This window comes from Roseovarius litoreus (assembly GCF_900142765.1).
Lineage (GTDB): Bacteria > Pseudomonadota > Alphaproteobacteria > Rhodobacterales > Rhodobacteraceae > Roseovarius > Roseovarius litoreus.
In genome coordinates this window covers 110,943-167,871 of sequence record NZ_FRCB01000002.1, presented here as the reverse complement: position 1 = coordinate 167,871, position 56,929 = coordinate 110,943, and the positions used below count along the sequence as shown (strand labels likewise).

At 64.4% G+C, this 56,929-nt stretch carries 51 protein-coding genes (2 of these 51 only partly in view); 17 read left to right on the top strand and 34 right to left on the bottom strand.

What is annotated here, in order from left to right; genetic code table 11:
- The 8 genes from F3H35_RS05050 to F3H35_RS05015 form a co-directional block, all read right to left on the bottom strand.
- On the bottom strand, positions 1 to 139 hold the beginning of the coding sequence (locus tag F3H35_RS05050; protein ID WP_007814874.1) for an NADH-quinone oxidoreductase subunit A. It extends 227 nt beyond the left edge of the window; the window shows 139 of its 366 coding nt (coding positions 1-139); it begins with the start codon at positions 137 to 139; the stop codon falls past the left edge of the window.
- Positions 140 to 406: 267 nt separating this feature from the next.
- Positions 407 to 1,189, bottom strand: a complete 783-nt coding sequence (locus F3H35_RS05045; protein ID WP_149778540.1) for a crotonase/enoyl-CoA hydratase family protein — start codon at positions 1,187 to 1,189, stop codon at positions 407 to 409.
- 17 nt (positions 1,190 to 1,206) lie between these two features.
- Positions 1,207 to 2,064 carry a hydroxymethylglutaryl-CoA lyase gene (locus F3H35_RS05040; protein WP_149778539.1) on the bottom strand — a complete coding sequence of 286 codons (858 nt, stop codon included), beginning with the start codon at positions 2,062 to 2,064 and terminating at the stop codon, positions 1,207 to 1,209.
- Positions 2,057 to 2,725: a glutathione S-transferase family protein gene (locus tag F3H35_RS05035; RefSeq protein WP_149778538.1), complete on the bottom strand. Its 669-nt coding sequence runs from the start codon at positions 2,723 to 2,725 to the stop codon at positions 2,057 to 2,059. The genes F3H35_RS05040 and F3H35_RS05035 overlap by 8 nt, the downstream gene beginning before the upstream one ends.
- Positions 2,722 to 4,689, bottom strand: a complete 1,968-nt coding sequence (locus F3H35_RS05030) for an acetyl/propionyl/methylcrotonyl-CoA carboxylase subunit alpha (protein WP_149778537.1) — start codon at positions 4,687 to 4,689, stop codon at positions 2,722 to 2,724. Before F3H35_RS05030 ends, F3H35_RS05035 begins: the two co-directional genes overlap by 4 nt.
- 97 nt (positions 4,690 to 4,786) lie before the next feature.
- Positions 4,787 to 5,773: an NAD(P)H-dependent flavin oxidoreductase gene (locus F3H35_RS05025; protein ID WP_149778536.1), complete on the bottom strand. Its 987-nt coding sequence runs from the start codon at positions 5,771 to 5,773 to the stop codon at positions 4,787 to 4,789.
- 4 nt (positions 5,774 to 5,777) lie between these two features.
- Positions 5,778 to 6,383 (bottom strand): hypothetical protein, encoded by a 606-nt coding sequence (locus F3H35_RS05020; protein ID WP_149778535.1) that lies wholly within the window; start codon positions 6,381 to 6,383, stop codon positions 5,778 to 5,780.
- Positions 6,384 to 6,452: 69 nt separating this feature from the next.
- Positions 6,453 to 8,057: a carboxyl transferase domain-containing protein gene (locus F3H35_RS05015; protein WP_149778534.1), complete on the bottom strand. Its 1,605-nt coding sequence runs from the start codon at positions 8,055 to 8,057 to the stop codon at positions 6,453 to 6,455.
- A gap of 155 nt (positions 8,058 to 8,212) precedes the next feature.
- Here F3H35_RS05015 and F3H35_RS05010 point away from each other — a divergent pair, with 155 nt between their 5' ends.
- On the top strand, positions 8,213 to 8,833 hold the full coding sequence (locus F3H35_RS05010) for an OmpW/AlkL family protein (RefSeq protein ID WP_149778533.1): 621 nt from the start codon (positions 8,213 to 8,215) through the stop codon (positions 8,831 to 8,833).
- Between the two features lie 80 nt (positions 8,834 to 8,913).
- Here the strand turns inward: F3H35_RS05010 and F3H35_RS05005 are convergent, their stop codons facing one another.
- The 5 genes from F3H35_RS05005 to F3H35_RS04985 form a co-directional block, all read right to left on the bottom strand.
- Positions 8,914 to 10,470, bottom strand: a complete 1,557-nt coding sequence (locus F3H35_RS05005; protein WP_149778532.1) for an AMP-binding protein — start codon at positions 10,468 to 10,470, stop codon at positions 8,914 to 8,916.
- A 9-nt stretch (positions 10,471 to 10,479) separates the two neighbouring features.
- Entirely contained in the window at positions 10,480 to 10,788 is a 309-nt protein-coding gene (locus F3H35_RS05000; RefSeq protein ID WP_149778531.1) for a hypothetical protein, read from the bottom strand.
- On the bottom strand, positions 10,785 to 11,948 hold the full coding sequence (locus F3H35_RS04995; RefSeq protein ID WP_149778530.1) for an isovaleryl-CoA dehydrogenase: 1,164 nt from the start codon (positions 11,946 to 11,948) through the stop codon (positions 10,785 to 10,787). Before F3H35_RS04995 ends, F3H35_RS05000 begins: the two co-directional genes overlap by 4 nt.
- Positions 11,949 to 12,230: 282 nt before the next feature.
- A complete protein-coding gene (locus F3H35_RS04990; RefSeq protein WP_149778529.1) occupies positions 12,231 to 13,430 on the bottom strand; it encodes a DegT/DnrJ/EryC1/StrS family aminotransferase in 1,200 nt (399 codons plus the stop codon).
- Between the two features lie 103 nt (positions 13,431 to 13,533).
- Positions 13,534 to 14,199, bottom strand: coding sequence for an HAD-IA family hydrolase (locus tag F3H35_RS04985; RefSeq protein ID WP_149778528.1), 666 nt, complete (start codon positions 14,197 to 14,199; stop codon positions 13,534 to 13,536).
- Positions 14,200 to 14,339: 140 nt separating this feature from the next.
- Here F3H35_RS04985 and glmU point away from each other — a divergent pair, with 140 nt between their 5' ends.
- Together glmU and glmS are read left to right on the top strand one after the other, a co-directional pair.
- Positions 14,340 to 15,695, top strand: coding sequence for a bifunctional UDP-N-acetylglucosamine diphosphorylase/glucosamine-1-phosphate N-acetyltransferase GlmU (glmU, locus tag F3H35_RS04980; RefSeq protein WP_149778527.1), 1,356 nt, complete (start codon positions 14,340 to 14,342; stop codon positions 15,693 to 15,695).
- Positions 15,695 to 17,521, top strand: coding sequence for a glutamine--fructose-6-phosphate transaminase (isomerizing) (gene glmS, locus F3H35_RS04975; RefSeq protein ID WP_149778526.1), 1,827 nt, complete (start codon positions 15,695 to 15,697; stop codon positions 17,519 to 17,521). Before glmU ends, glmS begins: the two co-directional genes overlap by 1 nt.
- Positions 17,522 to 17,537: 16 nt before the next feature.
- Here glmS and F3H35_RS04970 read toward each other — a convergent pair whose 3' ends face one another.
- A complete protein-coding gene (locus tag F3H35_RS04970) occupies positions 17,538 to 19,565 on the bottom strand; it encodes a sensor histidine kinase (protein WP_149778798.1) in 2,028 nt (675 codons plus the stop codon).
- Between the two features lie 211 nt (positions 19,566 to 19,776).
- Positions 19,777 to 20,289: a hypothetical protein gene (locus F3H35_RS04965; protein ID WP_149778525.1), complete on the bottom strand. Its 513-nt coding sequence runs from the start codon at positions 20,287 to 20,289 to the stop codon at positions 19,777 to 19,779.
- A 97-nt stretch (positions 20,290 to 20,386) separates the two neighbouring features.
- Between F3H35_RS04965 and moaA the strand changes: the two genes are divergently transcribed.
- From moaA to F3H35_RS04950, 3 genes are read left to right on the top strand one after another with little or no spacing between them, the layout of a single operon-like run.
- A complete protein-coding gene (moaA, locus tag F3H35_RS04960) occupies positions 20,387 to 21,394 on the top strand; it encodes a GTP 3',8-cyclase MoaA (protein ID WP_149778524.1) in 1,008 nt (335 codons plus the stop codon).
- A gap of 7 nt (positions 21,395 to 21,401) precedes the next feature.
- Entirely contained in the window at positions 21,402 to 22,682 is a 1,281-nt protein-coding gene (locus tag F3H35_RS04955) for a 3-deoxy-D-manno-octulosonic acid transferase (protein WP_149778523.1), read from the top strand.
- Between the two features lie 36 nt (positions 22,683 to 22,718).
- Positions 22,719 to 23,765 (top strand): glycosyltransferase family 4 protein, encoded by a 1,047-nt coding sequence (locus F3H35_RS04950; protein WP_149778522.1) that lies wholly within the window; start codon positions 22,719 to 22,721, stop codon positions 23,763 to 23,765.
- An 18-nt stretch (positions 23,766 to 23,783) separates the two neighbouring features.
- On the opposite strand, the gene F3H35_RS04945 is transcribed toward F3H35_RS04950, so the two are convergent.
- Positions 23,784 to 24,947, bottom strand: a complete 1,164-nt coding sequence (locus F3H35_RS04945; RefSeq protein WP_149778521.1) for a M20 aminoacylase family protein — start codon at positions 24,945 to 24,947, stop codon at positions 23,784 to 23,786.
- Positions 24,948 to 25,222: 275 nt separating this feature from the next.
- Between F3H35_RS04945 and F3H35_RS04940 the strand changes: the two genes are divergently transcribed.
- From F3H35_RS04940 to F3H35_RS04930, 3 genes are read left to right on the top strand one after another with little or no spacing between them, the layout of a single operon-like run.
- The gene (locus F3H35_RS04940; protein ID WP_149778520.1) at positions 25,223 to 26,953 is read left to right on the top strand and encodes a peptide ABC transporter substrate-binding protein; all 1,731 of its coding nucleotides are present in this window, start codon (positions 25,223 to 25,225) and stop codon (positions 26,951 to 26,953) included.
- The gene (locus F3H35_RS04935; RefSeq protein ID WP_149778519.1) at positions 26,950 to 27,966 is read left to right on the top strand and encodes an ABC transporter permease; all 1,017 of its coding nucleotides are present in this window, start codon (positions 26,950 to 26,952) and stop codon (positions 27,964 to 27,966) included. The genes F3H35_RS04940 and F3H35_RS04935 overlap by 4 nt, the downstream gene beginning before the upstream one ends.
- Entirely contained in the window at positions 27,959 to 28,873 is a 915-nt protein-coding gene (locus F3H35_RS04930; protein ID WP_149778518.1) for an ABC transporter permease, read from the top strand. Before F3H35_RS04935 ends, F3H35_RS04930 begins: the two co-directional genes overlap by 8 nt.
- Here the strand turns inward: F3H35_RS04930 and F3H35_RS04925 are convergent.
- Positions 28,870 to 30,144: an aminotransferase class V-fold PLP-dependent enzyme gene (locus F3H35_RS04925; protein ID WP_149778517.1), complete on the bottom strand. Its 1,275-nt coding sequence runs from the start codon at positions 30,142 to 30,144 to the stop codon at positions 28,870 to 28,872. The two genes, F3H35_RS04930 and F3H35_RS04925, sit on opposite strands and share 4 nt — an antisense overlap.
- A gap of 355 nt (positions 30,145 to 30,499) precedes the next feature.
- Here F3H35_RS04925 and F3H35_RS04920 point away from each other — a divergent pair, with 355 nt between their 5' ends.
- The 3 genes from F3H35_RS04920 (at position 30,500) to F3H35_RS04910 (ending at position 32,918) form a co-directional block, all read left to right on the top strand.
- Positions 30,500 to 31,543, top strand: a complete 1,044-nt coding sequence (locus tag F3H35_RS04920; RefSeq protein WP_149778516.1) for a YeeE/YedE family protein — start codon at positions 30,500 to 30,502, stop codon at positions 31,541 to 31,543.
- A 121-nt stretch (positions 31,544 to 31,664) separates the two neighbouring features.
- Positions 31,665 to 32,066, top strand: a complete 402-nt coding sequence (locus F3H35_RS18780) for a DUF4177 domain-containing protein (RefSeq protein WP_188129868.1) — start codon at positions 31,665 to 31,667, stop codon at positions 32,064 to 32,066.
- Positions 32,067 to 32,294: 228 nt separating this feature from the next.
- Complete coding sequence (locus F3H35_RS04910; protein ID WP_149778515.1) at positions 32,295 to 32,918, top strand: J domain-containing protein; 624 nt, start codon at positions 32,295 to 32,297, stop codon at positions 32,916 to 32,918.
- 107 nt (positions 32,919 to 33,025) lie between these two features.
- On the opposite strand, the gene msrB is transcribed toward F3H35_RS04910, so the two are convergent.
- From msrB to F3H35_RS04890, 4 genes are all read right to left on the bottom strand, one after another.
- Positions 33,026 to 33,502, bottom strand: a complete 477-nt coding sequence (gene msrB / locus F3H35_RS04905; protein ID WP_149778514.1) for a peptide-methionine (R)-S-oxide reductase MsrB — start codon at positions 33,500 to 33,502, stop codon at positions 33,026 to 33,028.
- 86 nt (positions 33,503 to 33,588) lie between these two features.
- Positions 33,589 to 34,149, bottom strand: coding sequence for a fasciclin domain-containing protein (locus F3H35_RS04900; RefSeq protein ID WP_149778513.1), 561 nt, complete (start codon positions 34,147 to 34,149; stop codon positions 33,589 to 33,591).
- Positions 34,150 to 34,239: 90 nt separating this feature from the next.
- On the bottom strand, positions 34,240 to 34,950 hold the full coding sequence (locus tag F3H35_RS04895; protein WP_188129867.1) for an anti-sigma factor: 711 nt from the start codon (positions 34,948 to 34,950) through the stop codon (positions 34,240 to 34,242).
- Complete coding sequence (locus tag F3H35_RS04890; RefSeq protein ID WP_149778511.1) at positions 34,947 to 35,489, bottom strand: sigma-70 family RNA polymerase sigma factor; 543 nt, start codon at positions 35,487 to 35,489, stop codon at positions 34,947 to 34,949. Before F3H35_RS04890 ends, F3H35_RS04895 begins: the two co-directional genes overlap by 4 nt.
- Positions 35,490 to 35,635: 146 nt before the next feature.
- On the opposite strand from F3H35_RS04890, the gene cobS reads away from it, so the two are divergent.
- The 4 genes from cobS (at position 35,636) to F3H35_RS04870 (ending at position 40,962) form a co-directional block, all read left to right on the top strand.
- Positions 35,636 to 36,622, top strand: coding sequence for a cobaltochelatase subunit CobS (gene cobS, locus F3H35_RS04885; protein ID WP_149778510.1), 987 nt, complete (start codon positions 35,636 to 35,638; stop codon positions 36,620 to 36,622).
- A 107-nt stretch (positions 36,623 to 36,729) separates the two neighbouring features.
- The gene (gene cobT, locus F3H35_RS04880) at positions 36,730 to 38,607 is read left to right on the top strand and encodes a cobaltochelatase subunit CobT (protein ID WP_149778509.1); all 1,878 of its coding nucleotides are present in this window, start codon (positions 36,730 to 36,732) and stop codon (positions 38,605 to 38,607) included.
- Positions 38,608 to 38,755: 148 nt separating this feature from the next.
- Positions 38,756 to 40,558 (top strand): aminopeptidase P family protein, encoded by a 1,803-nt coding sequence (locus tag F3H35_RS04875; RefSeq protein ID WP_149778508.1) that lies wholly within the window; start codon positions 38,756 to 38,758, stop codon positions 40,556 to 40,558.
- A gap of 62 nt (positions 40,559 to 40,620) precedes the next feature.
- Entirely contained in the window at positions 40,621 to 40,962 is a 342-nt protein-coding gene (locus F3H35_RS04870) for a DUF427 domain-containing protein (RefSeq protein WP_149778507.1), read from the top strand.
- A 27-nt stretch (positions 40,963 to 40,989) separates the two neighbouring features.
- Here F3H35_RS04870 and F3H35_RS04865 read toward each other — a convergent pair whose 3' ends face one another.
- Positions 40,990 to 42,678 carry a chloride channel protein gene (locus F3H35_RS04865; RefSeq protein ID WP_149778506.1) on the bottom strand — a complete coding sequence of 563 codons (1,689 nt, stop codon included), beginning with the start codon at positions 42,676 to 42,678 and terminating at the stop codon, positions 40,990 to 40,992.
- An 85-nt stretch (positions 42,679 to 42,763) separates the two neighbouring features.
- Between F3H35_RS04865 and F3H35_RS04860 the strand changes: the two genes are divergently transcribed.
- Complete coding sequence (locus F3H35_RS04860) at positions 42,764 to 44,140, top strand: FAD-binding oxidoreductase (protein WP_149778505.1); 1,377 nt, start codon at positions 42,764 to 42,766, stop codon at positions 44,138 to 44,140.
- A gap of 31 nt (positions 44,141 to 44,171) precedes the next feature.
- Here the strand turns inward: F3H35_RS04860 and recN are convergent, their stop codons facing one another.
- From recN to murG, 12 genes are all read right to left on the bottom strand, one after another.
- Positions 44,172 to 45,821 (bottom strand): DNA repair protein RecN, encoded by a 1,650-nt coding sequence (recN, locus tag F3H35_RS04855; protein WP_149778504.1) that lies wholly within the window; start codon positions 45,819 to 45,821, stop codon positions 44,172 to 44,174.
- Positions 45,822 to 45,860: 39 nt separating this feature from the next.
- Positions 45,861 to 46,709 (bottom strand): outer membrane protein assembly factor BamD, encoded by an 849-nt coding sequence (locus F3H35_RS04850; protein ID WP_149778503.1) that lies wholly within the window; start codon positions 46,707 to 46,709, stop codon positions 45,861 to 45,863.
- Between the two features lie 108 nt (positions 46,710 to 46,817).
- Positions 46,818 to 47,738: a UDP-3-O-acyl-N-acetylglucosamine deacetylase gene (lpxC, locus tag F3H35_RS04845; RefSeq protein ID WP_149778797.1), complete on the bottom strand. Its 921-nt coding sequence runs from the start codon at positions 47,736 to 47,738 to the stop codon at positions 46,818 to 46,820.
- A gap of 221 nt (positions 47,739 to 47,959) precedes the next feature.
- Positions 47,960 to 49,594 carry a cell division protein FtsZ gene (gene ftsZ / locus F3H35_RS04840; RefSeq protein WP_149778502.1) on the bottom strand — a complete coding sequence of 545 codons (1,635 nt, stop codon included), beginning with the start codon at positions 49,592 to 49,594 and terminating at the stop codon, positions 47,960 to 47,962.
- 183 nt (positions 49,595 to 49,777) lie between these two features.
- On the bottom strand, positions 49,778 to 51,112 hold the full coding sequence (ftsA, locus tag F3H35_RS04835; protein ID WP_007814802.1) for a cell division protein FtsA: 1,335 nt from the start codon (positions 51,110 to 51,112) through the stop codon (positions 49,778 to 49,780).
- Positions 51,113 to 51,116: 4 nt separating this feature from the next.
- On the bottom strand, positions 51,117 to 51,983 hold the full coding sequence (locus F3H35_RS04830; RefSeq protein ID WP_149778501.1) for a cell division protein FtsQ/DivIB: 867 nt from the start codon (positions 51,981 to 51,983) through the stop codon (positions 51,117 to 51,119).
- On the bottom strand, positions 51,971 to 52,849 hold the full coding sequence (locus tag F3H35_RS04825; protein WP_262975119.1) for a D-alanine--D-alanine ligase: 879 nt from the start codon (positions 52,847 to 52,849) through the stop codon (positions 51,971 to 51,973). Before F3H35_RS04825 ends, F3H35_RS04830 begins: the two co-directional genes overlap by 13 nt.
- Positions 52,850 to 52,954: 105 nt before the next feature.
- Positions 52,955 to 53,875 (bottom strand): UDP-N-acetylmuramate dehydrogenase, encoded by a 921-nt coding sequence (murB, locus tag F3H35_RS04820; RefSeq protein WP_149778499.1) that lies wholly within the window; start codon positions 53,873 to 53,875, stop codon positions 52,955 to 52,957.
- 4 nt (positions 53,876 to 53,879) lie between these two features.
- Entirely contained in the window at positions 53,880 to 54,131 is a 252-nt protein-coding gene (locus tag F3H35_RS04815) for a DUF2484 family protein (RefSeq protein WP_149778796.1), read from the bottom strand.
- A complete protein-coding gene (locus tag F3H35_RS04810; protein ID WP_149778498.1) occupies positions 54,131 to 55,318 on the bottom strand; it encodes an APC family permease in 1,188 nt (395 codons plus the stop codon). Before F3H35_RS04810 ends, F3H35_RS04815 begins: the two co-directional genes overlap by 1 nt.
- 90 nt (positions 55,319 to 55,408) lie before the next feature.
- Positions 55,409 to 56,809 carry a UDP-N-acetylmuramate--L-alanine ligase gene (murC, locus tag F3H35_RS04805; RefSeq protein WP_149778795.1) on the bottom strand — a complete coding sequence of 467 codons (1,401 nt, stop codon included), beginning with the start codon at positions 56,807 to 56,809 and terminating at the stop codon, positions 55,409 to 55,411.
- Between the two features lie 29 nt (positions 56,810 to 56,838).
- Positions 56,839 to 56,929, bottom strand: partial view of an undecaprenyldiphospho-muramoylpentapeptide beta-N-acetylglucosaminyltransferase gene (gene murG, locus F3H35_RS04800; protein WP_149778497.1) — the 3' end only. It continues 1,013 nt past the right edge of the window; 91 of the gene's 1,104 nt are visible here — the last part of the coding sequence; the start codon falls outside the window, past its right edge; its stop codon occupies positions 56,839 to 56,841.

Genomic DNA, 56,929 nt, shown 5'->3' with positions numbered 1-56,929 from the left:
ATTCATAGGCGCTCAGCTTTTCGGGGTCGGGATTTCGCACCGCCGCAACGATCGCCGCAAGAAGAAGAACAAGGCCAAGACCGATCGCAACGGCCAGAAGGACCAGAATGGGAAGATATTCCCTCAGCATCTCTTCCACTGGGTGGCTCCTTTCACGCGCGTCCCGAGCGCATTCAGATGGCTACACTGACTATGGCAGGGTTTACCGCCGCCCCACTTCCGGGTCAACCAACGGCGAACACATTCCGATCACTGCACGCGTCCTTAAACTAAAGATGTATGCAGGTGTATACTAAATATAGACAAATTGTCCCAACGCCCTGGTATCCCGGCCAGTCTTCACGAGTGTTCGTTGAAAATTAGGGCGAATCCGGTGCCTGTCATCCCCTCTCGGGACACGAATCCGTCACTCGGCCCAACCCGGCTTTCGCTTGTCGAAAAACGCACCGATCCCCTCGGGCGCCTCGTGGCCCTCCCAACACGCGGCAAGTTCCGCGACGGAATGCGCGATCACCGCTTCGTCGATGCGCGGCCCAAGATGGCGCAGCAGGGCCTTCGCGCGCGCCACGGCACCGGGGGCGCAGGAGAGGTAAGGCGCCACCTCGGCCTCGATCGCCTCATCCAGCCGGTCTTCGGGCACCGACCGGGACAGCAGGTTCAGCGCCACGGCCTCTTCCGCGCCAAAGCGTCGCCCCGACATGAACACCCGCCGCGCCCGTGCCTCGCCCATCCGCGCGCAGACATACGGCCCGATCGTGGCCGGGATCAGCCCCAGCCGCGTCTCGGTCAGGCCCATCGTGATATGCTCCGCCCCGATCGCCACGTCGCAGACGCTGGCCAGCCCCACACCACCACCGAAGGCAGGGCCATGAAGCCGCCCGATCAGCGGCTTGGGCAAGGTGTTGAGCGCCTGCAGCATATGCGCAAGCTTGCCCGCCTCGGCCGATCTCGCCTCGGGCTCCGCATCGAATTGCTGCCGCATCCAGTCCAGATCGCCACCCGCGCAAAACGTCTTGCCGCGGGCCGCCAGCACCACCACTCGCACGCCTTCATCCGCGCCAAGCTCGCGCGCCGCCTCATGCAGCTCCGCGATCATACGTGCCGACATGGCATTGTGCTTCTCCGCCCGATCAAGCCACAGCGTCGCCACACCGCGCGCATCCCTCTCGATTCTGATCGTCTCGAACATGCCCCTGCTCCTTCCGCTTATCCGCCCGACCGCATCGCGCGGGCCATCTGTGCGGCGCGCGCCAGCACCTCGCGGTCCAGCCCTGTCTCATATCCCATCGCCTGCACATGGTCGTGCACCGCTTCGGTCGCCACATTGCCCGACGCCCCCGGCGCATAGGGACAGCCGCCAAGCCCGCCCACCGCCGCGTCGAACACCCTGAGCCCGCGCGCCAGCGACACCCCGATATTGTCCAGCGCGCGCGCGCCCGTGTCGTGGTAATGCCCGGCCAGCGCGCTTTGCGGCACCACGTCGCAGACCGCCGCCAGCATGGCGTCGATCGTCTCGGGCGTGCCCTGCCCGATCGTGTCGCCAAGCGAAATCTCGTAGCAGCCCATCTCGAAGAGCCTCGCTGCCACGCGCGCCACATCCCCCGGCGCGACCGGCCCGTCATAGGGGCAATCGGTCACACAGGACACGTAGCCCCGCACCGGGATCCCGGCCGCCCGTGCCGCCTCTGTCACCGGCGCGAACCGCTCGAGGCTTTCGGCGATGGTCGCGTTGATATTGGCCTTCGAGAACCCCTCCGAGGCCGCGCCGAAAATCGCCACCTCATCGGCCTTCGCCGCCAGCGCCCCCTCCAGCCCGCGCAGATTGGGCGTCAGCGCGGCATAGCGGACACCGGGTGCGCGGCGAATGCCGGCCAGGACATCGGCGGAATCGGCCATCTGCGGCACCCATTTCGGGCTGACGAAACTCGCCACCTCGATCCGGGCAAAGCCCGCACTGCTCAAGGTGTCGATCAGCGCGATCTTCTCCACCGTAGGGATCTGCCGCGTCTCGTTCTGCAGACCGTCGCGCGGTCCGACCTCGAATATCTCGACCCTGTCAGCCATCCCATGCCTCGTAGAAATCCCTGTCATAGATCCGCGCACCATCCTCCGTGGGCAGCGATGCGCGAAACCCCTCGCGCTCGGTCAGCCGTTCGTACCACGCAGCCGTCTGCGGGAACGGATCGAGCCGCGCGAAATGACGCGCCATATAGACCGCCTGCCCCACGCAGATATCCGCCGCCGAGAAGCCGCTGGTCAGCAGATAGTCGCGGTTCTCCAGAGGCGTCGAAAGCCGCGCCTCGATCGCGCCATAGCATTTGGCGATCCGCGCCGCTTCAAGCCGCATGACGATCGGGCTGCGCATGGCGTCTTCATAGAGCATGATATGCTGCTGCGTCAGCGCCGCGACATGCTGGCTCAACGTTTCGGCGAAATGCACCCAGACCAGCCACGCCATGCGGTCCATGTCCCCCGGCATCCGGCCCAGACCCGCCTCGGGAAACCGGTCGCACAGATATTCGACCATGGCGCCCGATTCGAACATCCGCTCCCCCTCGATCTCCAGCGCAGGCACCCGCCCCGCCGGTGACAGGCTCAGGAATTCGGGCGCGCGCAAGGACTTGTCGAAGGCATGTTCCTGCACCCGGAACGGCACCCCCAGCTCATGCAGCAGCCACAACACCCGCATCGAGCGGCTCTGCGGCACATGATGCAGCGTGATCATGCGCTGTCCGCCTCCCCGTCTTTCGCCTCCACCTGTCCCTCCAGCCGAACCAGCGCGGCCCCGGCCTCGACCTGCGCGCCGGCATCGACCAGAACCTCGGCCACGATCCCATCGCGCGCGGCCAGCAGGGCATGCTCCATCTTCATGGCCTCCAGCACCGCCAGCCTGTCGCCCTCGGCCACCACCTGACCGGGCCGGGCCAGCACCTCCTTGACCAGCCCCGGCATCGGCGCCTCGATCAGATCGGTATCCCCGCCCCTCACCGCCGCGCGATCCAACGGATCGACGATCTCGAAACCCAACCCGTATTGGCTGAACACCGTGACACTCGCGCCATTGACCGCCACTTCGGGCGCCGCCTCGCCGTCGATCTGCCAGCGGCCCGCGACCCGGCGCGCCTCCACGGGTCTGCCTGCGACCATGACATCATGCGCATCGCGCGACAGGCTGCACAGGCGCAGCGCGATCTCTTCGCCCTCGCGCCTGAGGATGACAGCGCGCTCCATCGGCTGCCATAGCGTGAACCCGGTCTCGGCCATGCTCTGCCCGAGCAATCCAAGCGCCGCCAGCCCCGCCAGCGCGATCTCGCCCGGCCGCGGCTGGGGCATCCGCGCCAGCGCGTCGATATCGCGCGCGATCAGCCCGGTATCGACATCGCCCTGCGCAAAGCCCCCGTGCCGCGCCAGGGCACCCAGAAAGGCCAGGTTGGTCACCGTACCCGCCACCTGCGTGCCCTCGAGCGCCGCCGACAACCGCCTGAGCGCCCCCGCCCGCGTGGCGCCCTGCACGATGATCTTCGCGATCATCGGATCGTAATGCGGCGATATCTCGTCGCCCGCCCTAACGCCCGTATCGGCCCTCGCCCCATCGGCGAAACGCAAATGCGTCAAACGGCCCGTCGCGGGCAGGAAGCCTTTGGGTACATCCTCCGCATAGAGCCTCGCCTCGAAGGCATGGCCGCGGATCTCCAGATCCTCCTGTGCGCGCGGCAGACCCTCGCCCGAGGCCACCCGCAACTGCCATTCCACCAGATCGACGCCGGTGATCGCCTCGGTCACGGGATGCTCCACCTGCAGGCGCGTGTTCATCTCCATGAACCAGAACCCATCGGTCCTGAGGCCCCGGCTGCCATCGACGATGAATTCCACCGTGCCCGCCCCCGCATAGCCGATCGCCTCGGCCGCGCGCACCGCCGCCTGTCCCATCGCCGCGCGCATATCTTCGGTCATGCCGGGCGCCGGTGCCTCCTCGATCACCTTCTGATGGCGCCGCTGCAGCGAACAATCGCGCTCGAAAAGATGCACCGCCCGACGTCCGTCGCCAAAGACCTGCACCTCGATATGGCGCGGCTTCGCGACGAATTTCTCGATCAGAACGGCATCATTGCCAAAGGCGGTCCGCGCCTCGCTGCGCGCGCTTCGCAGCGCATCGGCAAAATCCCCCGGCCGCTCGACCAGCCGCATCCCCTTGCCGCCGCCCCCCGCGACGGCCTTGATCAGCACCGGATAGCCGATCGCATCCGCCGCCCCCGCCAGATGCTCCGGGTCCTGATTTGCGCCGTGATAGCCCGGCACCACCGGCACGCCCGCCTCCTCCATCAGCGCCTTCGCGGCATCTTTCAGCCCCATCGCCCGGATCGCCGAAGCCGACGGCCCGATGAACACCAGCCCCGCCGCCTCGACGGCATCCACGAAATCGGGGTTCTCCGACAAGAAGCCATAGCCCGGATGGATCGCTTGCGCGCCCGTCTCGAGGGCCGCCGCGATGATCGCATCCCCCCGCAGATAGCTCTCGGCCGGCGCAGGCCCGCCGATCCGCACCGCCCGATCCGCCATCGCCACATGCCGCGCGCCGCGATCCGCATCGGAATAGACCGCCACACTGCGCACCCCCATGCGCCGGGCGGTGTCGATCACGCGGCAGGCGATCTCGCCGCGATTCGCAATCAGGATCGTCTCGAACATGCCAGCTCTCTCCCGGGGGCGGTGCCGCCCCTCTTCATCGTTCCCCAAATACTCACGTGCCTCGGCCCGCGTCTTGGCGCGCCCGTCGCCGTATCGCTCACCATCGCGCCAGCGCCTCCCGCGCCTCCTCGGCCATGCGCGCGACAATGGCTTCCGCAGGCTCGACCGCATGGATCAGCCCCACCGCCTCTCCGGCAATCGCCGGGGCCCGCTCCGCGTCGCCCTCGGCCACTGCGCTCGCATAGGCCGCGCGCGCCGCGTCCGAGGCCGGCCCACCCGGCACGCCTTCCCATTGCCCGGTCCAACCGTTGCGCAAGGTCCGGATCGTGTAGGGCGCAGGCCAGTCAAGCCCCCGCGCGATATCCGGCAGCGACGAGCGCAGCGTCCTGTCGCCATCCGCTGCCACCGCCGCGGCCTGAAATCCCGGCGCCACCAGCGCCTCCTCGGCAGCCCAGAACCGCGTGCCCACCAGCACGCCATCCGCCCCCAGCATCAGCGCCGCGGCCAGCCCCCGGCCATCCGCGATACCACCCGCCGCCAGCACGATCGCCCGGTCGCCCACCGCATCCACCACTTCGGGCACAAGGCTCATCGTGCCGCGTGTCGCGCCATGCCCGCCCGCTTCCGTGCCCTGCGCCACGATCACATCCGCGCCCGCCGCCAGCGCCTCGCGGGCGCCGCACAGGCTCTGGACCTGCACGAAGACCGGCACGCCCGCCGCCCTTGCGCGGGCCGCAAAGGGCGCGGGATCCCCGAAGGACAGGAAGACCCCCGCCGGGCTGCGCGCCAGGACCCACTCGAAAAGACCCGGCGCCTCGGCCTCGCGCCGCTCGAGCGCCCATGTGATCAGCCCGCAGCCCACGGCCACATTCCCGGCCTCGGCCATCTGCGCCTCGATCCAGGCCGCATCGCCATAACCGCCGCCGATGAAGCCAAGCCCCCCGGCGCGGCTCACCGCCGCCGCCAGTCGCCCGCCCGCCGCCATCGCCATCGGCGCCGACACGATCGGCGCCCGCAGCCCGAAGCGTTCGGTCAGCCGGGTGACCAGCGCGGGCCTTGCTGGAGGGGTCGGACGATCCGTCATCGCGTCACTCCACGTCCCGCACATCGTTGACCGTGTCCGCCGCCGTGGTGCGCCAGAAGATCAGCACCAGCAGCAAGACGATGGTCGCCACCCCGGCGCCAATGGCCATGTCCGCCTGCAAACGCCATGACCAAATGGCAAGCGCCACCCAGACCGCGGCCACGATCACCGGCAGCCAGGTGGCGATATTGACACCCCACATATCCGCCCGCAGCCGCCCGATCGGGGAAAACGGCCCTGCCGGAAGGCCGCGCGCCGCGCAGGCTTTCACATAGTCCGAGCGCACGGCGCGCACCGCCGATTGCGCCGCCATCACGCCGAAGAGGCTCGCCACGGCCGAAAGCGCCCCCGCTCCGGTGATCGCATAGCGCAGCCCCGCCAGCAGTTGCAGCATCTGCCCGCAGCGTTCGGGATCGCGGCACTCGCTTGTCAGAAGCCCGCCCTCGGCACTCAGCGACAGGCCCATGGCCGCAAAGAGAAAGCCGTTGAAGGTGAACAGCCACCTCAGGCGGTGATCCACCAGCGTGTCCTCATGCTCGACCAGCCCGCGCATATCCGCCCATAGCTGCCGCGCCTCCTCGGCTTTTGTGCGACTCGGATCATTGCTCATCGCGCGCCATCCTCCGAGACGGCTCGCGCGCCCGCCGCGCGTGCGGCGAGGGCCCGCGTCACCTCCCTATCACATGCGGAATACGCCAAAGCGGGTCTCCTCTATCGGGGCGCAGAGTGCCGCGCGCAGCGACAGGGCCAGCACATCGCGCGATTTGCGCGGATCGACGATCCCGTCGTCCCAAAGCCGCGCGCTGGCATAAAGAGGATGCGACTGGCGCTCGAACATCTCGATCGTGGGGCGCTTGAACGCGGCCTCCTCCTCGGCCGACCATGCGCCGCCCTTGCGCTCGATCGCATCGCGCTTGACGGTGGCCAGAACGCCCGCCGCCTGCTCGCCGCCCATCACGCCGATCCGGCTGTTGGGCCAGGACCACATGAAGCGCGGCTGATAGGCCCGGCCCGACATGCCGTAATTGCCCGCCCCGAACGAGCCGCCCACCACCATGGTGATCTTGGGCACCGATGTGGTCGCCACCGCCGTCACCATCTTGGCGCCATGGCGCGCGATGCCCTCGTTTTCGTATTTACGGCCCACCATGAAACCCGTGATGTTCTGCAAAAAGACAAGCGGCACCCGGCGCTGACTGCACAGCTCGATGAAATGCGCGCCCTTCTGGGCGGCCTCCGAAAAAAGCACGCCATTATTGGCGACGATCCCCACCGGACAGCCCTTGATATGGGCAAAGCCCGTCACCAGCGTCTCGCCGAAGCGTGCCTTGAACTCGTCCAGCCGCGAGCCATCCACCAGCCGCGCGATCACCTCGCGAATATCATAGGGCGTGCGCAGATCGGCAGGCACCACGCCCAGCAGGTCCTCGGGATCATAGGCCGGCTCTTCGGGGCTGGCCCACGCGACCGTCGCCGGGGTGACACGGTTCAGCCCCGCCACCGCCTGCCGCGCCAGCGCCAGCGCATGTGCATCATCCTCGGCCAGGTAATCCGCCACGCCGCTCAGCCTCGTATGCACGTCCCCGCCGCCCAGATCCTCGGCGCTGACCTGCTCGCCCGTCGCCGCCCGGACCAGCGGCGGGCCGGCCAGAAAGATCGTGCCCTGGTCCTTGACGATGATCGTCACATCCGACATCGCCGGCACATAAGCCCCGCCCGCCGTGCACGACCCCATCACCACCGCGATCTGCGGGATGCCCTTGGCGCTCATCCGCGCCTGATTATAGAAGATGCGCCCGAAATGATCGCGGTCGGGAAAGACCTCGTCCTGATTGGGCAGGTTCGCACCGCCGCTATCCACCAGATAGATGCAGGGCAGGTTGCATTCCTCCGCGATCTCCTGTGCCCTCAGGTGTTTCTTGACGGTCATCGGATAATAGGTGCCGCCCTTCACCGTGGCGTCATTGCACAGGATCATGCAGTCCAGCCCCTGCACCCGGCCCACACCCGCGACCACCCCCGCGCAAGGTGCGGCCCCCTCATACATGCCATGCGCCGCCGTGGCCCCCACTTCCAGAAAGGGCGATCCCGGATCGAGCAGGGTCGCCACTCGCTCGCGCGGCAGCATCTTGCCGCGCGCCAGATGCCGTTCGCGCGCCGCCTCGCCGCCGCCCGCCGCCGCTAGGGCCGCGGCCTCCTCGACCGCGCGCAGCGCCGCCAGATGGCCCTCGCGATTGGCGCGGAACTCCTGCGATGTCGCGATCACCTTGGATTGAAGCTTCATGCCGCCTCCGGATGTGCTGCGGGGCGGATGGCTGCGCCCCGGACTGTTGCCATTATGCCGCGACAGCGGCGCTCATGCAGGATTTGACCCATATCAATGCGTTTTTTACGCACCGCGCGCAGGGTCCGGCGCATTCGACAAGTATTGGAAAGACCATGAGACACCTGACAGCGCTCACTCTCGCAACCGCCCTCGTCGGAGCCGTCGCCGCTCCTGTCTTCGCTCAGGAACAGGGGGATTTCACCCTCGGTTTCGGCTTTGCCGGGGTTTTCCCGAAAAGCAACAACGGCGTTCTGGCCGCAGGCACCGTGCCGATCGACGTGGGCGACGGCTATAGCGTCACGCTCACCGGCGAATATTTCGTCGCCGACAATATCGGGATCGAACTGCTGGCCGCCTGGCCCTTCGAGCATGACCTGAAAAGCAACGGCACCAAGATCGGCAAGGTCAAGCACCTGCCCCCGACCCTGTCGCTGCAATACCATTTCACCAACGCGTCCTCGATGACGCCCTTTGTCGGCATAGGCGTCAACTACACCACCTTCCTCGAGGACACGGCCACAGGTCCGCTCACCGGCAGCGCGCTCAGCGTCGATGATTCCTGGGGCCTCGCCCTTCATGCCGGCGTCGATTTCGCCGTCAGCGAGACCGGCGCCTTCCGGGCCGACATCCGCTGGATCGATATCAACTCGGATGTGAAGCTGAACGGCGTCAACATCGGCAAGGTCGAGATCGACCCCTGGATCCTCGGCGTCTCCTACGTGATGAAATTCTGACGCCCCGGCCCAAAGCCTATCGCAGGGGCCGGCCATCGCGCCGGCCCTTCTTCTTTTGCGCGCCCGCATCCAGCCACCCGTCATGACGCCCCCTCCCCGGCGGCCCGCGCCTTCAACTCGCGGCGGATCACCTTGCCCGTCACCGTCATCGGCAGCGCGTCAAGAAACGTCACCTCCCTTGGATAGCAATGCCCGGCCAGCCGCGCCTTGACGTGGTCCTGCAGGGCCTTTGCAAGATCATCCGTCCCCGCCACCCCGGGCTTCAGGACGACATAGGCCTTCACGATCTGCGTGCGCAGCGCGCAGGGCTTGCCGATCACCCCCACCGTCGCCACCGCCTCGTGGGTCAGCAGGCAATCCTCGATCTCCCCCGGCCCGATCCGGTACCCGGCCGAGGTGATGACATCATCCTCGCGCCCCACGAAACGCAGATGACCGTCGTCCAGCACACCCCGGTCCCCGGTCAGCATCCAGTCGCCGCGAAACTTCTCGGCGGTCGCCTCGGGACGGTTCCAATAGCCCAGCATCATGCTGGCCGCGCCGCGCCGGATCGCGATATCGCCCTCGCCCGCAACCTCCCTACCCTGCGCGTCGATCACCCCGATCTCGAAACCGGGCACAGGCCGCCCGATCGCGCCCGCGCGCGGCGCAAACAGCGTGCCGCAGGAACTGGCCACCATGTTGCATTCGGTCTGGCCGTAAAACTCGTTGATCGTCAGCCCAAAGGCCCGCCGCCCCCAGTCCAGCATCTCTGCGCCCAAGGGCTCGCCGCCACTGGCCACGCTGCGCAATCCCGGCAATGCGCATTCGGCGGCCTTCAGCATCCTGAGCGCCGTGGGCGGGAAAAAGACATTGCGCACGCCCCCTTCGCGCAGCACCCTTGCGCACGCCTCGGGCGTGAACTTCGGCAAGCGCGCCGCCACCACCGGCACCCCAAGCGCCAGCCCCGGCATCAGCACATCGAACAGCCCCCCGATCCACGCCCAATCCGCGGGCGTCCACAGGCAATCGCCCGGCTGGCCCAGAAAATCATGGCTGATCTCGACCCCCGGCAGATGCCCCAACAGCATCCTGTGACCATGCAACGCCCCCTTGGGGCTGCCCGTGGTCCCGCTGGTATAGATCAGCACGGCCGCATCTTCCGGGCCGGTCTCCGCAGACCCCATGCGCCCTTGGGGCAAATCCACCTCTTCCGGCACCAGCGCCGCGACATCGGGCACCTGCTCAAGCAAAGCCACTCCGTCACCATCGCTCACCACGATCCGCGCGCCCGCATCCGTCAGCCTCGTGCGCAGCGCATCGACCTGAAACAGCTTGAAGAGCGGGATCGACACCGCCCCCAGCTTCCAGATCGCCACATGCGCCGCCGCACACCACGCATCCTGCGAGCGCAGCACACCAACCCTGTCGCCGCGCCCGATCCCCTGCGCCTCCAGATGCAGCGCCAGCGCATCCGCCATCTCGCGCAGCGCGCCATAGCTGGTCTCGCGCCGCTCCGCCGTCAGATCGATGATCGCCACCCGGTCCGGGTCTGTCTCGGCCCAGTCGTCACAGACCTGCGCCGCCATGTTCAGCCGCTCCGGTATCTGCCAGCGAAAGCCTTGGTATAGCGTGTCATATGGTGCGCGTGTCAGCATCCCAGCCCCTCACGCCCGCCCGTCAAGGCGCTTGCGGTCAGCCACCCGGCCGAACCGGTCGATGAAATACTCGTATCCCGCGCCTTCGGCGTTCTCGCAGATCACCACCAGCCACAGCCCGTCCGATTGCGCGACCCGCGCCTGACAATCCGTGCGCTCGGCCCCGGCGCCCGCCTCGGCCAGATATCGGTCCGCCACCGCCTCGATCACATCGGTTTCCGTGGTCAGCACCGCGCGCCCACCCAGCAAAAGGCCGATTCCCGCCGCCACCGCCACAAGGGCGGCCAGCGGTACGAAAAGCAGCCACCGCCGTGTCATCCCATGGCGCCCATCAATTCGCGCCCCACCAGCATCCGGCGGATTTCACTGGTCCCGGCGCCGATCTCCATCAGCTTGGCATCCCGGAACAGCCTTGCGACCGGCGCATCGGCCAGAAAGCCCGCCCCGCCCATCGCCTGCACCGCCTGATGCGCCTGCACCATGGCCTGCTCGCTGGCATAAAGGCAGCACGCGGCGGCATCCTGCCGGGTGACATCGCCCCGGTCGCAGGCCTTGGCCACCTCGTAGACATAGGCGCGCGCCGAATTCATCGCCGTGTACATGTCGGCGATCTTGCCCTGCATCAGTTGGAACGAGCCGATGGGCTGCCCGAATTGCTTGCGCTCGGCCATATACGGCATGATCTCATCCAGACAGGCCGCCATGATGCCGGTGCCGATCCCCGCCAGCACGACCCGTTCGTAATCCAGCCCCGACATCAGCACGCGCACCCCGCGCCCCTCGTCGCCAAGGACATTCTCGAAGGGAACCTCCACATCGTCGAAGATCAGCTCGGCGGTGTTCGATCCGCGCATGCCCAGCTTGTCGAAATGCGGGCTGGTGCTGAAGCCCTTCATGGTCTTTTCGATCAGGAACGCGGTGATCCCCTTCGATCCGGCATCCGGATCGGTCTTGGCATAGACGACCAGCGTATCGGCGTCAGGGCCGTTGGTGATCCAGTACTTGTTGCCGTTCAGCTTGTAATGATCGTTGCGCTTTTCGGCCCGCAGCTTCATCGAGACAACATCGCTGCCCGCGCCCGCCTCGGACATGGCCAGCGCGCCGACATGCGCGCCGCTGACCAGACCCGGCAGGTATTTTTCCTTCTGCTCCGGCGTCCCGTTCAGCTTGATCTGATTGACGCAAAGGTTGGAATGCGCCCCATAGGACAGCGACACACTGGCCGATGCGCGCGCGATCTCCTCGATGGCGATGACATGCGCCAGATAGCTCATGTCGGCACCGCCATACTCTTCGGGCACCGTGATGCCCAACAGACCCAGATCGCCCATCTCGCGCCACAGGTCGGACGGAAAGTCATTGTCGCGGTCGATGGCCGCGGCCATCGGCTTGACGCGCTCCTGAGCCCACCGGTGAACCATCTCCCGCAGGGCGTTCACATCCTCGCCCAGATCGAACTGCATGACGGCGTTGAACATGCGCCTCTCTCCCGAATTCGGCATTTATTGAACAGTTGTTCATTTTATAGCCGCAACTCCGCCGCCCGGTCAATCCCGCGCATCGCATGCCCGGCGCACGCTGCGTTAATGCATGCCTTTTCTCGGGTTTTGCAGATCGGATACCGACGCAATACCGACGTCATACCGACGCGATACCGAAGACCGATTTCGCGGTCATTCCCCTTGTTAACAAAGAGATTCGCACTCCGCGCCGCCATCCGCGCACAGTGCCGTCAACGATTTGTTAACCGCGATTAAGGATCAGGCCTGTGCCCCTTGCCACACGGCCCCCACCTCGGCCCGGATGATCCGCGCGATCAGCGCGCAATCCTCAAGACTGAAGGTCAGCGGCAGCCGCATGTCCAGAATGCTTTTCAGGATACGGTCCGATTTGGGCATCGGCTCGCTCGGCGCGTAGCGCCAGCTGTCATAGCGGCTGGTAAAGCCCACAGGCTCCGCGCCCCCGAACCATTTGAGCTCCACACCGCGCCGCAGGCAGCGCGCCACCACCTCGCCCACCGCCGTCTCGTCCCAGTCGAGCAGCAGGAACTGGATCGACGAGCCGACGAATCTCTCCTCCTCGGGCCGCTCGACCAGCCGCAATCCCGGCGTGCCGCGCAGCCCCTCCTCGACCTTGCGATAGCGCGCGTTCCACGCCGCGCACTGACTGTCCAGCCGCGCCAGCTGCGGTCGCAGGATCGCCGCTCGCAAATGGTCCATCCTACCGGAAACATTGGGAGTTTCGTATTTCACATCCGCGAATATCTCTTCCGGCGGCACTGTCCCATTGCGCCCGTAAAGCATGTAGGACCCCGACAGCATCGTTGCCCGCGCAGCGATTTCATCGTCATCGGTGACCAGAAAACCGCCCTCGCCCGAGTTCATGTGCTTGTAGGTCTGGGTGCTGTAACACCCCACCTTGCCCCACCGCCCCGACGCGCGCCCCTTCCAGGCCGCGCCCATCGTATGCGCGCAATCTTCCAGCACCGTGATCCCGGCCCGGTCGCAGATCTCCATCAACCGTTCCATGTCGCACAGATGCCCGCGCATGTGGCTGAGCATGAGGATGTCAGCCTGATCGGACTTGGCCTCCAGATCATCCAGATCGATGACCAGATCCTCAGTCACGCCGACAAACACCGGCACCGCGCCCACACTCGCAATGGCCCCCGGCACCGGCGCCAGCGTGAAGGCATTTGTGAGCACCTTCTGTCCGGGCCTGACCCCCACCGCCCGCAGCGCCGTGGCCATCGCATACCCCCCCGACGCCACCGCCAGCGCGTAGCGCGCGCCTGTATAGGCGGCGAATTCCCGCTCAAGCAGGCCCGTCTCTCCAACCTCGTCCCCGACAAGGTTGTAGCGGTGCAAGCGCCCGCTGCGCATCACCTCGACCGCCGCCGCGATCCCCTCTTCGGGGATCGATTCCTGCTGGGTGAAACTGCCTTTGAAAACATCTGTCATGGCGTATTCTTTGCGATTGTTGCCCGTCCGGGTCAATGGGTTTGGCATCAGTCCGAGCGGTTCTTCACGAAACCCGAAAGCCGCTTGCGCGCCCTCCGAAAACCTATCCGATAAGACGGCGCACGGTGTCGCCCAACTCGGTGTAGCAGCCCAACAGCGCCTCGGGCGCCAGATCGGCAACCCCTTGCCCCGCTGGCCCGAACGTCACCAGAATCGACGGAACGCCCGCCGCGCGGGATGTTTCCCGATCGGTCTCGGTATCGCCCACCAACACACAGCGCCCCGGATCGCCCCCGGCCCGGCGCACGGTTTCGCGCAGCGCCTCGGGATCGGGCTTGCGCACGGGCAGCGTATCGGCCCCGATCAGGGATCCAAAGGCATCCAGAACACCAAGCCGTGTCATCAGAAGGCGCGCAAGCCCCTCGGGTTTGTTGGTGCAAATGGCCACTTTGTAGCCCGCGGCCCGCAGCCCCTCGACCGCCTCCATGGCGCCGGGATAAAGCGTGGTATGCGTGTCGATCGCGCCTTCATAGGCCTGCAGCAACAAGGGATATTGCCGATCCACCTCGGCCTCGTCCTGCGCCCGACCCAGCCGGTCCAGCCCAAGGCGCAGCATCGCCCGACCGCCGCGCAGGGCGGTCCCCGCATCGGTCACCGGATGCAGAAGATCCCCCTCACCCATCGCCCGGAAACAGGCATTGGCCGCCGCGATCAGATCGCCGCTGGTATCCGCCAAAGTCCCGTCCAGATCGAAAACCACAGTCCGCATCGCCGCCCGCCCCTTTGCCTTTGGTCTGCGCCCATCCGCGCCTGACTGACATATACCGCAATCTAGTGTGATCCAATGCGACCTTGCACAGCATCGGCAACCCGATAAAACGGGGGCCAGTCGACTGAGGAAAAGCCGGAATGAGTACAGCCCTTGTCATCCTGGCCGCAGGTCAGGGCACACGCATGAACAGCGATCTGCCGAAAGTCCTGCACGAGGTGGCCGGGGCGCCGCTTCTCGTGCATGCCATGAAGGCCGGCGCCGCGCTCGAGCCTGACCGTACGGTGATCGTCGCGGGACATGGCGCCGAGGCGGTGAAAAAAGCCGCCCTGGCCCATGACGAGAGCGTCGAGATCGCGATTCAGTCCGAGCAGAAGGGCACCGCGCATGCCGTGGCCCAAGCCGCTCCTCTGCTGGCGGGTCACAGCGGAGACACCATTGTCCTTTACGGCGACACGCCTTTCATCAGCACCGAGACGCTCGAACGGATGGCCAAGGCCCGCACCAGGCATGATGTGGTCGTTCTGGGTTTCAACGCGGCAGACCCCGCGCGCTATGGTCGGCTGGTCATGGACGGCGAGAGCCTTGAAAGAATTGTGGAATTCAAGGATGCCGATGAGGCCACCCGCGCCATTACCCTGTGCAATTCGGGCGTGATCGCAGCGCAGACAGCGACGCTTTTCAAGCTGATTGACGCGGTGGGAAATGACAATGCCAGCGGCGAATACTACCTGACCGACATCGTGGGGCTCGCGCAGGCGCAGGGGCTTTCGGCCACCGCGATCCTGTGTGACGAGGCCGAGACACTCGGCATCAATTCGCGCAGCGAACTGGCCCTGGCCGAGGTCGCCTTTCAGGCCCGCGCCCGCGCCGCGGCGCTGGAGGATGGTGTCACGCTGATTGCCCCGGACACGGTGCATTTCGCCCATGACACGGTGATCGGCCGCGATACGGTGATCGAGCAGAATGTCGTCTTCGGACCGGGCGTCACCATCGAGTCCGGTGCGCGTATCCGGGCATTCTCGCATCTCGAAGGGTGCCATGTGTCGCGTGGCGCGGTCGTTGGACCCTACGCCCGCCTGCGCCCCGGCGCTGAATTGGCGGAAGACACACGGATCGGCAACTTCGTCGAGATCAAAAACGCCATCATCGACGAAGGCGCCAAGGTCAATCACCTGAGCTATATCGGCGACGCGCATCTTGGCGCGGCCACCAATGTCGGCGCGGGCACGATCACCTGCAATTACGACGGCGTCATGAAACACCATACCGAGATCGGCCGAAACGTCTTCATCGGATCGAACACCATGCTGGTCGCCCCGGTCACCATCGGGGATGACGCCATGACGGGATCGGGATCGGTCATCACACGCGACGTGCCCGAGGGCGCCCTCGCGCTGGCGCGCAGCGCACAGGTGGACAAACCGGGGATGGCCCGCAAAATGTTTGAAATTCTAAAGGCCAAAAAGGCTAAACGCGATAAAGGGGCAGAATAATGTGCGGTATTGTAGGGATCCTTGGGACGCATGAAGTGGCGCCGACACTGGTTGAGGCGCTGAGGCGGCTGGAATATCGCGGCTATGACAGCGCCGGGATCGCCACGCTGAATGACGGTCGACTGGACCGGCGGCGCGCGGTCGGCAAGCTGGTGAACCTGTCGGATCTCCTGGTGCATGAACCGCTGGCGGGCAAGGCCGGCATCGGCCACACAAGATGGGCCACCCATGGCGCGCCCAATCTGTCGAACACGCATCCGCACCGCTCGGGCCCCGTGGCCGTGGTCCATAACGGGATCATCGAGAATTACCGCGACCTGCGCGCCGAACTGGCCGAAAAAGGCCTCAATCACGAGACAGACACCGATACAGAAACGGTCGCCCTGCTCACTCACTACCATCTCGAGCAGGGAATGCCCCCCGTCGATGCCGCCCGCGCGACACTGGCGCGGCTCGAGGGCGCCTATGCCCTGTTGTTCCTATTCGATGGTGAGCCTGACCTGATGATTGCGGCGCGCAAGGGCAGTCCCCTGGCGATCGGGCACGGGGATGGCGAAATGTATGTCGGCTCGGACGCGATCGCGCTTGCGTCGCTGACAGACCGGATCACCTATCTCGATGAGGGCGATGTTGCCGTCGTGACGCGCGACAGCCTGTGGATCACAGATGCGGATGGAAAGACCGTTGAGCGGGACGTCAAGACCATCCGCATCGGCAATACCCGGATCGACAAGGCCGGGCACAAGCACTTCATGGCCAAGGAAATCACCGAACAGCCCGCCGTGATCGGCGATGCGCTTGGGCATTACCTGTCGGCGGATGGGCGCGACGTCATCCTGCCCGGCGGCGACGGTTTGGATTTCACGCAGATCGACCGGATGACGATGGTGGCCTGCGGCACGGCCTATTATGCCTGCCTGACGGCGAAATACTGGTTCGAGCAATTGGCCCGACTGCCTGTCGAGGTCGATATCGCCTCGGAGTTCCGCTATCGCGAGCCGCCGATCCCGCCGCGCGGGGTGGCGCTTTTCGTCAGTCAATCGGGCGAGACCGCCGATACGCTGGCGGCGCTGCGCTATTGCGCGGGCAAGGCGGAGCGGATCGTCAGCGTGGTGAATGTGGACGAAAGCTCGATCGCCCGGGAAAGCGATCTGGCGCTGCCGATTCATGCCGGGGTCGAGATCGGGGTGGCGTCGACCAAGGCGTTCACCTGCCAGTTGACGGTGCTGTTGCTTTTGGCGATCAAGGCGGCCAAGGCACGCGGCACGCTGAGCGAGGATGCGGTCGCGGACCTTCTGTCCAAGCTGCGCGGATTGCCGGCGACGATCAATATCGCGCTCGAGATGGACGACGACTTCAAGAAGGCCGCCCGGCGCCTTGCCGAAGCCGACAACGCCCTGTTTCTAGGCCGCGGCCTGATGTATCCTCTGGCCCTTGAGGGGGCATTAAAACTAAAGGAAATCAGTTATATACACGCCGAAGCTTATGCATCGGGTGAACTCAAGCACGGCCCCATCGCGCTCATCGACAAGCGCATGCCCGTGGTGGTCATGGCCCCCCGCGACGCTCTGTTCGACAAGACCGTTTCCAACATGCAGGAAGTGATGGCCCGCGATGGCAAGGTGATACTGATCACCGACCGGCGCGGGGCCGAAGCCGCGGACGGCGGCATCTGGCGTTTGCTGACACTCCCCGAGGTTGACCCGGTTCTGAGCCCGATCCTCTATGCCATTCCCGCGCAGCTTTTGGCCTATCACACTGCCGTGGCCAAGGGGACGGACGTGGACCAGCCGCGCAACCTGGCCAAATCCGTCACGGTTGAATAGCCGCAGCGCGCGACCATCACTCCCGCGCGGCGCAGGGCAGCCAGACCCGAAACCGGCTGCCTTCCCCGGGCGTGGAGGTGACGGTGATCTGACCCCCGGCGCGGGTCACGAGGGTCTGACTGATCGACAGGCCCAGACCCGTGCCTTCGGCCTGTTTGGTGGTGAAGAACGGATCGAAAATCCGCTTGAGCAGTGTCGCGTCGATCCCCTGTCCGGTATCATCGACGCGGATCACGACCCCGCCGTCCTCGTCATGGACCCCGAGGCTCAGACGGCCCTTCTCCCCCATGGCATGAACCGCGTTGAGGATCAGGTTGACGACCACTTGCTGCAACTCGGTCCGCGACATGACCACCTTGTTTTCACTTGAGAAGTCCGTGACCACGTCGATATCGGCAACCTCGGTCTGGTGGCGGGTCAGGACAAGGCAATCGCGGACGACATCGACCGGTGAGATCACGTTGGCGGCCCCGGAATACTCTTCGGGTTTGGCGAATTGCAGCAGTTTCGAGACGATGACGCTGATTCTGTAGACCTGATCGTCGATCAGACGGAATTCGGTCTGCACCTTGTCGGCGTCGCGGTCCAGAACGCTGCGCGCGACATCCAGATTGCCCTGGATGACCGCGATCGGGTTGTTGATCTCATGGGCGACGCTGGCCGTGATCTCGCCGACGGCGGCCAGTTTCTCGGACATGATGAGCCTTTCTGTCGTGCGTTCGAGCTTGTGATTGGCTTCGCGCAGATCGCGGGTCCGCTCTTCGACCTTGCGTTCAAGGCTTTCACCCCATTCCCTAAGCTGCCGGTCGCGTTCCTGAATTCGGTCGAGCAGCGTATCCAGATGGCCCGCGACCTGCGCAATTTCGCCGCTGCCCTGTGCAGGCCGGTTGCGCGCGTCCATGTCGCCGGCTTCGACCCGGGCGATCGTCTGGGTCATGCGTTCGAGGGGGCGGAAAATGCGCCCCGCCCATCGCAGGAAGATCGGTACGGAAATCGCCGCGATCAGTACGAAAAGAACCATCACGGACAAGGCGGCGTTTTTCTTGGCCGCGAGAAACGGCGCTTCGAGAAAGCCCACATAAAGCATTCCGACCCGCATACCGCGGCTGTCGACAATCGGCTCGTAGGCCGAAATATACCAGTCATTGACCACGAAGGCGCGATCCAGCCACACCTTCCCTTCGCCCAGAACCCGATCACGCACCTCTGCCGAAACGCGCGTTCCAAGGGCGCGCACATTTTCGAACAATCGCACATTCGTCGAGACGCGCACATCATCCAGAAAAAGTGTTGCTGTTCCCTGACTTCCTTCCGGCAGGCTTTGCTCACGATAAACCAGTGCGTTGATTGTATCGATAAAGCTTAAATTCCGGTTAAGCAGAAGCCCGCCCACCAGAGCACCGGGCCGATTGTCGGCAAGGCGGAGGGGGGCGGCGGAGTGGATGATCATGCCACGGTCCTCGACCGAGCGGTCGGTGGGGACGGCGGCGACGGTGGGAACAAGGCGGATCGCGGCCCAGGCATCGAGACCCGCGGACACGGCGTTGAGTTCCTGGGCGGAGAGGATATCCACGGCACTGCGCCAGGTTCCATCAAGGGCGCTGCGGATCACCGGCCAGTCGGAGGGCGTAAACCCGGCGGGCGTGGTGCGACCGTCGGTGACATAGAGAAAATCGAGCCCAAGCGCCTTGCGCTGCGTCTCGAGCAGGGTGGCAAGGGCCGCCTCATCCCCGATGGCATCGCGCAGCGCGACGGAATTGGCAAAGCCGTCCAGACGTTCTCCCGAGTTCTGGAGAAGCTGGTCAAGATACTGATTTGCAATGGTAAGATCGCCGTTCACCTTGGTGATCAGGATCTCGTCGATCTTGCCGCCCCATCGCATCATGGTGCTGCCCAGCATCACCGGCACAAGCACCAGCATCGGCAAGAGCGCAATCACCAGAAGCCGGACGCGGACCGAGCGGAACACGGCGCGCCACATCGTGTCCTGCGCGGCGTCGGGGGGCGACGTGTCTGACTGGGGGGTGGTCACCTGATCCTCCATCTGGGTCACAGGCGCATAATCGCGGATCGGGGGCGGTGGTCCAGTCTTTTCCGGCAAGACAGGGGCGAATCATCCCTCAAGCCGTTGATTAACAGGCAAAAACAGGGATCGGTATCACGTCGGTAAAACGTCGGTATCGCGTCGGTATCGAAGACCGACGCAGGCCGCGTTAACAGCCCGCACGGCGCGGGGCGCCGGAGCGCGCAACGGATCACTGCGCGAGACGGACCACACGAAGTTCCGGAAGGCCCGTCAGATCGGCTTCGAGGAGGCGCATCGCGGCGAGGGAAATCTGGCTTCCCGCTCCTTTTTCGGCCTCGAGCGGGATGAGATCGACCACCACGGACGTGCCTTTGGCGGGATAGTCCAGCCGCCCCTTGGCGGGGCTGTCGACCAGCGGTGTGCGCAGCCAGAAGCCGGGCTCGCCCGGCGCCCCCAGAGAGGCGATCGTGGTGCCGAGATCGGTGGCACCGGCGGCGGCGCTGGCCGCGTCGGCGCGGGCGGCGCGGCGTTCGGCCTCGGTCGTGGTGTCCAATGCCTCGGGCGTGCGGGCCGCGCCGGACAAGAGAGAACTGTCGGGACGCTGTTCCGGGCGGGGCTGGTCATCGACGGGCGCTGCGACCTGTGGCTCAGAGGGGCCGCGCGCGCGGTCAAATAGTCCCTCGACCTGTGCACAGCCGCTCAGGACGATACCCATAATGACGGTGCGAAACACTGTTTTCATAAGAGGACTTTACGCCTGCGCTCAACTGCCTTCAATGACAAGATCGCGCCCAACTCCGGGGTTGCCCATCGCCACGCGAACACATAGGTTTTCGGCCATGACCGCACCACTGATAGATCCTTTCCAGCGCGCGATCTCTTACCTGCGCGTTTCGGTGACCGACCGCTGCGATTTCCGCTGTGTCTATTGCATGTCGGAAAACATGACATTCCTGCCCAAGAAGGAACTTCTGACGCTGGAGGAACTGGACCGCATGTGTTCGACCTTCGTGCGGATGGGCGTGGAAAAGCTGCGGATCACCGGCGGCGAGCCGCTGGTGCGCAAGGGGATCATGACGTTTTTCAATGCCATGACCCGGCATCTTGAGTCGGGCGATCTGAAGGAGCTGACGCTGACCACCAATGGCAGTCAGCTGGAGCGCTTCGCCGATGATCTTTTTGCGGCGGGTGTGCGGCGGGTCAATGTCTCGCTCGATACGCTGGATGACAAGAAATTCGCCGAGATCACCCGCTGGGGCCGTCTGTCTCAGGTCATCAACGGCATTGACGCGGCACAGCGCGCCGGGCTGCGGGTGAAGATCAACACCGTGGCGCTGAAGGATTTCAACGAGAGCGAGCTGTTCACGCTGGTCGAGTGGTGCAAGAGCCGCGACATGGACCTGACCTTTATCGAGGTCATGCCGATGGGCGATATCGGCAACGAGGACCGGCTGGGCCAATACTGGAAGCTGAGCGATCTGCGCGCCGAGTTGGCGACACGCTACAGCCTGACCGAGTTGACCGAGCGCACCGGCGGGCCGGCACGCTATGTGCGGCTGGAGGAGACGGGCCAGAAGATCGGCTTCATCACGCCGCTCACGCATAATTTCTGCGAAAGCTGCAACCGTGTGCGTCTGACCTGCACCGGGGAGTTGTATATGTGCCTTGGCCAAGAGGACATGGCCGATCTGCGCGCCCCGCTGCGCAACAATCCCGGCAGTGACGCCATGCTGGAGGACGCCATTCGGGCGGCGATCCTGCGCAAACCGAAGGGGCATGATTTCGACTATTCCCGCCAGACGGTCGATGGGCGGGTGTCACGCCACATGAGCCACACCGGCGGCTGATGCAGCCATGGGCCGCCGGCCGTTTCCCTTGCGTCTTTATGCGGTCGCGGCGAACATGCTGGCCCCTGTCGCCTATGGCCGGGTTCGGGCCAAGCTGCGCGAGCATGGCACCGATCCGGTGCGCATCCGGGAACGGCTGGGACATCCCACGAAGGACAGACCCGACGGGCGGCTGATCTGGTTTCACGCGGCGAGCGTCGGCGAAAGCCTGTCGGTGCTGCGCCTGATCTCGCATATGGGTCAGACGCATGATGACTGGAATTTTCTCATCACCTCGGGCACGGCGACATCGGGCAAGATCCTGAGCGACAGGCTGCCGGATCGCTGTGTGCATCAATTCGCGCCGCTTGACAGCCGCGCCGCGGTACAGCGGTTCCTGGCGCATTGGAAACCTGATCTGGCGGTATTCGTGGAAAGCGAGTTCTGGCCGCAAATGCTGTGCCTGACGCATGCCCGGGGTGTGCCGATGGCGCTGATCAATGCGCGCCTGTCGGATCGCTCGGTGCGTGGCTGGCAGAGGTTCGGGGCAACTGCGCGGCATCTCTTGGGGGTGTTTTCGCTGATCCATTGTCAGGACCGCAGAACCGAGGCCAACTTGCGGCACTTGGGGATGGCGCATGCAAAGGCAGGGCGCAACCTCAAGTCGCTGTCCGGGCCGTTGCCGGTGGATCAGGAAAAGCTGCACGCGATGCAGGAGGCCATCGCCGGGCGCCCCCTGTGGCTGGCAAGCTCGACCCATCCGGGAGAGGACGACATCATGCTCGAGGCGCATCGGGCGCTGCTCGAGGATCATCCGGACCTGCTGCTGGTGCTTGTGCCGCGCCATCCCGAGAGGGCCGAGGCGATTGCCGGGCTGGCAAAGGCGGGCGGGCTGCGCATCACGCAGCGTTCGGCGGGAGAGATGCCGGAGGACGGGACAGAGGTTTATCTGGCCGATACGCTTGGAGAGACCGGGCTTTGGTATGCGCTTTGCCCGATCACCTGCCTGTGCGGGTCTTTTGTGCCGGTGGGCGGGCACAACCCCTATGAGCCGGCGCAGGCGGGCTCGGCGCTGCTGCATGGTCCGCTGCATGCCAATTTCGCCGACACCTATGCCGAATTGCACGAGGCGGGTGCCAGCACGCAAGTAGAGGGGGCCGCGGCGCTTGCGGCTGCGGTGGACCGGTTCTTGCGAGACGCCGCCGCGCTGGCGCAGGCGCGGCAAGCGATCAGCGGCTTTTCCAAGGGTCAGGAGGATGCGCTGGACGCTCTGGCGCTGGACCTTTCGGCGCTGGTCGATCCGGTGTAAGAGCCGGGCCTGAGACATCAGCCCGAGGCCTGCCCCATGCCCCATCCTGCCGATTCCATCGACGTGATCGCCCCGAATTTCAAGGCGCGGATGTCGGGGGTCACGTCCACGGTGTTCCGGCTGGTGCCGATTCAGGCGCGCGAGATGCGGATTGCCAGCAGCGGGCCGAAGATCCCCGAGGATATCCCGCAGATCCCGGTATCGAGCCTTGTGACCATGAGCCGGAGGCGGCGCGTCTGGCACGCGAGGCGCAACAACGAGATGCTGGCGGGGATCGCGCTCAGGCGGCTGTTGGGCAAGGATCTCAAGCTGATGTTCACCTCGGCGGCACAGCGCGATCACAAGGCGCTGACCAAGTGGATGATCCGGCGGATGGATCGGGTGGTGGCGACCTCGGCGCGCTCGGCGGCGTTTCTGGAGGTGCCCGCACAGGTGATCCATCACGGCATAGATGCCGAACGCTTCGCGCCCCACCCCGACAAGGACGCGCTGCGCCGTGATCTGGGCCTGCCCGAGGGCAAGGTGCTGGTGGGCTGTTTCGGGCGGATCCGGCCCCAGAAGGGCAATGACCTGTTCATCGACATGATGCTGCGCCTGTTGCCCGGGCGCCCCGATGTGGTGGCGGTGATGATGGGCGGAGTGACCGATCAGTTCCGCGACTTTCACAAGGGGCTTGTCGACAAGGTGGCGGCGGCGGGGCTGCAGGAACGGGTGCTGTTTCTGCCCGAAGATCCGCACTGGGATGTGTCGCGCTGGTTCAAGGCGCTGGATCTGTATGTGGCGCCGCAGCGGTGGGAAGGTTTCGGGCTGACCCCGCTCGAGGCGATGGCTTGTGCCGTGCCTGTGGTGGCGACGCGCGCCGGCGCCTTCGAGGAGCTTGTGCAGGACGGGCAGACCGGAACGCTGGTGGAGATCGAGGATCTGGACGCGATGACCGAGGCCACCGCCCGCCTGCTGGATGACGCGGCCCTGCGCGCCGACTGGTCCGCCAAGGCCCGCGCCCATAGTGCTGCCCATTGCCGGATCGAGCAGGAGGCCGAGGCCTTGTGCCGGATCTATCGCGAGCTGCTGGACGAGGCGTGAGCGCGCGGCGCTGCGGCCCTAGCCCAAGGGCATGCGTTGCTCGACGATCCCGGCCCACCAGCTGCATCCGGTGGGGATCACCGCATCGTTGAAGTCATAGTCCGGGCTATGGACCATGGCGGTGTCGCCATTGCCCATCAGGATATAGGCGCCGGGGCGTTCTTCGAGCATGAAGGCGAAATCCTCGCCGCCCATGACAAGCGGCGCGTCCTCGCACTGGCCGGTGATCGTGCGCGCGACGGAGGCCGCGAATTCGGTCTGTTCCTCGTGATTGACCATCACCGGGTAGTTGCGTTCATAATCAAGTCGTCCGGTCGCGCCGAAGCCTGCGGGGATCGTCTCGCAGAGCGCCTGCATCCGTGCCTCGACCTGATCGCGGATCTTGGCACTGAGGGTGCGGACGGTGCCCATCATCTCCACCCGGCTGGGGATCACGTTGAAGGCGTCCGAGCTGGTCTTGAAGGCGGTGACCGACACGACCGCCTGTTCGGTCGGATCGACATTCCGGCTGACGATGCTTTGCAAAGCCAGCACCAGATGGCTCGCGACCACGGTGGGATCGATCGTGTCATGGGGCTTGGCGGCATGCCCGCCCTGCCCTTCGATCACGATCTCGAACTTGTCGGTGGCCGCGAAGAACGGACCCGGGCGGATCGCGAACATCCCCTCGGGCACGCCGGGCCAGTTGTGCATGCCGTAGACTTCCTGGATGCCGAAGCGGTCCATGAGCCCGTCGGCGCACATCTCGCGGCCGCCGCCGCCGCCTTCTTCGGCGGGCTGGAAAATCACGACGCAGGTGCCATCGAAATTGCGTGTCTCGGCAAGGTATTGCGCGGCCCCCAGAAGCATCGCTGTATGCCCGTCATGGCCGCAGGCATGCATCTTGCCGGGGGTCTGGCTGGCATAGTCTACCCCTGTCACCTCGTGGATGGGCAGCGCGTCCATATCCGCGCGCAGCCCGATCACCCGGCCCGATCCGGTCTGATTGCCCTTGATGACGCCCACGACGCCGGTGCGCCCCAGCCCGGTGACCACCTCGTCGCAGCCGAAGGCGCGCAGCTTCTCGGCCACCAGTGCCGCCGTGCGATGCGTATCAAAGAGGAGTTCCGGGTTCGCGTGGATATCACGTCGCCAGGCGGTGATGTCGTCATGGAGTTCGGCGAACCGGTTCTTCACGGGCATGGGTGCATCCTTTGTTTCCGGGCGATGAGGGCGCGGCGTAATCCTCGTTCCACGGCCTCTGAGCGGGGCCGACGGTCTAGGCACGCATCGCAAGCCGAACGCTACAGCGGCAGACCGGATGCGTCAAACAGCATGCGAGGATCGGGCCGATATCCCGACCATTGGTCAGCCTTGCATTTGCCAGCGGGACAGAGTGACGTAAATAGACAGGGATCGGCGGCATCGCGCGAGCGGTGTCAGGCTGCGTATCGGGTTGACGAGTGAAGGGGTCCAGTATGGTGACGAGGTGCGCGGGCGCGGCCCTTGCCGCATGGCTGACGCTGCTTGCTTGCGCGGCACCGGCCGAAGAGCAGGCCGAAGAGCGGGCCGGGGAACAGGCGGGCGAGCGCCTGACGATCCTGTCATGGCAGGCGCCATCGACGCTCAACCCCTATCTTTCGGCGGGGGCAAAGGATGTCGAGGCGGCGAGCCTTGTGCTGGAGCCGCTGGCGCGCTTCACCCCCGAGGGGCAGTTGGTCGCCTGGCTGGCGGACGAGATCCCGACGCTTGAAAATGGCGGGCGCAGCGCGGACATGATGGCGATCACCTGGCGCCTGCAAGAGGGGCTGCTGTGGTCCGATGGCCGCGCGGTGACATCCGAGGATGTGCGCTTCACCTGGGCCTATTGCACCGCCGAGGGGGCGGGCTGCGCACAGGCGGCCAAGTTCGACGGGATCGCCGAGATAGAAACGCCCGATGCGCGCACGGTCACGATCCGCTTCAACGCGCCACAGCCCAATCCCTCTGCCGCCTTTGTCGGCGCGCAGACACCGATCCTGCAAGGTGCGCAATTCGCGCGCTGCATGGGTGCGCAGAGCGCCACCTGCACGGCCGAGAATTTCGCGCCGATCGGTACCGGCCCTTTCACGGTGGCCGAATTTCGCCCCAATGACGTGATCCGCTTTGCCGCCAATCCACAGTATCGCGACCCTGCCCTGCCGGGCTTTGCCGAGGTGGTGCTGAAGGGCGGCGGCGATGCCGCGGGGGCGGCCCGCGCGGTGTTCCAGACCGCCGAGGTGGATTATGCCACCAACCTGCAACTGGCGCCCGAGCTGCTGGAGCGGATGGCGCAGGGCGGCCGGGGCGAGATAGAGACCGCCTTCGGACCGCTGGTCGAGTATATCGCGCTCAACCTCACCGATCCCGACCCCAGGCATGGCGCCGCGCGCGCGACACCGGCGCATCCCCATCCGGTGCTGAGCGATCCGGTGGTGCGCCGGGCGCTGTCGCTGGCGCTGGACCGTGCAGCACTTGTCGAGATCGGCTATGGCACCGCCGGGCGGGCGACCTGCAACATCGTGGTGGCGCCGGCGCATGTCGCCTCGACCGCCAATGAGGCCTGCCACATGCAGGACATCGAGACCGCGCGCGAGCTTCTGGATCAGGCGGGCTGGCGCGACAGCGATGGCGACGGCATCCGCGACAAGGACGGGCGGGCCCTCAGCCTGAGCTTTCAGACATCCACCAACGCGGTGAGGCAGGATTTCCAAGCCATTATCAAGCATTGGTGGGCGCAGATCGGCGTGGGAGCGGAGCTGCGCAACATCAATGCGTCGGTGTTTTTCGGCAGCGACCCGGCAAGCCCCGACACGTTCCAGAAATTCCACGCCGATGTGCAGATGTTCGCCTCGATGTTCGATGGCACCGATCCCGAGACGTTTTTGCGCAACTGGCGCTGCGACCGGATTCCCGGCCCCGACAATGGCTGGCAGGGCAGCAACGTGCCACGGTTTTGCGATGCGGATTATGACCGGCTGACCGAGGAATTGGCGCGCACGGGCGCGCCCGATGAGCGCGCGCGGCTGGTGCGCGCGCTCAATGACAGGCTGGTGCAGGAACACGTTCTTGTGCCGCTGGTGGCGCGTGGGCGCGTCTCGGGGCGGGCGAAAGGGCTTGCGGGCGTCGAGATGAACCCTTGGGACAGCGAGTTCTGGAACATCGCGCAGTGGCGCAGGCAGGCCGAATGACGCAAGCCCGCGGCCTGATCCGAAGTGCCGGGCGCGCGAGCGCGACGCTGCTGATCTTCGCGCTGGCGATCTTTGCACTGATGGAGCTGGCGCCGGGCGATCCGATGGCGCAGGTGCCGATGACCGTGCCCGACGAGGTCAAGCAAGAGATGCGCCGCGCGCTTGGGCTTGATGAGCCTGCGCATATGCGCTTCGGGCTGTGGCTGTGGCAGCTTTGCGTGATCGAGCCGCTGGCGGGGCTGGATGCCGTTCTGGGCACGCAGCTGAGCGCGGGGCAGCCGCGCATCCTGAGTTGGCAGGCGCGCGCGCCGGTGATGCAGATCGTCGCCTCGCATCTGCCGCAGACGCTGTGGGTGGTCGGGCTGGCCTATGCGGTGGGCGTGGCCATCGCGCTGCCGCTTGGCATCTGTCAGGCCTGGTGGCGGCATTCGGTGTTCGACCGGGCGGGCACCGCCTTGACCATGCTGGCCTATTCGGTGCCGCCGTTCCTGTCGGGGGTGGTGCTGATCGCGGTGTTCTCGGTCTGGCTTGGCTGGCTGCCGTCGATCTATGACACGACCCATGAGGTGCGCGGCTGGTCCGATCTGTGGGTGCAGGCGCGGCAGATGATCCTGCCGGTCGCGGTGCTGGCGGTGCAGACCACGGCATTGATCGCGCGCTACACGAGGGCTGCGGTGCTGGAGAACCTGCAGATGGATCACGTGCGCACCGCCCGGTCCAAGGGGCTGAGCGAAGCGGCGGTGCTGGCGCGGCATGTGCTGCGGCAATCGATGATCCCGGTTGTCACGGTGATCGCCCTTGGGCTGCCGCAAGTTTTTGGCGGCGCGGTGGTGACCGAACAGATCTTTCTGGTCAACGGGTTGGGGCATCTGCTGATTTCGTCGATCGAGGCCAATGACCTGCCGGTGGTGCGCACGGTGACCTTCCTGATGGCGGTGCTGATCGTGCTGGCCAATCTGGCCGCCGATGTGACCTGCCGTCTGCTGGACCCCAGGATCGGCGCACATGACTGAGCCTGTGTCGCATCGCCCTGCCGCAAAGACGGCGGCGGCGCCGCACCTGCTGTGGCGGCGGATCGGCGCGCATAGGGGTGCTGTCGCGGGAGGGATGGTCTTTGCCGCCATCTGCATGGCGGTCTTTCCCGGCGCGATGCTCTGGGCGGTCGATCCGGCAGCGGTCGATCTCGGCAACCGCAATGCGCCAGCCGGTCTGGCGCATCCTCTGGGGACCGATCAGCTGGGACGGGACATGCTGGCGCGGGTGCTGACAGGCGGGCGCGTCTCGATCGCGGTGGGGGTCGCGGCAATGATGGTGGCGCTTGGACTGGGCACGCTCATCGGGGTGATGGCGGGCCTGTCGCGGAGGCTGGACGGGCCGTTGATGCGGCTGACGGACCTTTTCTTGTCGCTGCCGCTGCTGCCGCTGCTTCTGGTGGTGATGATGCTGTTCCGCGACGCGCTGTCAGAGGGGCTTGGCCCGCAAGCAGGGCTTTTCGTGCTGATCGTCGGGGCGGTCGGGATCACCAGCTGGATGACCACGGCACGGATCGTGCGCGCCGAGGTGCTGGCGCTGAAAGAGCGCGATTTCATCCGCGCGGCCCGTGCCATGGGCGTGTCGGACAAAAGGCTGATCCTGCACCATATCCTGCCCAATGTGGCCGCGCCGATCCTAGTCTCGGCGAGCCTGGGGATCGCCAGCGCGATCCTGACGGAATCAGCCCTGAGCTTCCTTGGGCTGGGATTTCCACCGGATTTCCCCACATGGGGCCGATTGGTCAGTGATGCGGCGCCGGGTCTCTTGGATTATCCCGGGCGGGTGATCTGGCCCGGGATGGCGATTTCGTTGACCGTGCTGAGCGTCACCTGGATGGCCGATGCGCTTGGCGATGCGCTGGACCCGCGCCGCGCGCCGCCCCGTTAGTCTCCGCCCTGCTGCGCCTTGGTCACCGCCTGCGTCATGGCCGACAGGAAGCGGCGCACCTCGTCTTCGGTGTTGTAGTGGCAGACCGAGACGCGGATGCAGTCCTCGAGCCCCAGGGGGTCGAGGATATTGCCGCAATAATGGTCGTTCTTGCGGATATGCACGCGAATGCCGTTGTCGCGCAGATGCTGAACCAGCTCGGCAGAGGCCATGCCGTCAAGCCGAAGCGAGACCACGCCTTCGCGGCCCTCGATCGCGGCACCGCCGATCAGCTGCACACCCGGCATATCCGCCAATCCCGGAAGATTGCCGACGCCCTGCAGCATGGCGCGCATCAGATGTTCCTCATGGGCGCGGATCGCCTGAGCCGCCGCCTCGAGCCGGGTACGCCTGTCGGTGCTGTCGCTGAAGCGCGCGCCCAACCACTCGAGATACTCCACCACATCCGAGAAGGTGGCATAGGCGCCGGTGTCGCGGGTGCCCATTTCCCAGTTGGCGGCGGGACCATTGACGATCTGCTCTTTCGGGCAGGCAGTCAGCCGATCCGAGGCCCAGCCCACCCCATAGCCATGGCGCGAAAACATCTTGTAGGGCGAGAGTGCATAGCCATCCGCGCCGATCGCGGCGACATCCACAGCGCCGTGGCTGGCATGCTGAATGCCGTCGACAATGATGAAACACTCGGGCGCAATCTCGCGGATGACGGCGGCAACCGCCGCCACATCGACCGACATGCCGGTGACCGGCGAGGTGTGCACGATGGTGGCCACCCGCGTGTCGCGCGTCACGGCGGCGCGATAGGCCTCGGCGGTGACGGTGCCGGTCGCATTGTCATGGGGCACGCGGATATGCGGGCGGCCCGTTGCTTCGGCCCACCGCGCCATGGCACTGGCGGAGGCCGGATGTTCCAGCGTCGAGCCGATCATCTGCCCGCCCGCCGATGCGCCGAAAGCCGCGGTACGGACCAGTCGGAACAAAACCTCGGTGCCGCTTTCGCCGACGAAACACTGGCCACCGGGCGCGTTGAGAAACAGCGCCATATCGGCCTTGCCGCGCGCGATGGTCTCCATCAAGGCCTGCGATGCCGGGTTGTCACGGCCCTGATTGTCTGGATAGCCCGCATAGGCGGCAGAGCTTTCGATCACGGATTTGAGCCGCAACGCGCCGCCCGCATTCTCGAAGAAGATGCGGGGTCCCTCGAAGGGGCAGGTCTCGACATGGGCAAAACGGGAGCGGACGGCATCCATCAGGCCGGGGGTTTCGGCGATCATGCGGGAAAATCTTCCTTCTGCGCGAGGTGAAACGGAGCGTCATGCCGCGAATGGCGAGAGGGACCATCTGCCACACAGGGCCGGAATTCAAGGGCCAAGGGCTGCATGAGGGCCATCGCCCATGCCGCGGCGCGTTCTGGGCGCAGGTCACAAGAAAAGAACCGCTATTGCCGGTGAGAGCCGCTGCGCCGAACACAGCGGCGCTATGGACGCCCCTATTGGAACAGGCATTCTTTGCGCGCGCAGAATATGGGAAATCGTTCCACCTCTGGATGCCATCATACATATTAACATGCTTGAATAAGCGAGTGTAACACGTCATTTGGAACGAAATTCCAACTCCGGGAGAACCGCCATGTTCGAAACTCTGGGCTTCGAGACCTTGACCGCGCCGCAAGCGGCGGTCTGGTTCGCACTTGGTCTGGGCGTCGTGTTCGGGGCCTTGGCGCAAGTGACACGCTTCTGCCTGCGCCGCGCGCTGGTGGGCGAGGATCGCCGGCAGGCGGCGGGCGTCTGGCTGACCGCAATGGCGGTGGCGGTTCTTGGCACGCAGGCTGCCGTGGCGCAGGGCTGGATCGGATTCGGCGCGCATCGTTTCATGGCGGCGGAGCTGCCGGTCGTGGCGATCATCGTGGGCGGTCTGATGTTCGGTGCGGGCATGATCCTGACGCGCGGCTGCGTGTCGCGGATGACGGTTCTGACGGGGTCGGGCAATCTGCGGGCGCTGGTTGTGCTGGTGGTCTTCGCGCTGACCGCCCATGCCACGCTGAAAGGCGTTTTGGCCCCGTTGCGCACGACGCTCGGGTCGGTCACCTTGAGCCTCGAGACGGCTGCATTGCCGGGCAATGCGCTGATCTGGGCGGGGCTGATCGCGCTGGCGGCGCTGATCTATGCGGTCCGTTCGGGCAACAAGGCGGGAACGCTGGTTCTGGCGGCGCTGATCGGTGCGCTGGTGCCGCTTGGCTGGGTCGGCACGGGCTTCGTGCTGCAGGATGAGTTCGACCCCATCGCCATGGAATCGCTGTCCTTCACGGCCCCTGCGGCGGATGCCATCTTTTTCACGGTCGCCTCGAGCGCGATCCCGGCGAATTTCGGCGCGGGCCTTGTGGGTGGCGTGCTGATCGGCGCTTTGATTGCGGCCTTGGTGTTTGGCGGTTTTCGCTGGCAGAGTTTTGAAAGCCCCGCGCAGACAGGCCGCTATCTGGCTGGTGCCGTGCTGATGGGCGTGGGCGGTGTTCTGGCAGGAGGCTGCACGGTCGGCGCAGGCCTGTCCGGTATCCCCACCCTGTCCATTGCAGCGCTGCTTGCGATTGGCGCGATCGTGGCGGGTGGTGTTCTCATGGACCGCGTCCTGCGTCCGGCGCAGAGCCTGCGCTCGGGAATTCAACCGGCCGAGTGAGGCACACAAAGCGCACTTCGCCCCAGAGTTCAGGGCCCCGGCCGCGATCCGCGCCGGGGCCCTTGTGCTTGCGGACCCAGCCGATAGGATGCGGGCCGACAGATGTTTCCGGGGGGTGGTGATGTACGAATACAAGGTGATACCTGCGCCGGCGCGCGGCAAGAAAGCCCCCGGTGTCAAAGGCCCCGGGCCGCGTTTCGCTCTTGCTCTCGAAGAGGTGATGAATGCGCTCGCAGCCGAGGGGTGGGACTATCAGCGCTCGGACATCCTTCCGTCTGAAGAACGCCAGGGGCTGACATCGACCCATACCGTCTATCGCAGCGTGCTGGTGTTTCGGCGGGCCCTTGCGGTCGAGGTAACGACGGCGCCCGAAGCCCGTACGGGGGTTGAAACGCAGAGCACACGACCAGACATGACACAGGATGAGACAGCGGGCGGGGACGTGCCCCGGCCTTTCTCCGCGCGGGACGACATAAGCGACGCGGCGCAGGACACCACCAAGGGCGACAGGCCACAAAGCTAGATCAGGCCATCGGGCCGCAGGGATCATGCCCGGGGGCTTTTGCGCTGTATCGCAAGCCGGGCGTCATCCGCCATAAGCCGCGCGTGGATTGCCGGTATCGCACGCGGCCTGACGCTGATGGCGCATAAAAGATAATGCTGGCCGATACACAAACTTTTTTGTCCGTCGCCCCTTCAATTTCCACGTGTTTGCAATAAACTCCACCCTCCGAGTCGCAAAGGTAGAGCCATGTCCAAGACAGATCCCTTCGGTTTCGACATGTCGGTTTCGTCGGCGAAGAAGAAGAATCCTCGCGGGCGCCGAGGCATGTCGGGCGCGTCCGAAACCTCAACGCGCATTTGCGAGAAAGACGGCTGTCAGGAGCCGGGCAAATACCGCGCGCCCAAGGCTCCGGATGTGCTGGATGAGTATTTCTGGTTCTGCAAGGATCATGTGCGCGAATACAATCAGGAGTGGAACTTCTTCCACGGCACCACCGAGGCCGAGATGAACGCGCAGATGTCCAAGGACAAGGTCTGGGAGCGCGAGACAAAGGCTTTCGTCGATCCCGAGCAGCGCGCGTGGGCCCGTCTGGGGATCGAAGACCCCCATCAGGTGCTTGGCGGCAATGCGACGCAGAATCCGGGCCGCGCCAAGGTCGGGGGGCGCAAGCTGCCGCCGACGGAACGGCGCGCGATCGAGATCCTCGAGGCCAAGGACGACTGGACCAAGATGGAAATCCGGAAATCCTACAAGGCGCTGATCAAGGTGCTGCATCCCGACATCAATGGTGGGGACCGCAGCCAGGAAGAACAGCTGCAGCAGGTTGTCTGGGCCTGGGACCAGATCAAGCAGAGCCGCAATTTCAAGTAAAGCGGGACGCAAGGCCATTCACATGGCCTTGCCAGCGCGATTTCAAAATCGCGCGTCTCGGTGCATCGAAGCGCCATCACCACGAGCGGAGGCAGGTATCCTTCGGATCAGGCTGGCTTGAACACCAGGCTGACGCCGTTGATGCAGTGGCGCTTGCCGGTCGGCTGAGGGCCGTCGTCGAAGATATGCCCCAGATGACTGCCGCAGCGCGCGCAATGACATTCCGTGCGCGGAATGACGAGTTTCCAGTCACGTTTGGTGCCGATGGCCTGATCGTCGACCGCTTGCCAGAAGCTGGGCCAGCCGGTGCCGCTGTCGAACTTGTGCTGGCTTGAATAAAGCGCAAGATCGCACCCGCGGCAATGATAGGTCCCGGCGGTCTTGAGGTCATGCAGGGGCGATGTGAAGGCGCGTTCGGTGCCTTCCTTGCGCATCACCTTGTATTCCAGATCGCTGAGCATGGCTTTCCATTCGGCATCGGTGCGGGTCACCTCGAACGCGCCCGGCGCGGCCCCGCCCCTGCCGGAGATCGACAGGACCGCACTTGCGGTCATGATCGTTGCGATCGCTCTGCGTCGGTTCATGGCGGCTCTCCTTTGGCTTTATACCTGGCAAAAATGAGCTGCGCGGGGCCGATGCGCAATGCACGGCCCCGCACGATGCTGTGATCTCAGGACTGCGGGGGCAGAATGACCCTGTCGACCACATGGATCACGCCGTTGGACTGCTGCACGTCGGCGATGGTCACGTTGATGACTCGGCCGCGTTCATCCTCGAGCATGATGCTGTCGCCCTTGTAGGTGGCCTGCAGCGTGCACGTCCCGAGCGTGGGAACGGGATGCACGCCACCGTCATCGTCGATCATGCCCTTGATCGCCATCGACATCGCTTCGGCGCCGACCACGTGGCATTTGAGGATGTTGGCCAGTTGCGCCTTGGCCTCGGGCTGAAGCAGCGCCTCGACCGTGCCTTCCTTGAGCATGCCGAAAGCCGCATCGGTCGGCGCGAAGACGGTGAACGGACCATCGGAGTTCAGCACATCGACAAGGCCTGCCGCCTGCACCGCGGCCACAAGGGTTTCATGGTCCTTGGAGTTCACGGCATTTTCGACGATCGTCTTGTCGGCGAACATCGGCGCGCCGCCCACCATCGGGTTGTCGGCACTGGCCACGGATGCGCCGAGGCCAAGTGCAGCGACGGCTGTTGCTGCGAAAAAAGTTGATCTGAACATGAGAAGTCCTCCTGATTTATAATCCCGGGCGCAAATGCCCGCAGACCCCGAAGTCACGCAGGGAGGATCAGGAAGTTTCAGAAATCGGTCTCACGTGTTCGTGATCTGCGCCACGGCCAGCACAGCACCGGTCGGTGCGCCCGTGGGCGAGCCGCCTTCGGGTTCGTCAGATACCGCCAGTGCAGCCCCCTCGAGCCGGGGGCGCAGAGCCTCGGGGATGTCGATCACTCCGGCGCGCGCGTCGGGCAATACCCCAAGGGAGACCGGCGCATCGGAGCCTGCGATCAGCCAAAGCTCAAGGGTACGATTCTGCGCCGGGGCGCCGCTTTGGCGCTCGACGAAGAGTGTGCCCTGCTGCGCGTCATAGGCTGCAAAGAGGATCAGGTTGCGTTCTTCGGACACAAGTTCCGCGACATAGGCCGGATCAGAGGGGCCAGACGGGCCGCGCTGCATCAGGTCCGCACCGACGATCAGCGCCAGCACAAGGACAGTGGCGGTTATGCCGCCCATCAGGGTTCCGAGCCACCCGCCCGACCAGGCGGCAGAGGGGCGCACTCGGCCGCGCGATCCGAAAAGCCGTTCTTCGGTCCCGGCCCAAATCTGAGGCGGGGGGGCGACAGGGTCGATCCGGTCGGTCAGCCGGGCCAGATCCTCGGCCCAGTCGGCATAAAGTGCGCGCAACTGGGGCTCGGATGCGAGACGCGCCTCGAAAGCCACCGCCTCGTCGGGCGGCAGAAGGCCAAGGGCATATTCCCCCGCCAGGGCCTTGTCGGCATCACGTTCCGGCAACGCGTCGCTCATCGCGAGAGGCACTCCCTCAGTTTCAGCAGGCTGCGCCGCAGCCATGTCCGCATCGTGTTCAGCGGCACGTCGAACCGTACCGCAAGATCGGCATAGGTCTCGCCGTCAAGATAGGCGCCTTTTACCGCCTGCGCATGTCTTTCGTCCAATTCTCCAAGGCATCCGGTCAGACGCGCACTGTCCGAGGCGGCCATGGCGCGCGCTTCGGGGCCGGGCGCCGGATCGGCCTGCAGGTCCGCGCCGTCGCTGTCGCCGGACATCGCGCGCCGGCGGCGCAAACGATCTATAGAGGCATTGCGGGCAATGGTGATCAGCCATGTCATCGGACTCAGACCGTTCACCTGATACTGCCCGGCATTGCGCCAGATCTTCACGTAAACGTCCTGCAGCACATCCTCGGCCTCGGAGCGGTCTTGCAAGACACGCAGGCAAATGCCGAATAGTTTCGCTGATGTCGCCTGATAGAGCGCCGCGAATGCCCGCCTGTCGCCCATGGCGCATCGAGCCAGCCAGTTTTCGATGTCATTACGACTCGCCATGCTTGCTTTTCTATTGCAGCCACAGGAGGTGTCCAGAGACGTTTGCGTCCGGCACCATGCAATTCCCGCCCTTCCCCTTGCTCTCGGACGCAATATGTTGCACCACGGAAACCAAACTCAGGATACCCGATTAAAGGACTGCGCGAATGGCTGACGGCAGCATCGATGTAAACGCGAAACCGACCGAGGAAATCTCGGTGCGCGAAGTTTTCGGCATCGACACGGACATGATTGTAAAAGGCTTTCCCGATCGCACCGAGCGTGTGCCCGAGAATGACAGCACCTACAAGTTCGATCCCGACACGACACTGGCGATCCTTGCCGGGTTCAGCCATAACCGCCGCGTCATGGTGCAAGGCTATCACGGCACGGGCAAATCCACGCATATCGAACAGGTGGCGAGCCGCTTGAACTGGCCCTGCGTGCGCGTCAATCTCGACAGTCATATCAGCCGGATCGACCTGATCGGCAAGGATGCGATCAAGCTGCGCGATGGCAAGCAGGTGACCGAGTTCCACGAAGGCATCCTGCCTTGGGCGCTGCGCAATCCGACGGCAATCGTGTTCGACGAATACGATGCGGGCCGGGCCGACGTGATGTTCGTGATCCAGCGCGTGCTGGAGGCCGATGGCAAGCTGACGCTGCTGGACCAGAACGAGGTGATCTCGCCCAACCCGTATTTCCGCCTTTTCGCCACGGCCAACACGGTTGGCCTGGGCGACACGACGGGGCTTTATCACGGCACCCAGCAGATCAACCAGGGTCAGATGGACCGTTGGAGCCTTGTCGCGACGCTCAATTATCTCAGCCATGACGCGGAAACCAACATCGTGCTGGCCAAGAACCCGGTCTACAACACCGCCGCCGGACGCAAGACCATCAGCCAGATGGTGACGGTCGCCGATCTCAGCCGCACCGCCTTCATGAATGGCGAGCTGTCCACGGTGATGAGTCCGCGCACGGTGATCGCATGGGCGCAGAACGCCACGATCTTCCGCGATGTGGGCTATGCTTTCCGGCTGACCTTCCTCAACAAATGCGACGAGCTGGAGCGGCAGACGGTGGCCGAGTTCTATCAGCGCTGCTTTGACGAGGAACTGCCCGAAAGCGCCGCCAGCATGAGCCTTGGGTGAGACTGACCACGGGCATGTCAGGCGCCACGGGCGCATCAGGAACTGACGGGCCGGGCGACGGGAGCCCCATCGCCCCCGCTGCAGTCCGCCGAGGAGAGTGAACGCGCATGGCGCAGAAAACCGACAATCCGGCCGATCCGTTCAAGAAGGCGCTGGCCCAAGCGACCAAGGTGATGGCCGACGATTCCGATCTGAACGTCAGCTATTCGGTCGATCCTGCCGGACTGTCGGGCGATTCCCTGCGCTTGCCGCAGATCAGCCGCCGCATGACACGCGACGAGGTTCTGCAGGCACGCGGCACCGCCGATGCCCTTGCGCTGCGGCACAGATATCACGATGCCGCCACCCATGCGCGCTATTCCCCGGCGGGCGAGATGGCGCGCGATCTGTATGAAGCCATGGAAACCGCCCGCTGCGAGGCGATCGGCGCGCGTCACATGCCCGGCACGGCAGGCAATATCGACGCCAAGATCGGTGCCGAGGCCGACAGGCTGGGCTATGGCGGGATCACCACCCCCGCCGATGCGCCGCTGGCCACGGCGGCAGGCTATCTTGTGCGGCATCTGGCCACCGGGCGCGATCTGCCGCCCGCCGCTCAGAACGTCATGAACCTGTGGCGCGATTTCATCGAGCAGCAGGCCGGCGGCACGCTGGAAAATCTGGAAAAGACGCTGGCGGACCAGACTGAGTTCGCCCGGTTTGCCCGCAAGGTGATCGAGGATCTGGGATATGGCGACCAGTTGGGCGACGATCCCGACGCCCCCGATGACGATCAGGACGACGAGGCCGAACAGACCCCCGAGGAAGACGAGCAGCCCGACAGCTCAGGTCAGGACGAGAGCGACGAAAGCGACGCCGAGGCCAATCCCGAGCAAAGTCAGGAGCAGCAGCAGGACGACGCGCAGGCCCAGGTCAGCATGGATGACATGGCCGATGAGGACATGGGCGAAGAGACCGAACTGCCAGAAGGCGAGGCCCCGATGGAGCCGCCCGCCCCTGCCCCGGTTTCGGATGCGGACCCAAATTACACCGTCTATTCCACCGAATATGACGAGGAAATCCGCGCCGAGGACCTGGCCGAACCGGTCGAACTTGAACGCTTGCGCGCCTATCTCGATCAGCAGCTCGATCCGCTGAAAGGCGCGGTAAGTCGGCTGGCCAACAAGCTGCAACGCCGCCTGCAGGCCCAGCAAAGCCGCAGTTGGGAATTCGACCGCGAAGAAGGCATTCTGGACGCAGGGCGCCTTGCCCGCGTGGTGGCCAACCCGACCACCCCTCTGAGCTTCAAGGTCGAGAAGGACATGGAGTTCCGCGACACGGTGGTGACGCTGCTTCTGGACAATTCCGGGTCTATGCGCGGGCGACCGATCTCGATTGCCGCGATCTGCGCCGATGTTCTGGCCCGCACGCTGGAAAGATGCAGCGTCAAGGTCGAGATCCTGGGCTTCACCACCCGCGCCTGGAAGGGAGGTCAAAGCCGCGAGGCATGGCTGAACGAGGGGCGCCGGCAGGTTCCCGGGCGGCTCAACGATCTGCGCCACATCATCTACAAATCCGCCGATGCGCCGATGCGGCGCACTCGGGACAATCTGGGCCTGATGATGAAAGAGGGGCTGCTCAAGGAAAATATCGACGGTGAAGCGCTGGAATGGGCACATCGGCGGCTGGCTGGCCGCAAGGAGGCGCGCAAGATCATGATGGTGATCTCGGACGGCGCCCCGGTCGATGACAGTACCCTGTCGGTGAACCCCGCGAATTACCTTGAAAAGCACCTGCGCGACGTGATCGCGATGATCGAGCGGCGCAAGGCGGTCGAATTGCTGGCCATCGGTATCGGCCATGACGTGACGCGCTATTACGACCGCGCGGTGACCATCACCGATGTCGATCAGCTGGCCGGTGCGATGACCGAGCAGTTGGCGGCCCTGTTCGATCCCGATCCGCGCGCCCGCGCAAGGATCATGGGCATCCGCAAGGCAGGCTGAGCACGATCGTTTCGCGGCTTTTGGTCTTTGCACCATGACGGCGGGCTCTGCCCTGCCGCGCGGTTCGATTGTCCGACCGTTGGGAGATTGATCTTCGCGGCGCGGTTCTCTAGCACTTACGAGCCGCGCTCGCCCAAAGGAGATTGCCATGTTCCAGTCCTTCGATGACACCGCGTCTCCGGATCAGGGGCCATCCCGGCTTGCCCTGTTGCGCGACGCCATCGCTGCCGACGGTCTTTCGGGGTTTCTGGTGCCGCGCGCCGATGCGCACCAGGGCGAGTATGTCGCGGACTGCGACAATAGATTGGCATGGCTTACGGGATTCACCGGATCGGCAGGCTTCTGTGCCGTTCTGGCCGAGCGCGCGGGTGTGTTCGTGGATGGCCGGTATCGCACGCAAGTCCGCGCGCAAGTGGACGGCGCGCATTTCACCCCGGTGGACTGGCCAGAGGTGAAGCTGACCGACTGGCTCAAGCGGCACCTGCCGAATGGCGGCGTCATTGGTTTTGATCCTTGGCTTTACACACCGACGCAGATCGAGGCGGCGGAAAAAGAGCTGAGCGGCACCGCCATCAGCCTCAAGCCGACCCGCAACCTGATCGACCGGTTCTGGGCCGATCAACCCGCGCCGCCCTGCGGGGCGATCCGCGTCTATCCCGAGGATCTGGCGGGCGAGTCGCATAGTGACAAGCGCCGCCGTGTAGCTGCGGCCCTGCGCAATGCGGGACATACATGCGCGGTGATCACCCTGCCCGACTCGATCGCGTGGCTGCTCAATATCCGCGGCAGCGACATTCCCCGCAATCCGGTTCCCCATGCCTTTGCCGTGCTGCATTCGGACGCGCATCTGACGCTCTATGTCGAGGCAGGCAAACTGGACGAGGCCGTAAGAGAGCATCTGGGAGAGGATGTCACCATCCGCCCGCCAAGCGCCTTCGCCCCGGGGCTGCGCAGTCTTGGCGGCCCTGTGCGTCTGGACAAGGGCAGCGTGCCTGTCTGGGTCGCCAGCCAGCTGGACGAGGCGAATGTCTCGCATGTCTGGGGGGATGATCCCTGCATCCTGCCCAAAGCCTGCAAAAGCCGCGCCGAGATCGCCGCCACCCGCGAGGCGCATCTGCGCGATGGGGCTGCGGTTTGTGCGTTTCTTGCCTGGTTTGACGATCAGCCCCCCGGCACGCTCACCGAAATCGACGTGGTCACCGAGCTTGAAGCCTGCCGCCGGGCAACTGGCAAGCTTCTGGATATCAGCTTCGACACCATCGCCGGGAGCGGCCCGAACGGCGCTCTGGCGCATTACCGGGTGACACGCAAGACAAACCGGGTGCTGACCGATGGAGACCTGCTGGTGCTCGACAGCGGCGGGCAATATCTGGATGGCACCACCGACATCACGCGCACCCTGCCCGTGGGCCAACCCGGCCCGGACGAGCGGGCGGCTTTCACACGGGTTCTGCAGGGGATGATCGCGATGAGCCGCACCCGTTGGCCACGCGGTCTGTCCGGGCGCGATCTGGATGCGATTGCGCGGCATCCGCTATGGTTGGCCGATCAGGATTACGGCCACGGGACAGGGCATGGCGTGGGCGTGCATCTGTGCGTTCACGAAGGCCCGCAGCGCCTGTCGAAAAGCGGCGAGGTCACGCTGGAGCCGGGGATGATCCTGTCGAACGAGCCCGGATATTACCGCGAGGGCGCTTTTGGCATCCGTATCGAAAATCTGCTCGTCGTCACCGAGGCGCAGACCCTGCCCGGCGGCGACGCCAGCGGCAAGCTGTGTTTCGAGACGCTGAGTTTCGTTCCCATCGACCGCCGACTGATCGTGCTGGAGATGCTGACAGGTCCCGAGCGCGACTGGCTCAATGCCTATCATGCTGAATGTTGGGAAAAAATCGGGCCTCGGATGTCGGGGCCGGCTGAATTATGGTTGCGCCAGGCAACCGATCCCCTGTGACACATTGCTGTAACAAAGCGACGGCACTTGAGGACGTGAAGAAAAACAAGAAAGGGACGATGATGGCTGATATCACCATACGTAAGGCCGAAGGCACATGGACAGTTCGTGCAGGCGGAGCGGTTCTTGCAGAAAGCAAGAACGCGCTGGAACTCGTCGAAGACGGGTATCCGTTCGTGATCTATTTTCCGCGCGACGATATCGCCATGGCCTTTCTCGATGAAACCGATCACCGGACGACCTGCCCCAAAAAGGGCGAGGCGCATTATTATTCCATCGTGACGAAAAGCCAGACGCTTGAAAACGCGGCCTGGAGTTACCCGGACCCCAAGGACGATGTCGCCCGGATCAAGGATCATCTGGCGTTTTACAGCAGCGATGCCGTCACGGTCGAACGGGTCTGACACCGGTTTGATCGCTGCCTGGGCGCGCTAGCTGTGTTCTTCTTCGGACACCGCCGCCAGCGCCCTATTGTACATCTTGAGAGCATCGACATGGAACAGCGCGCCCAGCAATTCGGGCGGCTGTCCCTCGCCCTTGAGCATGACCACAGGAAGAAACGGGACCCCCGTTCGGTCAAAGACCGGCATCGCCGCTTCTAGCGTGGCGTTGCCGTCGACATAGAGCCCCTGCTCGATCAGCTCCCAGCATTTTTCCTCGCGGGCCGGGCGTTCGTGATCGGACTTGCGCATCAACCGTTCGACGCGGAACATCGCCAGAAGATAGCTTTGCGGTCCAGCGGCCAGCCGGCGCCCGCGCCGCTCAAGCTGCGTCAGGAAGAATGACCGCTTCACCAGCTTGGCGCCAAGCGCTGTCGACATCGACACCGCAACCATCACCGCAAGGCCCGTCTGCCAGTCACCGGTAAGTTCGAACACGATCAGCGTGGTCGAAATCGGCGCTCCCAGAACCGCCGCCGCGACAGCGCCCATTCCCGCCAAGGCATAAAGCGTGACCGAGCCCGACACCTCGGGCAGCAGCCCCGTGGCGATCAGCCCGAAGGCCAGCCCGGTCAGAGCGCCCACCATCAGCGATGGCGAGAACACCCCGCCGCCCATTCGACCGCCGATCGTGATCGACACCGCAAGCACCTTGAGAATGGCGAAGATCACCACCTCATGCAGCAAAAGCTGCCCGGTCAGGGCAAGAGAGGTCGTCTCGTATCCGACACCGATGATATGCGGAAACCAGATCGCCAGAACCCCCAGCAAGCCGCCCGCCACCGCCGGACGCAGCCATCGCGGCAAGCGGATTCGCTTTTGCATGTAACTGGCCATGTCTTCGGCAAAAAAGATCGAGTGCATCATCACCGTGGCGACAACACCGCAGACAAGCCCCAACAGAAGGAAAGCGGGCAATTCGACATAGAATTCCAGCACGCTGACCGTGGGCAGGGCGAATTCCGTGATGTCGCCGAATTCAAGGCGGTTGATGACCGTGCCCGCGACGCTGGCAATCACGATCGGGGCAAAGGCATGGAGCGCGAAATGGCGTAGCACCACCTCGAGCGCGAAAAGCGCCCCTGCAATCGGCGCGTTGAAAGACGCCGAGACCGCAGCGGCAACCGCGCAGCCCAGAAGATCGCGGCCGGTGATCCCATCAGCGTTGATCCGGTCGCTCACCCAGCTCGAAATGACGCCGGCCATATGCACGACCGGTCCCTCGCGCCCGGAAGACCCGCCCGTACCAAGCGTGATCAGCGACGCGAAGGCAGAGGCGACACCCTCACGCCCCTCGACCCGGCCATCGTTGAGCGCGGCCCCCTCGATCACATCCGAGACCGACCGCACCCGCGCATCATCGGTGAACAGATGCAAGATGATCCCGACGACCAGACCGCCGAGAATCGGCACGATCAAAACCCAATACCAGGGCAAGGTTTCAGCCAATGAATGCAAGTGGCCCGGATCATCGGAGCCATAGGCGAGGTTTTGCAGCGCGGCGATCCCCTTGCGGAACAACAACGCGGCAAAACCGGCGGCGATTCCTATCGCAAGGGCGATCAGCCAGAACTGGAACTGGCTTGGGCCCCGATGCAGCAGCACGTCCCAGCCGCTGCGCACGGCACCGCGCGCGGCGGTCGCCTTCTGTCGGAAAATAGACTGTTCGCCGTCGTTCATTGCCTGCCACTTGCCGGGTCCAGCGCTCTTTTCCCTGCGCTTTGCTTACCGTAACCTGAACCTGTCGCAGTTCTGGAGGGCAGTCATGGGCGTGCAGGAAGCAATCGCCGAGATATCAACGTTTCTAGGCCAACGGCTCAGCCGGTCCAAGTCCGATTTGAACCTGCATGGCAGAAGCGAAAGTCATTTTCCCTGCAGCCCACCGAATGCGGTCGCCTATCCTGAAACCACGGAAGAGGTCGCAAGGATCGTGAAGGCTTGCGCAAAGGCGGAATGCGCGGTGATCGGATGGGGAACCGGTACCTCGCTTGAGGGGCAGGCTCAGGCCTTTCAGGGAGGTATAAGCGTGGATTTCAGCCGGATGAACCGCATCCTTGCCGTGCATCCCGAAGACATGGACGTGACGGTTCAGCCGGGGGTGACGCGCGAATCGCTCAATGAAGACCTCCGCGCGACGGGTTTGTTCTTTCCCGTGGATCCCGGCGCCAATGCCTCGATCGGGGGCATGACCTCGACCCGTGCAAGCGGCACGACGGCGGTGCGCTATGGCACGATGCGCGACAATGTTCTGGGGCTTGAGGTGGTGACCGCTTCGGGCGAAGTGATCCGCACCGGCACGCGCGCGCGCAAATCTTCTTCGGGCTATGACCTGACGGGGCTGTTCGTGGGATCGGAAGGCACACTTGGTTTGATCACCGAGGTTACGTTGCGCCTGCACGGTCAACCCGAGGCGATATCAAGCGCGGTCTGCGGGTTCGAGACGGTCGGCGATGCGGTGCAGGCGGTTATCGAGACCATCCAGATGGGGATCCCGATGGCGCGGATCGAGCTGATGGATCCCGCCAGTGTCGCGGCCGTGAATGCCTATGCCGGGATGGACTTGCCTGAACGGCCGCATCTTCTTCTGGAGTTTCACGGCTCGGATGCAGGCGTGGGAGAACAGGCAGAAACCTTCGGACTGATCGCCGCCGAGCACCGCGGCACGGGCTTTGACTGGGCCACGCGACCCGAGGATCGCACCGCGCTCTGGACCATGCGGCACAATGCCTATCACGCGATCCTTGCCAGTCGCCCTGGGATGCGGGCCTTGGTCACCGACATTTGCGTGCCGATTTCGCGGCTGGCCGAGGCGATCGAGACGACCCGCGCGGATCTTGAAGCCACCGGCATACCCGGCCCGATACTGGGCCATGTCGGAGACGGCAATTTCCATGCGATCCTGCTTTTTGACGACACCGATACTGAAGCGGTCGGCAAAGCCATGGCCGTCTCGGAGCGCATGGTCGAATGCGCGCTGGCACTTGGCGGAACGGCGACCGGCGAGCACGGCATAGGCATCGGCAAACTGGGCTATATGGAGCGCGAACACGGGGCGGCCTGGGGCGTGATGGGCACGCTAAAGCGGGCGCTTGATCCAAAAGGTATCATGAACCCCGGCAAACTGGTCCCGCCTGACAGCTGACACCCGACGCCAGAGGAGGCGCTGCGACCGATCAGCCTGCCATCAGGGCTTCGGCCGCGGCCCGCGCCTCTGCCGTGATCCGGTCACCGGACAACATGCGGGCGATCTCGTCCACGCGGTCGGGCTGCGAAAGAGGCGTGACAGTCGACAAGGTGATATCGTGAACAACCTTCTTTTCCACGCGCCAGTGATGCGCGCCACGGGCGGCCACTTGCGGCGAGTGCGTGACCACCAGCACCTGCCCACCGCCGGCCAGTTGCGCAAGCCGCCGCCCCACCGCATCCGCCGTCGCCCCGCCGACACCGCGGTCGATCTCGTCGAAAATCATCGTCAGCCCTGAGTCGGTTCCGGTCAGACAGACTTTCAGAGCCAGAAGAAACCGGCTGAGTTCACCACCCGAGGCGATTTTGTTGAGCGGACCAGCAGGCGCACCGGGATTGGTTGCCACCGTGAATGTCACGTTGTCACGCCCGTCGGGTCCGGGATCCGAGCGCGTGATCTCGGTCGAGAAGACCGCACGTTCCATCTTGAGCGGCGCAAGTTCTGCAGTCACCGCATGATCCAGACGATCTGCGGCCTCTTTGCGCGCGTCTGTCAGCGCATCGGCGGTCGCGTCATACTCTGCCTGAGCCTGCGCAAGGGCCGTGCGCAACGCGGCGATATCGGCATCGCCCTGATCCAAAGCAGCAAGTTTCCTGCGCAGTTCAGTCGCGAAACTCGCCAGATCATCCGGGGCCACGCCATGTTTGCGGGCAAGCGCGCGGATCGCGAATAGACGTTCCTCGGTTTCTTCCAGTTCCAGAGGATTGAAGGTCAGCCCGTCAAGACAGCGGGTCACGCCCTGCGTCGCCTCGTCAAGCTCCACCATGGCGCGGCTCAGCGCGGCAATCGGCTCGTCCAATTGGCCTTCGGCGCGATCCGCCACCCCCTCAAGCCAGCGCAACGCGTCCCCCGCGGCGCCCTCGGCCCCTTCGAAGCCAAGGGCCGCCTGAGCGCGCAGGATATCTTCCCGAATACGCTCGGCCTGTTGCATCAAGCGGCGTCGCGCATCGAGCGCGTCATCCTCGCCTGGTTGGGGATCCAGAGCATCCAACTCGGTGACCGCATGACGCAGGAACTCTTCTTCGGTGCGCACCTCCTGCAAGGCAGCCTCGGCGCGAGACAGCGCCTTGCCCGCCTCGGCCACGGCGCGCCAGGCCGTCCTTGTCCGCGATTTCAGGTCGTTCAAGGCGCCGAAGGCATCCAGCAAGGCACGGTGTCCCTTTGGGTCCAGAAGACCGCGATCATCGTGCTGGCCGTGCAATTCCACCAAGGTATCCGAAAGACGGCGCAGCACCTCGCCAGAACATCGGCGATCATTGACCCAGGCGGTCTTGCGTCCGTCACTGGTATTGACCCGGCGCAGGATCAATTGATCCTCTTCAGGCAGGCCCGCATCCAACAAAACGGCACGGGCTGGATGATCCTTGGGCAGATCGAATTCGGCCACCACCTCGCCCTGATCGGCGCCCTGGCGAACCAGTTCGGCCCTCCCCCGCCAGCCCAGAACGAACCCGAGCGAGTCGAGCAGGATGGATTTTCCCGCACCGGTTTCGCCGGTCAGAACATTCAGCCCCGGCTGAAAGGCCAGTTCCAGATGGTCGATGATGAGAATGTCGCGGATATCAAGTGCACGCAGCATTGAATATGTCCCGGTGACGCCGACATTTCCGTCGCCGCATTACAGCCAGCGGCCCTGAATCATCTGGCGATAGATCTGACGCAGCCAGCTGTCGCCGGCGGCTTCCAGCGTCAGCCCCTGCCCCGTCAACAGCGTGTAGCTGTCCTCATACCATTGGGTGCCGCGGAAATTGTAGCCAAGGATCGCACCGGCTGTGCGCGCCTCGTCCGTGAGGCCAAGCGACAGATATGACTCGACCAAGCGGTGGAGCGCCTCGGCCGTGTGACTGGTGGTCTGGAAATCCTCGACCACGACACGGAAGCGATTGATCGCGGCCGAGAAATGATCCCCGCGCAGGTAGTACCGACCGATTTCCATTTCCTTGGCGGCCAGATGGTCGAAGGCCAGGTCGAACTTGAGAACCGAGGACTGGGCATATTCGCTGTCAGGATGGCGTTCGATGACTTCGCGCAGGGCTTGCAACGCCTGGAACGTGAGCCCCTGATCGCGCCCGACCTCGTCGATCTGATCATAATAGCTCAGTGCCAGCAGGTACTGCGCATAAGCCGCGTCTTCATCGGTCGGATAGAAATCGATGAACCGCTGCGCCGAGGCACGGCTGTTTTCATAATCTTCGGCCTGGTGATACGAGAAGGCCTGCATGATGAGCGCGCGCTTGGCCCATTCAGAGTATGGATACAGGCGCTCGACCTCGCCGAACACCTCGGCCGCAAGGTCGGGATCGTTCCTCGAAAGATCGTATTCTGCGCGTTCGAATATCTGTTCCGCGGTGTAGTTCTCGAAATCGACCTCGCCCCGTTCGACACGTGAATTCTCGCTGCACCCTGCAAGACCAAGGCCAACGACGATTGCACCGACCAGTGTTGCCCGGGACTTGCCGATTGTCATGCTGGAACTCACCTATCTTGCGCGATTTCGGACCGAAACCCAATTTATCTCGTTTGGTCCTAGCACATAAATTTCCGGTGCAAAACGTCTTTGGGCGTTTTTTGAACGTCAGGCGACTGCAGGAATTTCACCCCAATGGACGCCCACTCCGGGCAAGCGCGCTGCCGTGGTCTCGTCGCACAAAAGCGTCTCAAAGCTCCGGGGACGCGAGAAGAGTTCACACAGAAGATCATTTGTCAGCGCATGACCGGCGCGGAAGCCGTGATAATGCCCAAGGATCGGCATACCGGCCAGACCAAGATCGCCGACCGCGTCGAGCATCTTGTGGCGCACGGCCTCATCGTCGTGACGCAGGCCACCGGGGCTGAGAACGCGCGCGCCGTCCACGACGACCGCGTTTTCAAGTGTTCCGCCAAGCGCCAGACCGTTCGACCGCATCATGTCCACATCTGCCTTGCGGCAAAAGGTACGGCTCGTGCTGAGCTCTCGCACGAAGCTGCCATTCGACATGTTCAGGGTTTTCTTCTGACTGCCGATGGCGGCATCCTCGAACTCGATATCGAACTCGATCATGAGGCTGTCATGCGGCGTCAGACGCGCCCATGCCTGCCCGCGCCGCACCTCGACCGTTTCAAGCACCCTCAGGGCGCTGACAGGCGTACCAAGATGCTGGACGCCGCGCGACAGGATGCCACGAACGAAAGCAGCAGAACTTCCATCGAGGATCGGAATTTCCGGGCCGTCGATTTCGACGATGGCGTTATGGATTCCGCAACCGATCAAAGCTGCCATGATGTGTTCGACCGTCGATACGGTCGCGCCATAGCGGTTTTCCAGCAAGGTGCAGAGTGGCGACTGACGGACATTGCTCCAAAGGGCTGGAATCATCGCGTGATCCGGGGCCATGTCGCTACGGCGAAAGGCGATACCGTGCCCGGCTGCAGCCGGCAGGATCGTCGCACGAGCCGGCTTGCCGGAGTGCAGGCCGACGCCCTCGAACGAAACTGGAGTCTTGATCGTTGTCTGCAAGATGTCCCTCACGTCGTGGACGGACCACGCCTTTAATGATTAACAAGCGGTTTAAATCCCGGAAACCCAAGGCTCAACTCAATCTTTGCAACGTGTTGAAACATCTTCCGTGATGCGTTGGCGAATTCTTGCCCAAATGAAAATCGATACCTGCAAATGACTGATTTAAAAACAAAAAGAGCCGCCAAATGGCAGCTCTTTTCGTTCACTTCCAGGCAGGATTAGTTGGCTTGACGCCGCAGGAATGCCGGAATTTCGATCTGTTCGTCATCTTCACTGCGCGGTTCAGGAGCGACTTGCCGGGTTTGCGGTGCCTGCACCGTCGGCTGTTGGCGCGCTGTGCGCGTGGCCTCGGGCTCCCCATGCCCGGTCATCCGGTTGATCAACGAATTGATACCGAAGCGCGGCCGCGGATCATGGCTCTGCTCTTGCGGTGCAGCAGGCTGTGCCTGACGCTCGCGCGCTTCCGGCGCTTTGCTCACTGCCGCTTGCAGACGGGCCATTGCCTCGGGCGTAGGGGTGCCCGGCGCCGGGCGTGCCGGTGAGGGCGCCACGAACTCTTCCCGCTCAGATGCTCTTTGTGCGTGATGCGCTGCCGGGTCAAACTCTTCGGCGCGCGGTGCATAAGCCGGCGGCGGCAAATCGTCGTCCTCGAAGCGGGCGGCCGTCTGCTCTTCGAAGATGTCTTCCATCTGCTCTTCGGCGGCAGCACGCTGCGCGTCGAGATCATCATCCTGGAACAGGCTGGGTTCAGGCTCGGCACGTTGCGCGGCGACGGGGGTTTCCTCGTATTCGCCGGCCATGTCCTCTTCATGATCCTGATGGACGGCCGGGCGCAGCGGCGCAGCCATCGACCGGCGCGGCATCGGCGGGTCCATACGGTCGGACTGCGCATCGATCCCGGTCGCCACAACGCTGACCCGCATCGTGCCTTCCATGCTGGTATCGAGAGTGGAGCCCACGATGATGTTGGCATCCGGGTCCACTTCCTCGCGGATGCGGTTCGCGGCTTCGTCGAGCTCGAACAGGGTCAGATCATGGCCACCCGTGATGTTGATAAGTACACCCTTCGCGCCCCGCAGGCTGATTTCGTCGAGCAGCGGGTTCGCGATAGCCTTCTCGGCGGCCTGGATCGCGCGATCCTCGCCCGAGTCTTCGCCCGTGCCCATCATCGCCTTGCCCATCTCGTCCATGACGGCGCGCACATCGGCGAAATCGAGGTTGATCAGACCGGGCCGCACCATCAGGTCGGTCACACCCTTGACGCCTTGGTACAGAACGTCATCCGCCATCGAGAAGGCATCGGTAAAGGTGGTCTTTTCATTGGCCAGACGGAACAGGTTCTGGTTGGGAATGATGATCAGGGTATCGACCATCTTCTGCAACGCTTCCACGCCCTCTTCGGCCTGACGCATCCGCTTCGCGCCCTCGAATTGAAACGGCTTGGTCACGACACCCACGGTCAACACGCCAAGCTCACGTGCGGCCTGTGCGATGATCGGCGCGGCGCCTGTGCCCGTGCCACCGCCCATGCCTGCAGTGATGAAACACATATGCGCACCGGCCAGATGGTCGACGATCTGTTCGATGTTTTCTTCGGCAGCCGCGGCGCCAACGGATGCCTTGGCGCCCGCGCCAAGCCCCTCGGTCACCTTGACACCCAACTGGATGCGATGTTCGGCATTGCTCTGCTGCAAGGCCTGCGCGTCGGTGTTGGCCACAACGAAGTCAACCCCGTCCAGCTGCTTCTCGATCATGTTGTTGACCGCATTACCACCGGCGCCACCGACACCGAACACGGTGATGCGGGGTTTCAGTTCCTGATCCTGTCCTGGCATCGTGAGGTTCAAAGTCATTGCTCTATCATCCGCCTGCTGTTGCGCCTGCCTCTGCCAGACAGGCCATTTTTCCGCCTATTCCCGACCATTCTTACCGATGGTTGCCCCTTGCGTCACCCAAAAAACAACGAAATGACACAAAATATGCCCATATTTTTGTCCCTGCACGCGGGATTTCGCCGATATGACCACATATTGCGTTCACCAGTTGTCCTTGAACCATTTGACGGCCCGCTTCAAAGAGCGGGCGGGATAGCGATCGACGGGAATCTCGAAGTCCCACCATTCATCCTGTGGATTGGCCGCGAAAAGGCACATGCCCACGGCACTGGAAAAGCCAGGCCCGGTGGCGGCCTGCGGCAGGCCATGCACCCGCAACGGCCGACCCAGCCGGACCTGATGGCCTAGGATCTTGCTGGCCAGACCATCTAGACCCGGGATCTGGCTGCCGCCGCCTGTCAACACGATCTGCTGGCTTGGCAGATGATCGAACCCCGCGGCGTCGAGACGTGCGCGCACTTCCTCGAGGATTTCCTCGACACGAGGACGCATGATGCCGATCAGTTCGGCGCGGCTCACGGTGCGGCGATCATGTTCCCAATCGCCGGTCTCGCCGCCGATCTCGATCATTTCGCGGTCATCCATGCCGGTTGCGACAACGCCGCCATAAAAGGTCTTGATCCGTTCCGCGGTGGCCTGCGGCACCTGCAAACCCATGGAGATGTCGCCGGTGACGTGATCGCCGCCCATACGGACACTGTCGGCAAAGATCATGTGTTTCTTGATGAAGATCGACACGCCGGCGGTACCGCCACCCAGATCGATGCAGGCGGCCCCAAGTTCCTGCTCGTCCTCGACCAGCGCCGAGATGCCACTGACATAGGCTGAGCTTGCCAGCCCCGCCAATTCAAGGTCACAGCGTTTGACACAATGGGCGATGTTCTGAATGGCCGCGCCCTCGACCGTCAGCATATGCATGTCCGTGGACAGCGTCTGACCCATCTGACCGCGCGGGTCAGCCAGACCCGAGCGATGATCCAGTGCGAAATTCACCGGCTGGGCATGAAGGACCTCACGCCCTTCTCCGTAATCGGGCACATCACAGGCGCTGAGCACACGACCGATATCCTGTTCGGTGACGGTGTGCCCCTCCAGATCGACAGACCCCGCCAGCCCGTAAGAGCGCGGGCCCGCGCCCGAAAAACAGGCGATCACGTGGTCGACACGGATATTCGCCATCTTCTGTGCCGCCTGAATGGCGGTGCGGATCGCGCGCTCGGTCTCGACCATCGCGGTGATCTCGCCAAAGCGCACGCCGCGCGACCGCGTCGTTGCAGCACCGATCACCCGAAAGCCGGCCTGCCCTGCCATCGCGCCGATGCCGTCGCTTTCGGTCAATCGCTCGGTTCCGTCGAAGCGCAAAACCAGACATGCAATCTTGGATGTGCCCACGTCCAGAACCGCGACCACGCCACGCTGCATGGCCGCCTTTCGCATGTTCCGCATCGCCCGTTGGGTTTCGTAGAGCTCGATCATCTTTTTATTGTGTCCCGATTGTCATTTTCGTCACCCGCCACCAGTCCTCGACAGCGCGGGGTGTCATCCGGATCGTCGGGCGCCCCGACAGCCGCAGATCCACGGCCACCAGATCGCGCGCCAACATGTCGTGCACGTCATTCAGCACCAGCACGCGTTCAAGGGCCTGCACCGGGTTGGTTTCCGGCAGCAGAATGCGCTGATCGCGGTCCAGCACCAGATCCCACCGGCGCTCTCCCATGCGCACCAGCCCGCGCACGCGCGCCTCGAGCGGGGCTGCGGCGCGCAAGATCTCCAACGCCTCGGCGACCCGCTTGTCGGCACCTTCGCCCGCAATCAAGGGAAGGTCCGGCCGGTCGGCACGCGTTGCCAACTCACTGACTGCGATGCCCTCGATATCCAGGCCTCCAAGACCTTCGCGGGTGCGCCACAGGACGACCGGCTGGCGCTCGACGATCTCGGCCATGAGAACGCCGCCCTGCCTGATCCGCAGATCCACCTTCGCGACGCCGGGCAGTCCTTCGATCATCTCGCGGACATGCTCCAGATCGAGGTCGAAGGAACTTGCCGGCAGATCATAGGGAAAAATCTCGCGGATATCCGTCTCGACGCCTTCGCTCGCCCCCTCGACGGCGAGCAGGTCAACCATGAATTCAGGCCGCGTTTCGATCTGATCGCGCAGATCGGCCAGTTGCAACGCGATCGCTTCGCGCCGTGTTTCGTCCGAAAAATACGCAAACGCCACCGCCGCCATGACGGTCACCGGCACGCCGATGCGCAAGAGTCGGCGCAGTCCGGGCGTCAGCATCAGGCGCTGAAGCCTGTAAGACCAGCGCGATGGCGCGGGATCGGGCCGGATTACCTGTTGCATGAGGCATCCTCCACCATCCAGCGGCACAGATCGGGAAACGAAATGCCTATGACCTTGGCCTGTTCGGGGCTGAGCGAGGTCGGCGTCATCCCCGGCTGTGTGTTGGTTTCGAGCAGTATGAGCCCGTCAAGACCACGCGCCTCATCCCAGCGGAAGTCCGTACGGCTCAGCCCACGGCACCCAAGCACCCGGTGGGCGCGCAGGGCATAGTCCATGCAGGCATCGAATATATCGGCCGGAATATCGGCAGGCACCACGTGACGCGAGCCGCCGAGCGTGTATTTGGCATCATAATCGTACCAGCCATCGGTCAGGATATCGGTGACCGTCAAAGCCTTGTCGCCCATCACTGTGACGGTCAGTTCACGCCCCGGGGCGAAGGCCTCGACCATCACCTGCTCGGGCATGTCGTCGGACAGATCAGGCGGCGCACTGGCGGCGTCCTGCACCAGATAGACACCCACGGAAGAGCCTTCGTTGTTGGGCTTGACCACATAGGGCGGCGCCATGACATGCGCGCGGCGCACATCATCGCGCCGGGCCAGAAGGCTGTGCACCACCGGAAGCCCCTCGGCGCGGTAGATATCCTTGGTCTTCTGCTTGTCCATCGCCAATGCCGAGGCCAGAACCCCCGAATGCGTATAGGGCAGCCCCATCCATTCCAGCAGCCCCTGCACGCAGCCATCCTCGCCCCATCGACCATGCAGGGCGTTGAACACGACATCGGGAGAGGTTTCGGAAAGACGGACATACAGGTCAGGCCCGGCATCCACCTCGACCACCTGATATCCAGCTTCCCGCAATGCGGCGGCGCATTCATGTCCTGTCGACAGAGAAACCTCGCGCTCTGCCGAAGGGCCACCCATTATCACCGCTACAGTCGGGGATTTTCTGCTCGAAAGTCCCAACATGTGCCTCAAAGTCCCGGATCGTTCGCCGATCCACTTATTCTTGTTTCGCCTGCCTTGGCGTCATGGGGCAGTTTCGCCCACCCTCATGATTTCCCAATGTAACTCTATTCCGCTGTTTTGGAAAACCCTTTTTCGCACCTCTTCGCCCAAACCTTCGAGATCGGCGGCGGTGGCATTTCCGGTGTTCACGAGAAAGTTGGAATGCATCTCGCTCATCTGCGCGCCGCCCCGTCGGGCGCCACGCATCCCGGCATCATCGATCACCTTCCAGGCCTTGAAATCATGCACGTCATCGGCCCGCCCGGTGCTCGAGTGTCCCGAGGGATTGCGGAACGTGCTGCCCGCCGTCCTGTCCTTGGTGGGCTGGGTGGCATCGCGTTTCGCCAGCTGCTCGTCCATGCGCGCTTCAAGCTCGGCAGGATCGCCGGATGGCGCCTCGAAGGTCGCCTCGACAAGCACCCAGCCATCCGGCAGATCGGTGTGGCGGTAGCCGAAATTCAGGTCTTCGGCCTGCAGCGTAACGATTTGGCCGTCGCGGGTGACGGCACGGGCCGATACGAAGCGATCGGCGGTGTAGGTGCCATAGCAGCCCGCATTCATCCGCACCGCCCCGCCGATGGACCCCGGAATGGTACGCAAAAAGGTCAGGTCCAGCCCGGCTTGAGCGGCCTTGCGGGCGACATGCGCATCCAGAGCCGCGGCCCCTGCCGTGACGCGGGATCCGTCGATATCGATCTGATTGAAGCCCCGGCCAAGCCGGATCACCACGGCGCGCAACCCGCCGTCGCGCACGATCAGGTTGCTGCCGACGCCCATCGGAAAAACCGAAACGTCCCTGTCAAGGTCGGCAAGGAAGCCTGCGAGGTCGTCGATATCGGCAGGCTGGAACAACCAGTCGGCAGGACCGCCCACGCGCAGCCAGGTCAGATCGGACAATGACCGGTTTTCGGTCAGCTTGCCTCGCGTTTCAGGCATGTGCATCGCGTCATCTCACTTTAACAAAGCGCAGCATCCAGCGTCCCAGATAGATGACCGGCCAGCGCAGCACGCTCATCCCCGCAGCCAGCACCGCCAGCCCCCACCATGGACCGTTCTGATACGTCACGTAGCCCAGAAGGGGAACCCCGATCACCACCAGAAACGCGGCCCGTCGCCAGTGATTGTTCCGGCTCGGGATCATGGCCAGCACATTGGCAAGGATCGCCCACAGACAGGCAAGGATCAGCGACAGGTTCATCATCCGCCCGCTCCGAAACTGATGGCCAGCGCGGCCAGAGACCCCAGAAGCCCCAGCACCGGCACCGCCATGGGCACCCGGAACGGCGCATGGGGATCGGTCCTCTTGACGGCGATCAGCGCGCCATTGACCAGCACGAAGACCGACAAAAGAATGGCCGATGTCGCTTCGGCAAGGTTCGCGATCGGCAGGAGCACCGCCATGCCGATCACCAGCCCCCCGATCACCGAAGTCGCCAGAACTGGCGTGCCGAAGCGCGGATGCGCGTGATGGAAAACCGCAAGCCAGGTGGTGCGCTTGCCCACGCCGAACAGAACCCGGCTGGCCATAACGATCTGGGCAAGAATGCCGTTCATCGCCGCCGCCACCGCGATGATCGACAGAAAACCGGCCCCACCGCCCTGCCCGTGGCTCCAGACCAGTGCCAACGGCTGTTCGCTGCCCGCAAGCCTATCCAGCGGCACAACCCGCACCGCGGCCCAGGCGACCAGCATGTAAAGCAGGCTTGTAAGGGCCAGCGACAACAGGATCGCGCGCGGCATGGTGTGGGTCGGGTCGCGCACCTCTTCGGCCATGTTGACGATATCCTCGAAGCCGATGAAGGCGAAAAACGCCAGCACCGCCGCCGAGGCCACGCCCGACCACACGATGGCCGGCGGCATGCTGTAATCAGCCACAGGCTCGCCGCTTGCCCCGGCCCAGACCACAAGTGCAAGCCCCCCGACCTCGATCACCGTGAAGACCGCAGCGACGGTCAGGCTTTCCAGCACTCCGGCAATGGCCACGCCGACGAGCAAAAGACCGATAACAACCGCCGTCGCATTGAAAGGAAGATCCACCACCGATGTGAGATACCCCGTGCCGCCGCGCAGCACCGCAGCCGCCGACACGGTTCCCGCAGCCACCACCGCAAGCCCAACCACATTGGCCAGCCACGGGCGGCGCAGCCCCTTGGCCACGAAAATCGCCTCGCCCGCCGCTTCCGGCAGACGGGTCGAGAACTCGGCATAACTGAGCGCCGAAGGCGCCGCGATGAGACCCGCAATCAGAAAGGAAAGAGGCGCCCAGATACCCGCCTCCGCGGCAACAGCGCCCACCAGGACATAGATGCCGGCGCCAACCATGACGCCCACGCCGTAAGCGGTCAGCAGGCCAAGCCCGATACGTCGCTTGAGGTCTTCAGCCATCGCAGCCCCCATGATCCATCCGCCACCCGGCCCGGAACACACGACCAACACGCATCAGGTAGCATGACGACCCCGGCGGCGCCAGCGGCCTCAAGCCGACTGCAAGCGCTCCGGCAGGCTGTTGGCCCATGCGCTTATGGTGCCCGCACCAAGACAGACGACCATGTCGCCGGGACGCGCCTGTTCGCGCACCAGTCGCACGAGATCATCCAGATCGTTGAACGCCCGCGCATGGCGATGACCCGCCCGAATGAGCCCCGCAACCAGATCGTCGCGCGTGGCACCATCGATCGGATCTTCGCCCGCGGCAAACACCTCGGCGATAGCGACGACATCGGCTTCGTTGAAACAGGTGCAGAACTCGGCGAAATGATGGTGCAGCCGGGAATATCTGTGCGGCTGATGCACGGCGATCACACGCCCGTCGCACGCCTGACGAGCGGCTTTGAGAACCGCGGCGATCTCGGTCGGGTGATGGCCGTAATCGTCGATGATGGTCACGCCATTCACCTCGCCCACCTTGGTGAAGCGCCGGTTGACACCCCCGAACGCCGCCAGCGCCTCGCGGATCTCCGAGCGTTTCATGCCCAGATGCCGCGCCACTGCCACCGCCGACAGCGCGTTGCTGACATTGTGATCGCCCGGCATCGGAAGGGTACAGCCTTCGATCATCGTACCTTCGGCCTGCAGCGCCACGTCGAAATGCGCCACGCCCTTTTCATACCTCAGGTTGACCGCGCGAATATCGGCCTGCGTGTTGAACCCATAGGTCACCACACGCCGGTCGGTCAGCTTGGCCACCAGCGCCTGCACGTCGGGATCATCGGTGCAGCAGACCGCCAGCCCGTAGAAGGGGATATTACTGACGAACTCGTAAAAGCCGCGATGCAGGTTTTCCTCGGTACCCCAGTGATCCATGTGTTCCGGGTCGATATTGGTCACGATGGCGATGGTCGCCGGCAGGCGGTTGAACGTGCCGTCGCTTTCATCGGCCTCGACCACCATCCATTCGCCCTGCCCCACGCGCGCATTGCTGCCATAGGCATGGATGATGCCTCCATTGACGACCGTGGGATCGAATTTGCCGCGATCCAGAAGGGCCGCGACCATCGTTGTGGTGGTGGTCTTGCCATGGGTTCCAGCCACGGCCACATTGGATTTCAGGCGCATCAGCTCGGCCAGCATCTCGGCGCGGCGCACCACCGGCAACCCGCGCCTGCGCGCCTCGTCCAGCTCGGGATTGCCCGGCTTGATCGCCGATGAGATCACGACAACCTGCGCCCCCTCGAGATTTTCGGCCCGCTGCCCTTCGAAGACCAGCGCCCCCATCTCCGCCAGCCGGCGGGTGATCGGCGAGGATTTCAGATCCGAACCCTGCACCGTGTAGCCGTGGTTCAGCAGCACCTCGGCGATGCCGGACATGCCGATGCCGCCGATGCCCACGAAATGTATCGGGCCCACATCTCCCGGCAGCTTGGTCGCCGCATTCATCACCTTGTCTCCTTCGGCCCGGAAATCTCTCATGTCTTTGCCCCTTGCGCCAAGTCCTCGACCATATCGGCCAGTTTCTGCGGTGCATCGACCATCGCCACACCAAGAGCCGCGCGCGCC

Excerpts from the sequence above, each read along its gene's own strand:
- msrB (WP_149778514.1), bottom strand. The coding sequence starts at position 33,502 with ATGAACCGACGCAGAGCGATCGCAACGATCATGACCGCAAGTGCGGTC.
- F3H35_RS04995 (WP_149778530.1), bottom strand. The coding sequence starts at position 11,948 with ATGTTCAACGCCGTCATGCAGTTCGATCTGGGCGAGGATGTGAACGCC.
- F3H35_RS05025 (WP_149778536.1), bottom strand. The coding sequence starts at position 5,773 with ATGACGGATCGTCCGACCCCTCCAGCAAGGCCCGCGCTGGTCACCCGG.
- F3H35_RS04830 (WP_149778501.1), bottom strand. The coding sequence starts at position 51,983 with ATGCAACAGGTAATCCGGCCCGATCCCGCGCCATCGCGCTGGTCTTAC.
- recN (WP_149778504.1), bottom strand. The coding sequence starts at position 45,821 with ATGCTGCGTGCACTTGATATCCGCGACATTCTCATCATCGACCATCTG.
- moaA (WP_149778524.1), top strand. The coding sequence starts at position 20,387 with ATGACCGCACCACTGATAGATCCTTTCCAGCGCGCGATCTCTTACCTG.
- cobS (WP_149778510.1), top strand. The coding sequence starts at position 35,636 with ATGGCTGACGGCAGCATCGATGTAAACGCGAAACCGACCGAGGAAATC.
- F3H35_RS05020 (WP_149778535.1), bottom strand. The coding sequence starts at position 6,383 with ATGAGCAATGATCCGAGTCGCACAAAAGCCGAGGAGGCGCGGCAGCTA.
- glmU (WP_149778527.1), top strand. The coding sequence starts at position 14,340 with ATGAGTACAGCCCTTGTCATCCTGGCCGCAGGTCAGGGCACACGCATG.
- F3H35_RS04925 (WP_149778517.1), bottom strand. The coding sequence starts at position 30,144 with ATGATCGCCGAAACCCCCGGCCTGATGGATGCCGTCCGCTCCCGTTTT.
- F3H35_RS04815 (WP_149778796.1), bottom strand. The coding sequence starts at position 54,131 with ATGAACCTGTCGCTGATCCTTGCCTGTCTGTGGGCGATCCTTGCCAAT.
- F3H35_RS04860 (WP_149778505.1), top strand. The coding sequence starts at position 42,764 with ATGGGCGTGCAGGAAGCAATCGCCGAGATATCAACGTTTCTAGGCCAA.
- F3H35_RS05040 (WP_149778539.1), bottom strand. The coding sequence starts at position 2,064 with ATGGCTGACAGGGTCGAGATATTCGAGGTCGGACCGCGCGACGGTCTG.
- F3H35_RS04950 (WP_149778522.1), top strand. The coding sequence starts at position 22,719 with ATGCCCCATCCTGCCGATTCCATCGACGTGATCGCCCCGAATTTCAAG.
- F3H35_RS04890 (WP_149778511.1), bottom strand. The coding sequence starts at position 35,489 with ATGGCGAGTCGTAATGACATCGAAAACTGGCTGGCTCGATGCGCCATG.
- F3H35_RS05005 (WP_149778532.1), bottom strand. The coding sequence starts at position 10,470 with ATGCTGACACGCGCACCATATGACACGCTATACCAAGGCTTTCGCTGG.
- F3H35_RS04825 (WP_262975119.1), bottom strand. The coding sequence starts at position 52,849 with ATGGGTGGCCCTTCGGCAGAGCGCGAGGTTTCTCTGTCGACAGGACAT.
- murC (WP_149778795.1), bottom strand. The coding sequence starts at position 56,809 with ATGAATGCGGCGACCAAGCTGCCGGGAGATGTGGGCCCGATACATTTC.
- F3H35_RS04870 (WP_149778507.1), top strand. The coding sequence starts at position 40,621 with ATGGCTGATATCACCATACGTAAGGCCGAAGGCACATGGACAGTTCGT.
- F3H35_RS04900 (WP_149778513.1), bottom strand. The coding sequence starts at position 34,149 with ATGTTCAGATCAACTTTTTTCGCAGCAACAGCCGTCGCTGCACTTGGC.
- F3H35_RS04955 (WP_149778523.1), top strand. The coding sequence starts at position 21,402 with ATGGGCCGCCGGCCGTTTCCCTTGCGTCTTTATGCGGTCGCGGCGAAC.
- F3H35_RS04865 (WP_149778506.1), bottom strand. The coding sequence starts at position 42,678 with ATGAACGACGGCGAACAGTCTATTTTCCGACAGAAGGCGACCGCCGCG.
- F3H35_RS04895 (WP_188129867.1), bottom strand. The coding sequence starts at position 34,950 with ATGAGCGACGCGTTGCCGGAACGTGATGCCGACAAGGCCCTGGCGGGG.
- F3H35_RS04935 (WP_149778519.1), top strand. The coding sequence starts at position 26,950 with ATGACGCAAGCCCGCGGCCTGATCCGAAGTGCCGGGCGCGCGAGCGCG.
- F3H35_RS04990 (WP_149778529.1), bottom strand. The coding sequence starts at position 13,430 with ATGACAGATGTTTTCAAAGGCAGTTTCACCCAGCAGGAATCGATCCCC.
- F3H35_RS04920 (WP_149778516.1), top strand. The coding sequence starts at position 30,500 with ATGTTCGAAACTCTGGGCTTCGAGACCTTGACCGCGCCGCAAGCGGCG.
- F3H35_RS05030 (WP_149778537.1), bottom strand. The coding sequence starts at position 4,689 with ATGTTCGAGACGATCCTGATTGCGAATCGCGGCGAGATCGCCTGCCGC.
- F3H35_RS05045 (WP_149778540.1), bottom strand. The coding sequence starts at position 1,189 with ATGTTCGAGACGATCAGAATCGAGAGGGATGCGCGCGGTGTGGCGACG.
- F3H35_RS04930 (WP_149778518.1), top strand. The coding sequence starts at position 27,959 with ATGACTGAGCCTGTGTCGCATCGCCCTGCCGCAAAGACGGCGGCGGCG.
- glmS (WP_149778526.1), top strand. The coding sequence starts at position 15,695 with ATGTGCGGTATTGTAGGGATCCTTGGGACGCATGAAGTGGCGCCGACA.
- F3H35_RS05010 (WP_149778533.1), top strand. The coding sequence starts at position 8,213 with ATGAGACACCTGACAGCGCTCACTCTCGCAACCGCCCTCGTCGGAGCC.
- F3H35_RS04985 (WP_149778528.1), bottom strand. The coding sequence starts at position 14,199 with ATGCGGACTGTGGTTTTCGATCTGGACGGGACTTTGGCGGATACCAGC.
- F3H35_RS18780 (WP_188129868.1), top strand. The coding sequence starts at position 31,665 with ATGTACGAATACAAGGTGATACCTGCGCCGGCGCGCGGCAAGAAAGCC.
- ftsZ (WP_149778502.1), bottom strand. The coding sequence starts at position 49,594 with ATGACTTTGAACCTCACGATGCCAGGACAGGATCAGGAACTGAAACCC.
- F3H35_RS05035 (WP_149778538.1), bottom strand. The coding sequence starts at position 2,725 with ATGATCACGCTGCATCATGTGCCGCAGAGCCGCTCGATGCGGGTGTTG.
- F3H35_RS04910 (WP_149778515.1), top strand. The coding sequence starts at position 32,295 with ATGTCCAAGACAGATCCCTTCGGTTTCGACATGTCGGTTTCGTCGGCG.
- F3H35_RS05000 (WP_149778531.1), bottom strand. The coding sequence starts at position 10,788 with ATGACACGGCGGTGGCTGCTTTTCGTACCGCTGGCCGCCCTTGTGGCG.
- cobT (WP_149778509.1), top strand. The coding sequence starts at position 36,730 with ATGGCGCAGAAAACCGACAATCCGGCCGATCCGTTCAAGAAGGCGCTG.
- F3H35_RS04850 (WP_149778503.1), bottom strand. The coding sequence starts at position 46,709 with ATGACAATCGGCAAGTCCCGGGCAACACTGGTCGGTGCAATCGTCGTT.
- murB (WP_149778499.1), bottom strand. The coding sequence starts at position 53,875 with ATGCACATGCCTGAAACGCGAGGCAAGCTGACCGAAAACCGGTCATTG.
- F3H35_RS04970 (WP_149778798.1), bottom strand. The coding sequence starts at position 19,565 with ATGGAGGATCAGGTGACCACCCCCCAGTCAGACACGTCGCCCCCCGAC.
- ftsA (WP_007814802.1), bottom strand. The coding sequence starts at position 51,112 with ATGATCGAGCTCTACGAAACCCAACGGGCGATGCGGAACATGCGAAAG.
- F3H35_RS04940 (WP_149778520.1), top strand. The coding sequence starts at position 25,223 with ATGGTGACGAGGTGCGCGGGCGCGGCCCTTGCCGCATGGCTGACGCTG.
- F3H35_RS05015 (WP_149778534.1), bottom strand. The coding sequence starts at position 8,057 with ATGAAGCTTCAATCCAAGGTGATCGCGACATCGCAGGAGTTCCGCGCC.
- F3H35_RS04875 (WP_149778508.1), top strand. The coding sequence starts at position 38,756 with ATGTTCCAGTCCTTCGATGACACCGCGTCTCCGGATCAGGGGCCATCC.
- F3H35_RS04965 (WP_149778525.1), bottom strand. The coding sequence starts at position 20,289 with ATGAAAACAGTGTTTCGCACCGTCATTATGGGTATCGTCCTGAGCGGC.
- F3H35_RS04945 (WP_149778521.1), bottom strand. The coding sequence starts at position 24,947 with ATGCCCGTGAAGAACCGGTTCGCCGAACTCCATGACGACATCACCGCC.
- F3H35_RS04810 (WP_149778498.1), bottom strand. The coding sequence starts at position 55,318 with ATGGCTGAAGACCTCAAGCGACGTATCGGGCTTGGCCTGCTGACCGCT.